Below are 57,157 nucleotides of genomic sequence, written 5' to 3'. Positions count from 1 at the left end.
CCTCATTTCTTCTCTTGGTTTTCAATATATTTTTTTACTACTTCAATGGACGAACCACCCGTGGTTACTAAGCAAAAGCTTCTTGACCAAAACATTTCCTTCCATAATTTCTCCCGAACGGAAGGAAACTCTTTTTTGATAAGTCTTGAGCTTGCACTTTTATAAGCGTTAATAAATTTTGATAATTCGGTGTTGGGATGAGCTTTGAATAAAATATGAATATGATCAATGTCATGATTCCATTCGACCAGTGAAATATTGTAGTTTTCACTCAACGACAAGAATTTATCTTTAGCATAGTTTGAAATGGTGTCATCGATGACGTGTCTTCTATATTTCACGACCAATACAAGATGATAATACAACAAGAACACTGAATGGTTATTACTATCTAATTTCATTTATATATCAGTCCTTATCCATTATAAGACTGATTATATCATATATTGTAATCAAAAGCATTTGGGCTCTCGCCCAACCGAAATTCATCTCCCCCTTACCGCTGAGCTTCGCCCTTCACACGCTTGAAGAGGGAGACTTCTTTCGGAAGTTCGTTAAAGTAGTTTTAAAATAAGTGCTCACGTTGGAAGCCATGAATGTGGATGGGGATTGTGCGAAATGATCTGGGGATTATAGGCTGCGTGATCTTAGAGCGGTAATGTACAAGTATTAAAAATCATTAAATATAAAAAGTGGGTGAGATATGGGGACGTGAAGCGGGTGCTGACAACTCTTGCTAATGCTCATAGAAATATGAATCAATGATTCTCCCAGACTCGTAGGCAGAAAGTTTAGTTGACTTTCATATTAGTTATTTCCTATAATCGTTACAAACGTATGTGATAATGAGAATCATTATCATGTAATGAATAGGAGGAAAGATTGTGCAACATACATCCAAGTACACGGAACTGAATATCACGGATGGGGAAAAGGTAGAAAATTTTTCCTTCCGTCCGTTAGATCCAAATCAAGACGTAGAGCTCCTTTATGACTGGATGCATCAAAAACATATCGCACCATTCTGGAAGCTGAATCTTCCGTTATCTGAATTGAAACGCTGGGTCCATCATTCCGCAGAAGCGGAACATAAAGATTGTTACATAGGTACATTTAATGGGGAGCCGGTCTGCTATTTGATCGCTTATTCGGTTGAAGAGGACCCAATCAAAGAATATTATGATGATAAACAAGGCGATTTAGGGATGCATCTTCTGATCGGCCCTCGTTCTTACTTAAATAAAGAGGATGGATTATCGATTGTGCGGGCGATGATTCTATTTTTATTCGACCGTTATAATACGAAAAGGATTATTGGTGAACCAGATCGACGGAACCGGATCGTTATTCCTATTTTGAAAGAGTTAGGCGGAGAAGTATTAGGGCGTGTACATCTGCCAAATAAAGAGGCTGCCTTGATCGCAGGAGAAAAAGAGGCTGTTTTCGCAAAGCTTAGAGAAAAAAATATCGATGTGACTATTCATACGTCCATGACGGTTCCAGGAAATGAGCTGGTGTGATGAAAGAGACCATAGCAGTAGACCCGCAAGTGACTCAATTACTGAAAACGATTGGGGGGAAGATGGTCGAGCTTGAGCATCCACCTTTAGATGATCTGACCCCTGAGCAATCGAGAGAGTACTACCAGGTGGCGAGAGGTTATTTTAAAGAACTGCCTGTTGAGGGCGTGACCGTGGAAGAAAGCTATTTCCAAGGAAGAGACGGAGATGATATTCCTGTAAGAATCTATAGGCCGGAAGGAACAGGACCCTTCCCGGTTCTTGTTTACTTTCACGGCGGAGGCTGGGTGTTCGGTGACCTGGATAGCTCCGGTAACGTCTGCCGGTATTTATCCAGATATGCGGAAACGATCATTGTATCTGTTGGTTACCGGCTCGCCCCTGAGCATAAATACCCGGCGGCTTTTCATGATGCTATTGATGCGGTCAGATGGACTTCCTGTCAGCTGAATAAATGGAAGGGCGATGCTGAACGCTTAGCGGTAGGCGGGGAAAGCTCCGGAGGAAACCTTGCCGCTGCTGCATCTATTTATTTTAGAGATACAGAGGACCTCGATATTTCCTTTCAATTTCTAGTGACGCCTGTGCTGGATTATTATTTTGATACGTTATCCTACCAGGCCAATTATCGGTACAACTTAACAAATGAAAAAATGAAATGGTTTTTCGGTCATTATTTGAACGAGCCTGCTGAAGGGGGAGAGGTGTATGTGTCCCCTCTCCGGATGCAAAATATGGAGAAGCTTCCGCAGACTTTACTCGTGACGGCTGAGTACGACCCTTTAAGAGAAGAAGGCTTCTCGTACGCTAAACGTCTTGAAGAATCCGGAGTCCCTGTAGATAGTTTACATTATGATGATCTTGTTCACAGTTTTATCAATATGATTGGTGTCGTTGATCGCGCTCATGAAGCATTAGAGGAAACAACCAGGAAGTTAAAAGAAATTCTGCATAACTGAGAAAGTCCACCTTCTTTGACGAAGGTGGACTTTTCTTTATTTGGAATCCTGATTGAAACTTACGAACGATTTCTAGAGTTCTTCATATCCCTATGATGTTTGCAGGTATATTTTACTAATTATTCATTTCATAGTGCGTTGCTTTTACGTGTTAAAAATAGCATCACACCAAGGGTTGAGGTCTACATTTCTCTACAGGTGAAAATGATAATAGTTCTCAGTTACTGTTGACGATGATAATCATTTTCAATTAACATTGCGTTGAGTAACCAATTGATCAAGAAGGAGTTGGGAAAATGAGCGTTACAACAAGCAAATCCAATCAGGAATTATTGAATCAACAGGAAAAAAGAGAATCCAATGCGCGCTCTTATCCGCGCCGAATTCCATTAGCGATAAAAGAAGCAGAAGGTATATATATTACAGATGTTGAGGGTCGAACTTACATAGATTGTCTGGCAGGAGCGGGAACGCTTGCGTTAGGACATAATCATCCCGTTGTTATTGAAGCGATGGAGAAAGTCCTTCATGACCGGCTGCCGTTACACACGCTGGACATTACAACAGAGGTAAAAGAAAGTTTTGTAGATGAATTGTTTGCAAGTCTTCCAGAAGGATTCCGTGACCGGGCAAAAATTCAGTTCTGCGGTCCAACCGGAGGAGACGCGATCGAAGCGGCTTTAAAACTTGCTAAAACGGCAACGGGCCGACAAAGCCTGTTAACGTTTCAGGGAGGTTATCACGGATCGACGCACGGAACGATGTCCATCAGCGGCAACCTGGCTCCAAAAAGGAAGGTCCAGGGGCTCGTTCCGGACACGCATTTTCTTCCGTATCCCTATGACTACCGTTGTCCTTTCGGAAAAGGCGGGAAAGAAGGAGCTGAACTGAGTGCGGCTTACATAGAGCAGCTGCTGGATGACCCTGAAAGCGGCATTCTTCCACCGGCAGCGATGATCTTTGAAACGGTGCAGGGAGAAGGAGGAGCGATTCCAGCTTCGCTTGAGTGGCTGAAAGAAATGCGCCGGATTACGAAAGAACGCGGCATTCCATTAATTATTGATGAAGTTCAGACAGGCATTGGCCGGACAGGCGAAATGTTTTCCTTTGAACACGCCGGCATTGTTCCGGATGCTTTCGTACTATCCAAAGCATTAGGTGGAAGTCTTCCGTTATCAGTTGTTGTTTATGACCGTGATCTTGATGCGTGGGAGCCCGGCGCTCATATTGGTACCTTCCGCGGAAATCAAATGGCGATGGCTGCAGGAACCGCAACTCTCAAGTACGTGAAAGAGCATCAGCTCGCGAGCCACGCTTCCGCAATAGGGGATAAACTTTTACAGGCATTGAAAGACATACAAAAGCATTATCCTGAGCTTGGCGATGTACGAGGCCGCGGACTGATGATCGGTGTTGAGATAGTTGATCCATCTGGGAAGGCGTCGCCAAGAGGAGCGTATCCAGCGGATGGAGCGCTTGCGAGCCGAATTCAGAAAGAGTGCTTTGACCGAGGGTTGATCATTGAAGTCGGAGGCAGACACGGAGCGGTCGTGCGGTTCTTACCTCCCCTTATTATTTCAGACGAACAGGCAGAGGAAGTCATCTCGATCTTCCGTGAAGCGGTAGCGGCCGCTGCGAGGGAGTAAGCCTATGGTGACAACAACTAAAAATCAGACCGCCAATCTGTTCGATCTCTTCGTCCTTCAGCAGGGCGAAGAGGGGGCAGAGGCTTTCCGCAAACAAACCGATCTGGTCGCAGACACGATCGCTGACGTTTTAAGAGGAACTGACCAGCCTTTTACAGGGCTTTCTGTGGAAGAGATTAAACAACAGCTGCGCCCGGTGATGGATATTCCTGAATCAGCCCAGTCGCTGAATGAAGTGCTGGAGGAAATTAAAGGGCCAATTTTAAAAAACAGCCTTCATGTGTCACATGAAAAAAGCATGGCTCATCTTCACTGCCCGCCCCTATTACCGGGGGTGCTGGCTGAATTAATGATTGGATCGCTCAATCAGTCGATGGATTCCTGGGATCAGAGCCCGGCTGCTACGTATGTAGAGGAAGAACTAATCCGCTATCTTACGGAGACCGTGAAGTATCCAGTTGAAGCCGATGGGGTGTTTACAAGCGGAGGGACCCAGTCGAACTATATGGGCATGCTGCTTGCACGCGATGACTTCTGCCTGTCGCAATGGAATCACCGTGTTCAAACGGATGGCCTGCCTGAGCACTTTACGAAAATGAGAGTGCTCTGCTCGGAGAACGCTCATTTCTCCGTGAAAAAATCGATCTCCCAGCTCGGGCTCGGGGAACAGGCGGTCATCCCGGTCCCCGTGGATGAAAATCATCAAATGGATCCAGACGAAGTGGTCCGTATCGTAGAAGATCTGGAATCAGAAGGCCTGCTTCCCTTTGCCATCGCTGCTACGTGTGGAACGACGGATTATGGAAGCATTGATCCTTTAGAGGATCTTGCTGAATTCTGTAAGCAAAAAGGCCTCTGGCTTCATGTGGATGCGGCTTATGGCGGCGGCTTGCTACTCAGTCAGGAGCATCAGCACAAGCTTGCGGGCTTAGAGCGGGCTGATTCGATGGCGCTTGATTTTCATAAGTGGCTGTTTCAACCGATCAGCTGCGGCGTGTTTTTGTTAAAAAATCGGAAGTATCTGCGCCTGCTATCTCATCATGCGGACTATCTGAATCCTGCAGAAGACGAAGAGGAAGGCATCCTGAATCTGGTCGATAAAAGTATCCAGACCACACGGAGGTTTGATGCCCTCAAGGTGCTGGTGACATTAAAAACGATGGGAACCAGCTTATTAGGAAGCATGATTGATCGAACGATGGAAGTGGCTCAATATGCTGCAAGTGAGCTTGAGAGACGCCCTGGTTTTAAAGTGATTAATCCATCGCCTGAAATGTCGACCGTCGTGTTCCAATACTGCCCGGAGGATATCGCCACACCAGGAGAACTGAACCGGAAAATCCAGCAGCAGCTTTTTCAGGAAGGCAGGGCGGTTATCGCAAAAACAGCGGTGGATGGAGAAACGCATTTAAAATTCACCCTGTTAAATCCGCGTACTAGTGAAAATGATGTGAACGAAGTGATAGATGAGATTGAAAAAACAGCCCATGCGCTCGTAGGAGGGATATCTCAATGATAAAAGCAAAAGAAATCGCCGAACAGGCAACGATGCAGAGTTTTCTCAATTGTTATTTAAGAGAAACAGAGAATTATGAATGGACGACGGTGCCGGATAAGTCATCACAGGAAGTTGGACAGAGAATTTTGCGAATCCCTTTAACCCGGCAGAAGCTGAATGTCTATGTGCCTGTCCAATATTGGTCGTTAACCGGAAGACATCTCTTTGATTTTCCGATTTATTATCGAGCAGAAGGTTATGACAACGATCATACCCTCGATTATGTGACGATGACCAGTCTGCTCGTAAAAGAATGGCTGATCGGTAATGGGCAGGAATTCTCTGAAGATGAGCTGGTGCTGCGTGTCCTGCTCAGCTGTCAAAAGATGAAAGACTATGTCAGCGAGCGGGAGGATGACCGCCATCCTTTACTAGAAGAAGAGTTTACCTACATCGAGGCGGAGCAGTCGCTATTGTTCGGACATTTGATGCACCCGACTCCTAAAAGTAAACAGGGCCTGACGGATGATGAGGACCGGATGTATTCTCCGGAATATAAAGGCCGTTTTCAGCTTCACTATTTTAGTGCAGACCCGGTACTCGTCGACCAGGATTCCAGTCTGGACCGTTCGGCCGCAGAGCTGATTTATGAAGATGCGGCCCAGGCGCAGGATGCTGAAAAGCTGAAGGAGGAATGGCAGCAAGGGCGCTATTTAATTCCCATGCATCCTCTCCAGGCAAAAGCGGTGCTGCAGGAGGAAGAAGTCCAGAGGCTGCTAACATCGGGCGCACTAAAAAATGTTGGACCGGCGGGTTTGTTTTTTACAGCGACGTCTTCTTTCCGAACGCTTTACAGTGAAGATTCCCGGTTTATGTACAAGTTTTCCGTGCCGGTGAAGATTACCAATTCCCTTCGAACCAACCAGCCGAAAGAACTGGCGCGAGGAGTGGAAGTTACCAGATTATTAGATACAGAACTGGGTCGCGAGTTAAAAGCCCGTTACCCGCAGTTTCATATCATGAAAGACCCGGCATCCATTAATCTGAAAACTAGTAAAGAAGTGTCAGGGTTTGAAGTGGCTCTGAGGGAAAATCCATTCTATCAAAACAGTAAGCAGGCAACCCTTGTTGCGGGGCTCGTTCAGGACCATGCTTACGGCGGGAAATCCAGGCTGCATTCCATTATCCAGGGTATTGCGGACCGGGAAAAGCGGACCGTGGAAGAAGTCAGTCTGGATTGGTTCCAGCAGTATCTGTCGATCAGTCTGAATCCGATCCTCTGGCTGCACACTACTTACGGGATTGCCCCGGAAGCTCACCAGCAGAACTCGGTTGTGCAGTTAGAGAATGGCTATCCAAAAGAATTCTACTACCGGGACAATCAAGGTTATTACTTCAGCCGTTCGAAGGCGGAGCAGCTGAAAGCTCTTCTTCCTACATTAAATGAAAAAAGTGACACCATTTGTGCGGATGAGGTGGCCGATGAGCGGCTTCGCTATTACTTTTTCTTCAATCACCTGTTTGGATTAATTAATGGATTTGGCGTAAGCGGATTGATTGAAGAGGAAAAGCTGATGGATCATTTACGACAGCGGCTGACGGAACACCTTCCATCTCCATTGATTCACAGTTTGCTTGAAGAAAGTAAACTTCCATGTAAAGCGAACCTTTTGACACGGTTGTATGACATGGATGAGCTGGTGGGCCCGATGGAGGCGCAATCGGTGTACACGGCGGTTGATAATCCGCTCGCGGCAAAGGCGGGGGTTCGTGCATGACGCTTGATTTTGAATGGTACGACGAAACGATCCAGCGCACGATTGGGTTTCGGAAAGCAGCCTATGAAGACGTGGAATTGGTACACCGGTGGATGAAGGAAGAGCATGTCCATCCCTTCTGGAATTTAAATATTTCACTCGATCGTTTTAAAACCCACTTTCGTAAGGCACTCGCTGACGCTCATCAGACGCTTTACCTCGGCACGATCGACGGCGAAGTGATGAGCTACTGGGAAGCCTACTGGGTGAAAGGCGATATCATTGAAAACTATTATCCAGCACAAGTCTGGGATCAGGGCGTTCACCTCTTGATTGGAGAGAAAAAGTTTCTTGGCTCAGGCTACGCTCTTCCTTTGCTGCGCGCCATGGTTCGGTTTCAATTCCAGCAGGCCTCCACGGCGAGGGTGGTAGCTGAACCGGATATCCGCAATGAAAAAATGATTCATGTATTTAAAAAATGCGGTTTTAGATCAATTTCCCCGGTCACGCTGCCTGATAAGGAAGGATTACTCATGTTTTGTGAACGTGAAGATTTTGAAGCGAGGTGGAACAATGAACCCAGAGAAACAGGTGTTTGACGTCATTGGCATTGGGCTCGGTCCGTTTAATCTCGGGATGGCTGCGCTGCTTGACCCCGTCGAGGATGTCTCGGCTTTATTTCTGGAAAAAGAAGAGGAATTCAACTGGCATCCTCATATGCTGATCGAAGGAACCACCCTGCAGGTCCCTTTTTTCGCGGACCTTGTCAGCATGGCCGATGTGACGAGCGAGCATAGCTTTTTGAACTATCTGCAGCAGCATAATCGACTGTACCATTTTTATTTTCTTGAAAAATTCCATATTCCAAGAAAGGAATACAATCACTATTGCCGATGGGTCAGTGAGCGGCTGAACTCCTGCCAGTTTGGCAGTGAAGTAACTCACGTTACAACGATTCCGGTCGAAGGAGAGACGGTCTATCAGGTGACTGCGGAAGAGCTGCAAACGGGGCGTGAGTATCGTTATCTCGCTAAACATATTGTGATGGGGATCGGCACCGAAGCGCGCGTGCCGGAAGCCTTCCAACCGGCGCTCGGCGAGTCCGTGTTTCACACGTCCGAATACCTCGCGAGAAAACCGGAGTGTGACCTGGCGCAGTCGGTTGCGGTGATCGGATCGGGACAGAGTGCAGCAGAGGTGTTTTTAGATGTGGCGAAGCATCAGGAAGAGACGGGCGGATCGCTGGAGTGGTACACAAGATCACCGGGGTTTTTCCCGATGGAGTACTCCAAGCTCGGTCTGGAGTATTTTTCACCGGACTATATCGACTTCTTTTATGAACTCCCTCAAGCGAAAAAGGATCAGCTGCTGAATGAACAGGATCTTCTTTATAAAGGGATCAGTTCAGAAACAATTGCGGAAATTTACGATCATTTATATGAACGAACAGTAGGCAACGCTGACCCTGGCATTCATCTGCAAGCGATGACGGAACTGAAAGAAATGGAGCAGCAGGGTGAAAAATTTAGACTTAACGGTTATCAGAAGGTGACCGGGGAGCCGGTGAAGGTTGAAGCGGAGGTAGTCATTTTAGGGACAGGTTACCAGCCGCGCGTGCCTGCTTTTTTCCAAGGATTGAAAGACTTTATGGTGTGGGATGAGCACGGGCGATTTGTGGTGAACAAAGGCTATGATTTGGAGACTCGTCTACAGACAGCGGGTGAGATTTTCATCCAGAATGGAGAACTCCATACACACGGAGTGGGCGCGCCGGATCTTGGTTTAGGGGCTTATCGAAATGCGGTTATTATCAACCAAATTGCTGATCGCGAGGTTTATTCTGTAGAAGAGAAGCACGTGTTCCAGACCTTCGGAACGAAAAAGCAGTCCGTGCCAATCTATTAATTATTATCTGTATCACTCCATGTTGATTTTTACGAAACTCAGTTTCGAGACGTGTGATTGGAGGAGAGGCCCTTCGGTGAACAACTCGCTTTCCGCGGGCATGCGCTGAGCTTCCTCAGGCTGACGCCTTCCGGGATCTCACCTGTCATGTTCATCCCGCAGGAGTCTCGCCGTTCCCCTACGGACCTTGCAGGATAGGAATCTTGAAACCACTTAAGAAATCACCTGCTCAATGAGAAATAAGAGCATTCTGTTTGCACTGAATTTATGCTTATCCATGCGGAATAGCACTTTATAGCAGCATTCAAGACAGGTTAAGAATGAATCAATTCTCTTCCAAAAGTGTCCGTGCCCCCCTTTGTGGGTGGGTTGGTGGGGAAATGACGAACCCCCGCGGGAGTAGGCGAGATCCCGCAGGGAGTGATAACGACCGAGGAGGCTTATTGTAAAAAGAGGATCGACTAAGGTCACCACGTCCTGTGGCAACGTCGATCGACCCTACATCGTGTAAGGTCGCAGGAAAGCAAGTTATTTCCACGCCAACCCTAATTCTTCTATGGCAACGGACCCAAAACTTTTCAAAATCGAGTCTTACAGAATACGGAGAGATAGTGGGAAAACCTTTTCATGAAAAATCACAACTGCGTTTATGATAGCCATTAATTATATAGAAAGAAGGGATCGTCTTGTTGTTTCAAAATGAAATTCATGAACAGTTAAACGCGAAGGATTGGAAGGAAGCTAATCAGCAGTTGATCGCAAAGATGTTAGCTGAGTATATGTATGAGGATATGATTAAACCAGACGTGCTTCATTCTGACGGGAAAAAGCGTACGTATGAACTGGAAGTGTATAGCGGGAAAGTGTACCGTTTTGAAGCGGAACAGCGTCTGTTTGACAGCTATGATGTCAAGAAGGAGTCTATTGTACAAATCGACCAGGGTGTGGAAAAAGATGCCGAAAGTGCGATTGACCTGCTCGTCGATTTGAAGGAAATCATTGGTATGTCGGCAGAAACGACCGGCCACTTGATTAAAGAGATGAATGCTACGTTGATCGCCGATGTACATCTGATGCAGAAAAAAGACCGCACCTCCGAACAACTTTTATCAGCCGATTATGCCGAACTGGAAGGGTATATGAAGGGACATCCGTGGATTACATATAACAAAGGAAGAATTGGCTTTGGCTATGACGAATATTTGAAGTTTGCTCCGGAGCACCAGCAGGACGTGCAGCTTTCCTGGATTGCCGCTCATAAGAAGTTAGCCAGCTTCCAATCCGTCCAGGACGTGAGCTATAAACAGCTTCTGGAACAGGAATTAAGTGAACAGGAAAGGGAGACTTTTTCTGAAAAAGTCGTAAAGGAAGGCCGTGATCCTGACGACTATTACTTCTTCCCGGTGCATGAATGGCAATGGAAGAATCAGTTGATCCAGCACTTCCCGGAGGAAATAGCGAAAAAGGAGATCATCGCCTTGGGGGACGGTCAGGACATTTACCTTCCTCAGCAGTCGATTCGTACATTTGTTAATAAAAGCTCGGCAGATAAGCACCACGTGAAGCTGCCAATGAGCATTTTAAACACGCTGGTTTATCGTGGGCTGCCGTCTGAGCGGACGCTGATTGCCCCGAAAGTAACGGAACTGATTAAAGGCATGTATGAACAGGACGATTTTTTGAAAAAAGAGTGCCGCGTCATCCTGCCGGGTGAAAATGCCAGCATCAATGTGGATCATAAACACTATTCCGCGGTGAAGGATACGCCTTATCAGTACCTTGAAATGTTAGGAGCGATTTGGCGGGAAAGCATTTATACGTATTTAGAAGAAGAGGAGCAAGCGATCACGCTCGCCGCTCTCTTACATGAAGATCACAACGGGATGCCTTATATCCAGGCCATGATAGAGGCATCAGGACTTGAACCGGAAGCATGGATGAAGAAATTTTATCAAGTGGTAATGGATCCACTGCTTCACTATCTCTATCAGTACGGCACCGTTTTTTCACCGCATGGGCAGAATACGATTCTTGTCGTTAAAAATAATCAGCCGCACCGACTGGCGATCAAAGACTTTGTCGATGACGTGAACGTTACGGACCAGCCGTTTCCTGAGCTCGCCGATTTATCAGAAGAGATGAAAACGGTGCTGCGCACGGAACCGCCGGAAGGTTTGACGCAGTTTATCTTTACGGGATTGTTTATCTGCCATCTGCGTTATTTAAGCCATCTATTAGAAAATCATAATTTACTTACGGAGAAAAAATTCTGGCAGCTGCTCGCAGAATCCATCCATCATTACCAGGAGAGATTTCCGGAATTGGAAGAGAGATTTGAGCTGTTTGACTTTTTCAAACCAGAAATGACTAAGCTTTGTCTTAACCGCAACCGCATGGTGGATTATGGTTACGCCGATGGGGATGACCGCCCGCACGCATCCGAATTTGGCCGCGTCAGCAATGCGCTGGCTGCCTTTAAGAAACAGACGAAACTTACTACGTAAAGAAGAGAGGAATCAATCGTGGCACGGGTCGTACAAAAATACGGGGGCACTTCTTTACAGACAACCGAGCGGATCCGCTTGATCGCGGATCGGGTGATTCGCGATCAGGAACAAAGCAGTGAACTGGTGATTGTCGTTTCAGCCATGGGTGAATCGACCAACCAGCTGGTAAAACTGTCCGGTGAGGTCTCTTCCTGTACGTCGGGAAGAGAGACGGATTTATTATTATCTGCCGGTGAACAAATCTCAAGCGCTCTTCTCGCGCTTGCTATACAGGAAAGAGGCAGGGAAGCGGTCGCTCTGACAGGGGTGCAGGCGGGCATTGAAACGGAAGATATCCACGGCGATGCCCGAATTACCGCTGTGCATACCGCGAAGATTGAGAAGGAATTGGACGCAGGAAAAATCGTAGTGGTCGCCGGGTTTCAAGGATGTGCAGGGAATCAGGAAATCTGCACACTTGGCCGGGGAGGTTCAGACACCACAGCCGCAGCGCTTGCTGCAGAATTACGTGCTGACCGCTGTGAAATTTTTACCGATGTAGACGGGGTTTACTCGGCGGATCCGCGATATATATCCGGTGCAAAGAAACACACCAGTCTGGATTATAATCATTTGCTCACCTTGGCCGACTTAGGAGCGGAGGTCGTTCACCCGAGAGCCGTGGTGCATGCGAAAGAACACCAGATTCCTCTTGTGGTACGTTCCAGTTTTCATGATCAGGAAGGGACGAATATTCAGCATTATGATCGAGCTGCGTCTCCAGTGGTCGGAGTGACTTTTCAGAATGGATTTTCTAGAATTCAAGTGAGTGGTGAGATTGAAGAAAAGGAGATTCTGGAGGGATTAACCGATGCGGGTGGCCTGCTTGGAAAGGTGCAGCTCAGTCAAAGGCATGCTTCTATAATGATCAAGGATGAATATGTGCAAGAGATATCACTTTTGCTGAATAAGCGTAGGAATGCATTTGGAATTCATTCGATTCATCATACTGAGGGGATGGCAGCGGTGCATGTCGTGTTTGGAAGCCGTGATGAAAAAAGAAGGCTGGCTCCGTTATTGAATGAGAAACAGCTCGTGTCTTCTGGAGACGTGTATGCGTTAGAATGCCATCCACTCGTGTGGAGCGCTGTGGTGCCAGAAGAGCACGCGGTGGGGGCGGCCCAGGAGTTACACGACTGGTTTATGGAAATGGAGAGTAAGAAAGCGTCGATCGCGCTTTAAGGTAAAGAAGACCTGTTCGATAGCAGGTCTTCTTTTTAATGGAATAAACTTCCACCTCAGGTCATCCATATTATGGATGACCTGAGGTGGAAGTTTATTCCTGAAATACTAGAGAAACTATTCTTCCAGATTATGATAAACTTGAAAAACCTTAATTAATTAGGAGATATACCATGAAAAATTCAAGATTTAAATTGAGCACGATGATCATTTTTTACGTGCTTTTAGTGGTGTTATTTTCTTTACTGATTACGGATCTTCTGATCACGGAAAACACTAGCGACACGATTCGTAACCAGCTGGAAGAAAAGGCGCTGATCGTTTCACGGACAGTAGCTGAATCGCAGGTCGTACAGGATGAACTACAAGATGCATCTAATAACCAGGTCATTCAGGATTACGCGATGAGTATTCAAGAAGCTTCTGATGTCCTGTTTGTAGTGGTTATGAATATGGAAGGAATTCGACAATCCCATCCGAATCCTGACTTACTTGGAAAGTCGTTTGTTGGAGGGGATGAGAAAAGGGTCCTGAATGGAGAAGAGTACATATCCATATCTGAAGGAACGTTAGGGCAATCGGTTCGTGCCTTTACTCCAATTGTAGCGGACAACGGGGAACAGGTAGGTGCCGTTTCGGTTGGAATCTCTCTGAATGCGGTAGAAGCTGCCTTGCAAAGCAGCCATCGAAATATTTTAATAGGTTCTTTGATCGGTGCACTTGTTGGTGTTCTCGGCGCATTCTTACTAGCCCGGTACATTAAAAAAAGCTTGTTCGGTCTTGAACCAGTGGCAATTGCCCGCATCCACGAGGAGCGGAACCGGATGCTTCATTCCGTTCGCGAAGGGATTATTGCTGTGGATGCGGACACAAGAATTACGCTCGTCAATAAGTCGGCAAGGAGTATTTTTCAAAAAGCCGGCATTCAAGAGGAAGATCCGATCGGGCTGCCGATATCAGAGTATATCCCTCATTCGATGCTCGAGAGGGTTCTCCGGACAGGGGAAGCAGAGCTTGATGAAGAGCAGATAATTAATGGATCGTCCATTATCGTGAACCGGGTCCCGCTGATCGTCAATGATGAAGTGGTGGGAGCGATCTCCACATTTCGGGATAAAACGGAGGTCAACCAACTTGCCGAGCAGCTGACAGGTGTCCGGTTATATGCCGAGTCTCTTCGCGCACAGTCGCATGAATTTAAAAATAAACTTCATGTCATGCTGGGTATGGTGGAGTTGGAGTCGTTTCAAGAGGTGAAATCGTATATGAAAAGACTGGTGGATCACCAGGTCCATGAAGCAGATATCATTACGAATAAAATTAAGGATCCGGTGCTCGCTGGATTTATGATCGGCAAATTAAGCTATGCGCGTGAACAGAACATCCGTTTATCCGTAAATTGTGAGACCGCCATTCCTGCCTCTCTGGATGAGTCAGTGACGCATGAATTGGTCACCGTTATTGGAAACCTGATCGATAATGCGATTGAAAGTCTGGACGGAAGTGAGGATCGGCAGATTAACCTTGTGCTTTCATATGTAGACGAACTTCTGGAGATTGAAGTGAGTGACACGGGACGCGGGATAGAAGAAGAACAGCAGACAGATATCTTTCAAAAAGGGGTGTCGACGAAGGGAGAAGACAGAGGCTATGGGCTTCATCTCGTTCAAGCAAGCGTAGAATCCCTTGAAGGCTCGATTGAGCTGAACTCAGAGGCAGGGAAAGGGACAACTTTCCTTGTCATTATTCCTTATGAAGCGGAGGTGGATCAAGCATGATTCAAGTGCTGATTGTTGAAGATGATCCAATGGTTGCAGATTTAAATAAGAAGTATGTCGAGCAAGTAGAAGGGTTTCACCTTGTAGCTTCGGCTTCTGACGTGGAGGAAGCCTTTAATTGTCTCGAAGAAGCTCAAGTTGATTTAATTCTTCTTGATGTTTATATGCCGGGGAGGAATGGACTCCAGCTTTTGAAGGAGCTCCGGGGAAAGGATAAGCAGGTGGATGTTATCTTGATTACGGCTGCTTCTGAAAGAGAACAAATTCAGCAGTCGCTCCGTCTTGGAGCGGTTGATTACTTAATTAAACCTTTCGAATTCGGACGTCTTCAGGAAGCGCTCGAAAAATATAAAGAGAGTCAGTCTGTACTTCAGGCCAAACAGAAGGTAAGTCAGGAGGAGCTTGATCAAATCCTGAGTAAGCAGGAGGAACGGCAGGACAACCACCGCATCCAGGTGCCGAAAGGGCTCACGCAAACAACGCTTGAGCACATCATAAGTGTGATCCGAACAAAAGGAGAAATCTCCTTTTCAACGGATGAAATCGCTCAGGAAACCGCAATTTCCAGAGTATCGGTCCGGAAGTATTTAAAGTTTCTTAAGGAAATCGACTTTCTGGAGGAAACTCTTATTTATGGGGTGGGGCGTCCGGTATATCAATACCAAATCAAGAATACACGTCAATTAGACTTAGAATTTTACCATTAAAAAAAGCAGCCTCCCCGGGCTGCTTTTTTTAATTACAATAAGATTTTTACTTTCATATGATGGGCAGGTAAAGCGATTGCATTTACCATGAAATCAATCAATGAAAACGATTTCTTTAACGACTGGAGGTTAGAAGATGATGAGAGAGGATCTTAGCAAAGAAACCCTGAATTTACATCGAGCGTTTAGAGGAAAGATTGAGATAGCCAGTAAAATGCCTGTGGATACAGAAGAGGATTTAAGCCTGGTTTATACACCAGGAGTGGCAGATATTTGTAGAGCCATTGCCGATGAACCGGAGCAAGCGGATGAGCTGACTTCTAAAGGAAACATGGTCGCTATTGTGACTGATGGAACCGCCGTATTAGGACTTGGAGATATAGGTCCGAAAGCAGCCCTTCCCGTTATGGAAGGGAAGAGCATGCTGTTTAAAAAGTTTGCGGGAGTCGACGCTTTCCCTTTGTGTCTGGATACACAAAATACAGAGGAGATTATTTCCATTATCAAAGCACTAGCTTCGACGTTTTCAGGTGTAAACCTTGAGGATATTTCGGCCCCGAGGTGCTTTGAAATTGAAGAGCGGTTAAAGCAGGAGCTGGATATTCCTGTCTTCCACGATGATCAGCACGGAACAGCCATCGTTGTATTAGCTGCTCTGTTAAACTCGCTAAAAATCGTCAACAAATCTATTCAACATACAAAAGTAGTCGTTAACGGAGCCGGAGCAGCTGGAATTGCGATTGCTGATTTACTTTTATATGCAGGATTTACGGATGTAACGCTGGTTAGTCTGGAGGGCGTGGTGGAAAAAGGAGCGTCCTGGATGAACTCAAGACAAGCTTCCATGGCAGAAAGAACAAATCTTAAAGGTGTGCACGGAGGTTTAAATGAAGTCATTGTTGGCGCCGATATATTTATCGGTGTGTCTGCACCCGATGTACTTAGTAAAGAACAGGTTCAGAAGATGAACCGTGATCCGATTATTTTTGCTATGGCTAACCCGATCCCGGAAATTGATCCGAGTGAGGCACTTGAAGCAGGGGCCGCAGTGGTTGGGACCGGCCGCTCGGATTATCCTAATCAAATCAATAATCTCCTTGCTTTTCCTGGAATTTTTAAAGGAGCCATCGATAAAAAAGTGCGGGACATTACGATGGATATGAAGGTAGCGGCAGCTGAAGGAATCTCAAGAGTGGTAACGGACGAAGAGCTGCGACCGGAATATGTGATTCCAAGCGCTCTGAATAAAACCGTTGCTTTGACGGTTGCGGAGGCAGTGGAACAAATGGTCAGTGAAAAAGAAGAGTGCTTAGTTTAAGACTTCGCACCATCAGACTATAAACTTTTTGGAAAAGATGGTTGGGGAAAGTGAATCCGTTTACCACCCCTTCCAACTCATTACGGCTACAGAAGACACTTAAGAGTTTTTTTAAATATGGACTAGCTTACGAAATTAACTAACATATTTAACAAAATTAATAAAAAAGGAGAGATCACATGTCCAGTTCAGCGGAAAGAGTTCAGTCGCAACCCCTCAGTCAAAATGTCACTTCCATAAACAAAGAAAAGAAAGCGATTACAATATATGGTCTTCCTCTTATGTGGTTCTTAATCATTACTGCTCTTACTCTAGTAAGTATGTACACTGGAAATCTGCCAGGCGGAATGATCGGCAGCCTTCTTGTAATGATGGTACTGGGAGAACTGTTTGGGTGGATTGGAGATCATACCCCTATCCTGAAAACTTATTTAGGAGGCGGCGCGATCCTCGCTATTTTCGGCGCAGCCTATATGGTATATGCGGGTTTCATTCCGGAAACGACCGCTACTATGATTAATGACTTTATGAAAGATGGCGGATTCTTAAACTTTTATATCGCCGCACTGATTACCGGAAGCATCTTAGGAATGAATAAGAAGATTCTAATCAAAGTCGGTCTCCGATACTTTTTGCCGATTTTTGGAGCCGTGATCGGTGCTATGGCGATTGCCGGCTTATTAGGATCTCTGGTTGGATTCTCGTTACGAGACGCTGTACTCGTGATTACAATGCCAATCATGGGAGGAGGCATGGGAGCCGGTGCAGTTCCTATGAGTCAGATTTATAGTGAACTTATGGGTAACGATCCCAGCTATTATATTTCCATGCTGGTTCCTGCTTTAGCATTAGGTAACGTTTTCGCCATCATTTTAGCAAGTATGCTTAACCTTCTCGGTAAAAAAGTTCCTTCTCTCACGGGAAATGGACAGTTACTGAGAGGTTTCGAGTATAAGGAAGAGAAGCCATCCTTTGACATTCAGAAGATGGGAATTGGCTTAATGGCTGCTGTCTTATTTTTTACCATAGGATCCTTATTAGGTGGGTTTATTCCAATTCACGCCTACGCGATCATGATTATCATTGTAGCGATAGCTAAAATTGCGGGCGTTATACCACAAAATATATTAGAAGGAGCAAACCAGTGGTATAAGTTTGTAGCTAAAAACTGGACGCTTGCCCTGCTTTTTGGGATTGGGATTGCCTATACAGATTTAGGAACCGTTCTTGAAGCCTTAACGCTCCCTTACATTGTCACAGTTCTTGGTGTTGTTTTAGGTGCCGTGATTGGAGCAGGGGTGCTAGGCAAGCTTGTTGGATTCTATCCAATCGAATCAGCCATTACGGCAGGACTTTGTATGGCTAATATGGGAGGGACAGGAGATGTTGCCGTCCTATCTTCCTCAAGAAGAATGGAACTTATGCCATTCGCACAGATTTCTTCCCGTTTGGGAGGCGCCATTATCCTGCTTTTAGCGAGTTTAATCATTCCATTTCTAATGTAAATAAAAAGAGATTCCGCCCTCAGATTTGGGGGCGGATTATTTATGTTCATAATCGAAGCGTTTAGATCGTATGTCAGCGTCATGAACAGTGTGACAATGTAGTATGATTTTTTTGCTATAGAAGAAATTAAAGATTCGGCACTTGATCTTCATCCAATGTTACAAACCAATCCATCTCCTGAACTTTTCACAGTATCCATCCCTCTTCTTCCTTTTTTAAGGTTTTTCAAAATCATACAAAAGAGCAATCAGAACTGCATATAGTTATACAGTGGAAAAGGGGGAGAAGCATATGAACGATCAGTCACTTGTTAACTATCTACGTGAAATGGAAACGTGGGCGAATCATATAGCCAAAGCGGATGCGTCCCGGCCGTTTTCTGAGGATCCATCCTTTCAGGAAGAAATGAATGAATTACTATCCCAAATCAAGGAATGGAACAGGGATGCTTCATCCTTTAATTTGGAAAATGCGCACGAATTGAATAAACTTGCAGAAAAGATCCAGCAGCGCTTCGGCGAAGATGAAAGACAGGGCGATTCTGTCCCGATCGGCGGTCATCAATTACCGCCTCTTCCTTATGATTATGCTGCTCTTGAACCGTATATCGATCGGCGGATTATGCAGCTCCACCATGATAAACATCATCAAAGCTATGTGGATGGTTTAAACAAAGCGGAAAGGGAGATGCAGAAAGCTAGAAGAAATAAGGATTACGACTTAATCAAACATTGGGAACGTGAAGCGGCATTTAACGGAGCGGGGCACTATTTGCATACGATTTTCTGGGAGATCATGAGTCCTCGAGGAGGCGGGAAACCGGGAGGTGAACTTTTGAAGGAAATCGAAAACAGCTTCGGCAGTTTTCAGAAGTTCAAAGAACATTATTCTGCCGCTGCCAAAAAAGTTGAGGGTTCAGGTTGGACCATTCTGGTGTGGTCTCCGCGTTCCCACCGACTTGAGATATTGCAGGCAGAAAAACATCAGAACTTAAGTCAGTGGGATGTGATTCCCTTGCTTCCGATCGACGTGTGGGAGCATGCGTACTATCTGCAATATGAAAATGATAGAGGGAAATACGTGGACAATTGGTGGAACGTGGTGAACTGGGATGCTGTGCAGGACCGATATAAAAAAGCGCGACAAGTAAAATGGGCGAAATTTTGACAGGGTATTATGAATGCTAGCTGTTAAAGTGCTCAAGGTCTCAAGGCTTAGCTTCTGCCTGAGGCCTTGAGTTCTTTGCAGGAACTTTTGCTGGTTGTCCCGGTGAGGATCAATTCACGTTAAAATGAACACTTAAATATTCAGAATATTTAAACATTATATGGCAAAATGTGCTAGAATTTAATAAAAGGAGGTGAAGAATTTCAATTGAAGCTGAAACACTAGTAGATTTAATAAACAGGGAGGGAGCAACGGTAATGGGTAATTTAAAAGATGTACAAAACTGGACCGCCGCTTCACTAAGACGAAAAGATGCCGTAGATTTTGCAGGTTTTTTAACAGATGAAAATGAAGAGTCCATTTACGTAGCGGACAGGCAGGGCACTTGGATCATTCCGAGAGAAGACGTAACGTTTTTGGAGAACTGGAATAACCCGCCGAAGAATTTTACGAAGTTTGGAAAACCGGTCCACGTAGGGATTAGAGAAAACGCAACGATTTATGAACTGCGTCCCTGGACCATCAAAAAAGTGCCGGGTGGACTGGGAGGTTCCGAGGTTAAGCAAAATATGGACAAGATTTTTAGTCTGGGAGGAGCCCCTCTGCCTGTAAGTGAACAAACGTATGTCGGCGAAAGTCAGGTGGCTGAACTGGAGCGGATGTTTTCGAGAAGGATTGGCTGGGTTCCAGAGGATTTAGCAGATGATCCCCGTCTTAATCCGGTAGGTGAAGTTATGCAGACGGTTTCGAAAACGCTTGTACTAAACGACGGCTTTTGTGATACGGATTAAAGGATTAATGGAATGAATCAAACCATTTTAATCGTGGCCGATAAAAGAGATTTCCACGCAGCAGCCGTATCCGAAGCTTTAAAAAAACGCGGAGAAAAAGTGGAGTGGATTGATTTTACAGACCTCACGGAATCCTGCCACATGTCCATGTCCATAGAACAGCAGCCGGATGCCAAAATTATTTCTTCCCCCGGACATCCCATTGAATTATCTGAAGTGAAAACGATATGGTGGCGACGTCCAAAATCCCCGCAGGAAAACAGTGAACTTGATGAAGACACAAGGAATTTTGTACACGGTGAATGGGAACATTTTCTCGAGAGCTTTGAAGCTTTCGTACCCGGAGTGAAATGGGTAAATCGACCATATGCTAACCGAATTGCTAATCGTAAAGGATTCCAACTCACTGCAGCTAAAGAAGCTGGCTTACGCATTCCGAACACACTAATGACCAACGATCCTTCAGCCGTACGGTCATTAGCTGATAGAGGAAACCCTCTTGTTTATAAAAGGATTGGCGGTGCGCCCCGTCCAATCACAGCCACTAAAGAATTATTACCTTCCGATCTTAACCGCCTTGATTCTCTTACTCAGTGCCCGGCTATTTTTCAGGAACGAATTGAAGCTTCAATGGATATTAGAGTGACAGCCATTGGTCATGACCTGTATGCCGCTGAAATCGATTCCCAATCGGGTTCATCACAGTTGGACTGGCGATTTGACCATTCTGTCCCTTTTCGGCCTCACTTGCTTGATAAAGAAACGAGTCAGTCTATTCGTAAAGTGATGGAAAAACTCGGGATCCTCTATGGCGCATTTGATCTTCGTCTTACTCCTGAAGGAGAGTATGTATTTCTGGAAGTCAATCCAAGCGGCCAGTTTCTCTTTATAGAATTGTTGACTGAAATCCCCTTAACAGAACACATGGCTGCCTTTTTATCGTTATCAAAATGATCTTCACTGTCTATTTAGTTAAAAAACTTGAACGCGACTTTCCAAAGAAACTACGGGTAACCTCAGTAAGTATGCCTAAGAATAAAAAAGCCCGTGCTTATTGTTAAAGTGACCTAGTATAATAGACGTAATTAAAACACCTTCAGAGTTGTAATACTACACTTGGAGGTGTTTTTCTTATGGGCATTATCCCGAAGAGGCAAAGAAGGATCGATATTCGAATGTAACGAATAGGCACACCTATCACGTGTGGTTCAGCTCATTCCTCGGTTCTCTTTTTGTCATAGAATATGATGATGTCTGGTTTTTGGATTAAATTTCTTCTATATTTTAGTGAAAATACTTCGATGAGCTTCAGATGCTTTATCTATTTATACTGGCTTTTGGTAATTTAACCTAAGGAATCTATGAAACCAATGGATATTTTCAAAGCCCTTAAGTAAGATGATCGGGTTATTGTGGATCCAAGCCATGGTCGAACATGGGATTTTCATTTCCAGCTTTACTAGATGGTTACTCGATTAGAACCATTAATTTACTTGGCTTATTTACCTTCCGGCAGTAGGAGAGAAAGAAACCTCTTTGTTTGGCAATCGACTCTAATAAATTTATTTCATGGAACATGGCATTAGATAAATGTCCGTCGAAAATATTATGAAGTATAGAAAAATATAATCCGACTAACTCAGAATTGCTAAGTTTTTCATAAGTATTATTAGTCAGAAATTATCCCCCTCAAATTTTTAAAGAAATTCAATAGACTTTTTCCTGTGTATGGAACGGTTAAACAAGTAACTCTTAAAAGAAGAAAAATAAGCAGTGTGGAGTACTTCATCTGATTTATACAGATGGAGATAGAAGTAAAATTCATGAATAAAAGGGGGGATGTAGAGTTCTTCGAGGTGCCTCGGAAGAAATTGCTGCATAGAAGTAAACAATCTAACTAGTAGTATATCGAATATTACAAAATACTTCCACCTCAGGTCATCCAGATTCTGGATGACCTGAGGTGGAAGTTTATTCCTTTATTTCATATTCCATATTCCTTATTTATAGAGGAGGTGTTGTTCTCTGATCTTTTTGAAGCCTTTCAAATCTTTCTCCCATTCATTCTGCATACTTGAAACAGAACGGCCTTCTTCAATTCCTTCACGAACCCAGCCGTTGCCGATCAGGTAGTCGAAGAATGAGATACCGGAGCTGTTTTCTTCGCGGAACTGGAAGTCATCCGGATACATATCATGGATGGTTTTCACGAGGTTAACACCTGTTGCGACAGGATTGAACTTGTCGCGGTCCATCACATGCAGCTGGACCCCGTGGGTTAATTCCCCGGCATGCTTAGAGAATGCGGGAGTGAATGAAGCTGCTCGGAACCTCACGCCAGGCAAGTCCAGTTTATTCATTGCCGCTGCCAGTTCGGTACTATTAATGAAAGGAGCGCCAATTAATTCAAATGGCCGTGTAGTGCCGCGTCCTTCTGAAACATTGGTTCCTTCAATTAAAGCAGCTCCTGGATAAACATAGGCTGTATCGACGGTTGGCATGTTAGGGGATGGAGCGACAAAGGACATATCGGTGTCATTATAGTCCATACTGCGGTCATACCCGTCCATTTCCACGACCGTCAAATCAGCATCAATATCATATTCACTGTTAAATAGTTTCGCAAGCTCGCCGACAGTCATTCCGTGACGCAAAGGAATCGGGTAGTTTCCGACAAACGACTTGTAATCTGTATCCAGTACCGGCCCCTCGACTTTATCGCCGCCAATCGGATTAGGACGGTCCAGGACGATAAATGGAATATCGTTCTCCTGGGCCGCTTCCATGGCATACGCCATGGTGTAAATATACGTATAGAAGCGTGTACCTACATCCTGAATATCAAACATTAACACATCAATGTCCTCAAGCATTTCCGGAGTCGGTTTACGGGTTTTGCCGTAGAGGCTGTAAACAGGTAAGCCCGTCTGCTCATCTGTGTAGAAATCTACATACTCACCAGCCTGCGCACTACCACGTACCCCGTGTTCCGGACCATAAAGAGCTGTTAAATCGACATCTTCATCGTTATAGAGAATATCGACAATGCTGTTTAACTCTTGATCGACGCCGGTCGGATTGGTAATTAAACCTACTTTTTTACCTTCAATCAGCGCTTTTTCTTCATCTAAAAGTTCTTCCACGCCAAGCTGAAAAGATTTATCTTGTTCTTCCTCATCATCATTCTCGTTTTCATCATTACGATCGCCATAACTTAAGCCTGTACCATACGGAAATAAGGTCCCGCCATCCTGATCTGGAATGGCAACTGGCAATTCACCTGATGGATCGTTTTCCCCGAAAATGGTTTCCGCTGTAGCTTCAAAGCTGGCAGCTCTAAAGCCATATTGAGCTATAAAGGCATCCACTTCCGGATACGCCATAATGTCATATGGATTACGGATGCCGACACCGATTACGTCGCCATCTCTCGTGTTCATTACTTCGTGCATGAGCTGCATTTGCGGATGTTCAGCTGCACGTGTGGATACATTGTACGTGTAGGTTCCAACAATGACTTGATCTGCATTTTCCACCAGCTCTTTTTGCTCGTCTGTAAACGCACCCGAACTGCTCTTAATAAGAGTGGTGTTCTCGTGGTGTTTCTTCACCTGCTCCGCTAATTCCTCACTGAATGAATTTCCAACAACCACTACTTCTTCATCTTTGTCCAATTCAAGAGGGAGGACGTTGTCGTTTTTAACTAGCGTGATGGACTGTTCAGCTGCTTTTTCTTCAACTTGTTTATGAGCTTCTGATCCAACCACTTGTTCGGCTTTAGCGATTTTCTCATCTAAAGTCGTTGGATTTTCTGATTTGATGATTCCGCGATTCAGTTTTAACGTTAAAATTCTTTTCACGGAGTCATTGATGGTGTCCATTGGAATGTCTCCGGAATCGATGGCATCATAAATACCGTTTGCTACTTTTTCCAAACCGACAGGCATAAGTACGATATCTGTGCCTGCATTAATGGAACGGATGACCGCATCGACAGGCCCAAAATGATCCTGGATGGCGTTCATGTTCAGCGCGTCTGTAATGACCACACCTTCATAGCCCATTTCCTCTCTCATTAGACCGGTCAGGACTTTTTCCGATAAAGTGGCCGGTAAAGCAATTTCGGTGCCGTCTTTTTTCGAAATTACTTTCGTATCATCAATTTTCGGGAAGGTGACATGGGCTGTCATAACAGCGTCAATTCCTGCATCCATGGCTTTTTGGAAAGGATAAAGTTCGACTTCTTTCAAGCGTTCTTTATCATGAGGAACTTCCGGAAGCCCCAGATGGGAATCTACAGCTGTATCTCCGTGGCCAGGGAAGTGTTTAGCCGTTGCAGCCACACCGGTTTCTTGCAGCCCTTTCGTATAAGCTACGCCCATTTGAGCAACAAGCTCAGGGTTTCCGCCGAAGGACCGAACGCCAATGACCGGATTATCCGGATTATTATTCACGTCCATAACAGGTGCAAGGTTCATATTGATACCGAGAGAAGAGAGTTCTTCCCCAATTGCCTGGCCGACGTTCTGTGTGATTTCCTCAGAACGGGTGGCGCCTAAGGCCATGTTCCCAGGGAAATCCGTCCCTGATTGCAATCTCGTTACGATGCCGCCTTCCTGATCGATTGTCATAAGTAAGCCGTACTTTTCAGCGGCCGCTTGGTAATCGGAAACAAGTTCTGCGGTTTGTTCGGTTGTAACGACATTTTCACGAAATAAAATGACGCCGCCAAGGTGATACTTTTTCACTTGCTCTTCAATCTCAGGCAGCATCTTCGTGACATTTTCGCCGTCCCATTTTCTGAAGTCCGGCATCAGCATCTGCCCGACTTTTTCTTCCATCGTCATATTTTCCAGGGCATGAGCTACTAAATCATAACGATCGCCTTTCTCTTTGATCACTTTCTTATTTACAGCATCCTCTTTTTTGGGATGGTCCGGTTCTACGTGCACCGCAATACGGTCCTTGTAATCACCGTTCGTAACAGTGATCCACGATCGGCCGGGCTTTCCGGAGAAAGTAACCGTTCCTTCCTTGTCGACGGTTGCTACTTTACGGTTCTTAGAAGACCATTCCAGCCCTTCGTCCACCTTTTTGAAATAGCCGTCTTCGTAGACATTTAATGCACTGAGTTCAAAGCTGTCTCCTTTAATGGCTGCATCCGCCTGTGGAACATTCTGAAGGATGATTAAATCGGACGTATTCCCATCACTTGATGCGGTCGCCTTTGAATTTGTAACCATAGACGGAAGCAGCATACAGATGGTAAGTGTCACGATGAACATCCATTTTCCCATTTTTCTCATTCATCATTCCTCCTTAAATTTATCTATTTGAAAAAGGTGGACCTCCAAGTAAATGATCCAGCTTTTGCAAAACGTGAGATATTATGTACGGGAGCATAGGGTGCTGTAAAAAGATGTAGAGAGGGGGGATTTATTGTAAGCGTTTTCAATATGTAATAAAAGCGTATCGTAAATATTATATAGTCGTCTATACCACTTTTGGCCCTGTCTGCCTCATTTGGTCCATATTTCCATAACCAAATTCCTGCGACATAGGAACCAATTTGAAATATTGTGTCGATAAAGTAATCATAATATAAAATATTAAGTTAAAATAACCATCCAAAATCTGGATGACCTGAGGTGGGAATTTATTACAAAATAAAGCAAGCCGCCCGGAGAAGCAGGAGATTTTCTGCTTCTTTGGGCTGCTTTGGTTTATCCTTTTACACTTCTTTAAAATTTATCGAGTTGATTCTGTCTGTATTCGGATTATAGACAACTGCCCCCTGGATATTGATCGTTTCCTGAGGAGATTCCATAACGAATTTATAGACTTCTCTAATTCGTCCGCCGTTGACCTGATTTTTACTGACTGTGCTGTAGTCCGTTACGTTATAGTTTGGATAGGCTGCCTGAATGATCTCAAGCAGGTATTTTCCCCATTTTTCTTCCTCTAGTTCAGGGGAGGGGATAATGTCTACATTAATGATTCCCATATCAAGATTGGCACCCAGAGCTTCAAATGCTTTTCTATGGAGGTTTATTTTAATTGCTGGGTAATTCGGCACTTTATCGACTACAGTTACAATGACGACTCTTCCGTTTGTAACATTACGAACTTTGATGGCCTGACCGCATTGGTACGGGGAATTACTGCCTACGGCCGCGGTCATATATTGGTTGTTGGACCAGGCAATGCCACATTGAGTAACGGCGCCGCCTTCCGTCCAAGTGGCCTGACCGCGAACAGGCTGTCTAAAGTCGTAATAGCTCTGATAGTTCGGATAGTAGTTAGGATAAGGGTGGCGTGAATAGAATTGCTCGTGATAAGGGGCAGGTAGATACGGGTAGCCGTAAGGCCCGTGATAATAATGAGAATGCATCCGCTTTCCTCCTTAATTTTCTTTAATATCCTCATTAGCCTATTCGTGGATGCTCCTGTCTGTGAGAAAGACATGGAAGAATTCTTCTGCCAGATGGTGGATACACTTTCAAGACTATAAAAAAAGAAGAGAGGAGCGGGGCTTGGTCATGAATGCGGTTAGCTGAAGTATTATTCTTTAGGCCTTTTGGGTTAATAAGACAATGGTCTTTCGTAAAGAAGCGTATGCCGTTATCTTTTATTGGAAATATAAATAACAAGTACTCAACTTCCTTGAGGAGGAACGAATAATGAAATTATGGCTCATATTCATATTTATTTTCATCTTAATGACCGCTGGTTCGCTTGCCATAGATTATTTACAGGGGATCCCTGTGAAAAACCCCTTGGCCCATGGGTACAGCTCGCATTACATCGTAATCTTATCGATTGTTTTTCCCTGTATTTACCTGGTTACTTTACTTTTAAAGAAGGCGATCAAGCAATAAAGAACTGGAAAACCGACGGCAAAAATAGGGAAAATGGTTCTGAGAACAAATTTACCTTCATTTAAATGTTCGGTGAAGTTTCCTGCAATTATGAGAGACGTATTTAAAATGATGATAGCGGTTGGGAAAATGAGTCTTTTCTTATGTGTAACTTTAAATAGGTCAGCCATTGCCACAATAGCAGCGTAATAGAACACGGAAATTTTGAAAAAGACGCCAATAATAAGTACAAGCACAGCCATTACGTCCAGATGTTCAATAAAGTTCATAATTTCTATCCCCTGTACAGCACTTAATAAAGGGAATTGAGAGCGTGTCATAATATCTACTCCAAGAACCGAGAGATTGATGGCTGTAGAATAAGTGATCAATAGACCACTTACGATAACCGCCGCCATTCCCACTTTAAGCACCTGCTTCTTTTTTTCAATGTAAGGAAGGATAAAAGTAAAAGCGACCATTTCACCGAAGGGAAACATGATCGTGTTTGTGTAAACCGCCTTTAGCACAGGTTTCCAGCCGGATTCGAGCAGAGGAAGCAGCTGCTTAACATCGATCAACCCGGAAAAATAGAAAAATAGACTTCCAAGAGCTCCCAGGATGACGACGAAGCCCCAAAAGATTTCAGCGGTCCTGGCCAGTACTTCAATACCGAGATAAATAATATAAGCAATGGCTAATATCATAACCCCGCTAATAAAAATCATAGGAGTTTCGTTCAAAACCGTAGCTCCAATGACACCTCCAACGTCACGTAAGTCCCTGGCTGCTTCATAAATAAAGAATATGATATACAAGAGACCAATAAAGCCGCCTGCATATTTTCCTAATAATTTTTGGGAGTATCCTACTAGAGAAAGATCGGGGTAAAGGGTATAAAGATAGTAGTACATAAGAAATAACAGGATTCCTCCTGCTACACCAATTAAAATGGCGATCCATGCATCCTTCTTAGCATCCAGTCCACTTCCGACTACTAAATTGGTTCCATACACAAACAGGTTAAGCAGCACAAAAAACTGAAGTAAACTTATTTTTTCCTTTACCATTATCATTCCCACCTCTTTCCCTCAAAGGTTTTTCCTATGTCTACTCTTGATTGTATGATCCGGTTCTCATGCCGGATCTCGTGATATAAGCGTCGACCTTGATGTTGACTTCCAGGGCAGTAAATTCCTCATCGTAATTCTTCTTGATTTGTTTCCATAACCCGGGGTCTTTCCGGTTGATGGCCTCACCAAAACCAAATACATCACTTTTTTCTTCTTTTGCGATTTTAATCGCCCGTTCGATCTCCTGCTTCGTTTTGTCTTCCAGTTGCTTTTCGAAATTCTGAATGGTGGTTTGATCCGTTACATCTATATTGCAGAGAACCTCTTCCACTTCTCCTTCTTCTTTGACGTCAATGGTAATGGTGGGCTGTCCGTTCTTTATGACGGCATTAATAGAGGAATGGGTATTCGTTATTTTTATTGAAAGGGCACTCGCTTCCTGGTTACAATCTAAATTAATGATGGTGCTCTCGATCTTGTTGACTACCCAGAGCATCCCCCGGGCGTCTTCTTTTTCCACCCAGCGTTTGAGGTGACCATCTTTAAAAATGGCTAACCCTTCTGATTTGATGAGAGCATTCGGTTCGGTATCTTCAATATTGGAAACCCCTGTTCCCTGTTCCTTATCTCCGATAATACTCACTCCGCCTACTAAAGGCTCTGCACTCTCGCTTGTAATCTGATCAACGAACTCAAACACTTTCACCGTAATGGTTTCTCCTAATGATTTTCCGGATATTTCACTCGTTTTCACCAATTTCTTAGCAGGAATTTTCTCAAGAGGTGACAGAATTTTAATCACTTCCTTGGCGGTATGACCTCGTGCGATTAAGACCCTGGGGGTTGTCCTGAATTCCTGATTTCTTTCCAGTAGATCAAAGGTATCCTGGATACCGCTTCTTGCTAATTCTTCTCCGAATACGATGGATTGAGTATAAGGGAAGAAGGGTTCACGAGGCGTTTGCTGAACAATCCTTCTTATAGCTGATATTAATGTGTCACCCGTAGCGGAATAAACGGTTGCAGTTGAGGCTCTGCCAGAACTTTGGCTGCCCCCAGCTACTTCTGGCGGGTTTGCGAGTTCAATGGTAACTTCAAACCTTCCGTCCTCTTCTGCTTGATCTATTCCCATAGTAGTCACAATGGCCAATTCGTTGATTTCCTTACTATTCCAGCACCCTGTAAGCAAAACGGATACTCCCACTACAAGTAAACATACGGCTGCATATTTCTTTATCATCTTAATCACCATCTTGGCTCGCTTGATTGGTCGGTTTTTTTATTTCATTTGCGTTCCCAATTGTCGACAATTTTTTTTGACTAAACCATTGCGGCAGCCTTAAAAATATATCTTTTTGTTCGGAAAGGCTGAATGGAGATAGTGGCTTAAGATAAGGCACGCCGAAGGAACGCAGACTGTTCATATGCGCAACTACTACAATGGCCGTTAACGTCATACCATAAAAGCCGGCCATCGCAGCGGAAGCCATAAAGATAAACCGCAAAATTCGCGCGGATATGGCAATATTAAATGACGGAATGGCAAAACTCGAAATGGCTGTAATCCCGACCACGATGACCATTGCCGGGGAAATAATTCCTGCTTGAACTGCTGCTTCTCCGATTACAATGGCTCCTACGATGGATACCGCTTGTCCCACGGCTCGTGGCATTCGTATCCCGGCTTCCCGCAAGATTTCAAAGGTGACTTCCATAATGAGAGCTTCGATAAAAGCTGGAAAAGGAATGCCCTCTCTTTGAGCAGCAATATTGATTAGTAACGGAAACGGCAGCATCTGCTGATGAAAGGTAGTCAGCGCAATATAGATCGAAGGTGCGAGCAACGAAATAAAAAAGACTAGAAATCTTAATAGACGCATGAACGTCGCAATATCGGCCCGCTGATAATAATCCTCCGGCGACTGAAAAAATTGAAAAAAAGTAGCAGGTGCAATTAAAACAAACGGAGTCCCGTTGATCAGAATGACTACACGCCCCTCGAGTAAATTTCCAACGGCAGCATCCGGGCGTTCTGTATTGATTAACTGAGGGAAAGGCGTCAGCATTTGATCCTGAATAAACTCTTCAATATTTCCGGATTCGAGAATAGAATCGGTATGGATCTTATCCAACCGGCTTTTCACTTCTTGAACTAAATCTTCTTTGGCGATTCCCTGGATATACATATAAGCAATTTGTGTCCTGGATACTTCTCCTATTTGCACCGTTTCCATTCTCAGATTGGCGCTCTTAATTCGTTTACGAATCAGGGTTACGTTGATTTTTATCGACTCCGTAAACGCATCCTTAGGACCTCTAACGACGGTCTGGGAAGTCGGCTCCGTGATCGCACGCTCTTCCCAGCCCTGAGTTTCGCCGACGAGGGCTTCATTCCACCCGTCTATCATGATGATGGTACTTCCTGAAAGAATGGAGAGAACCAGTTCGTCCCATACCTTAAGAATTTTCACATTAGATAACGTTAAAGCATTCATCTTAATTGATTGAAAGAGGGCTTTGGATGAAGCGTGCTCTTCAATGTCGGAACTATGTAGCATTAAGGATTCCATAATAAATTTATTTACGAAATTTTGATCGGCGAGCCCTTCCATATATATTGCAACGGCCGGTAGGTCTTTATGTCTGCCGATATGAAACGTCCTTATCACGATTTCCGTACTGTCTCCAAATTCCAGCTTCAGTTTAGCGATGTTTTCAGAAATATCCTTATGTAGAGGGGATTCAACCTGCTTTTTATCTGTGTTGTTATCATGGTTCTTTTTTTGAAATGGATTCCAGTGAAAACTCACTTTTGGTTCGCCCCTGACGTTAATTTCTACTTCTTATCCATGATTTCCAAGGGAGGGGGTTATTTATACGTAAGAAGGAATGATTCAAAGTGGATATGGGGAAGAGAAAGGAGAACCGGAAGAATAACAGCAACTTTTTTATCAAATTTTTAATATCCGAGAGGTTTTAGAATATCCTTCCTTTTTCATATGCTATCATGATTCTATAAGTGGTACGTTTAAAGGAGGGCCCTAGCGCATGTTTACATTAAAACAAGCGATAGCGATGCGTTTAGAGAATATATTAGAGGAAAAAAAGCATCTGCGGGAAATGATCGAGAAGCTTACGGACGAACAGCAGGATTTAATTCGACGCCTGGAACGTCTGGAAGAGAGAAATGAGGATATGGATACGTCCGCTATTTTAAAAGCACTTGCCGAAACAGATGAAGATTTAAAGAAATACGGTGCGAATATTCCAGCCGATCTTTTAATAGAGAAAACAACAAATCATTATAAGGAAGAGCAACCAAAAGAAGCTTCCAAGCATGATTATATTCTGTCCACGAACTCTGAAGCCTTCTCAAAAGATTCGGATAAGAGTATGAGTTATAAAGAATTGACTCGCATTTTAATTGATTATGCAAAAGAACATAATAATCAAGTCGATCATGAAGCATTCGAACAATACTTGATCGATCACTACAAATTCACCCCGGCAAACTTCTCTCAAATTATCTGGAGAGCGAGAAAGGTAGATCCGCGCTTAAGAAGTTTAATCAGCGGAAATAGGAAAATTACCATCCTGGACGACAGAACTTCCGAGTAGATGGGGTGGAATAAGGTTTCATAAACTTTTACATAGGCTTCACGGACCCCCTCTTAACCTTATATGGCTTAGAGGGGGTTTTTAAAACTTTAGCGTGAGGACATGTATAAATCTGGTATGTGTTTGGATGTGTCATGATTGGCATGAGGGTATGGATTACGGGTATCGTACTATGACATGTGGACTAGCTGATTAGGCCGGATGTGTGGGAACTGACAGGAGTGGTGTAAATTGCTTCACATAATTGAATCGACGTAAAGCCGGAATAACTTTCACATGTAAACCATCAATCAGAGTTCATTATATAAATGAAGGAAAGGAGCGCTGTTTATGAGTTCCGTTATCGAAACCGATGTACTCATTATTGGAGCAGGCCCTTCAGGACTTATGGCAGCCAATGAATTACAGAAAAGAGAAGTCGACTTCATCTGTTTAGAGAAGAGAGCAGAACCTTCCGACTTATCGAAAGCCCTTGGTATTCAGGCAAGAACCCTCGAAATGTTCGAGTTATTAGGTCTCCATAAACCTTTTTTGAAAAAGGGATATCCCGGGCCGGGAGCGAAACTTCACTTAGGGGGAGAGAAGCCATCTCTAGTAGAACTTTATCATATTAAAAGCAGATATCCTTATCTGTTCATTATCCCTCAAAGTGAGACGGAATCTATATTGGAAGATCATTTAGAATCCTCAGGAGGTAAGGTTGAGCGTGAACATGAAGTTGTAGAAGTAACCCAGTCCGATCAAGGCGTTTACGTTAGTGCGAGACATGAGGGTGAACTTAAAAAATATTTTTCCAAGTACTTGATGGCCTGCGATGGGGTTCATAGTAAAATTCGTAAAGACCTGGGTGTCGACTTTATCGGCAAAGATGAAGGGTTTACCTTTTTCCTTGGGGATGTAGATGTTCCCGGACTTAATGAGATTTATATTGATATGACCCTAAATGACCGCGGGGCTATCGCTTTCTTTCCATATGCTGACGGCAGTTACCGCGTGGTGGGAATGGACCGGGCTAAGCAGGGCCTTCCCCATAAGGATGATCTCTCACTGGAAGAACTGCAGGAGAGCATGAACACGATTCTTCCTGTTTCGTATAAGGTGGAGAATCCGAAATGGCTGACTTATTTTGGGACCGCTCACAGACAGGTGCCCAATTATCGGACAGGCCGGGTATTCTTTGTAGGGGATGCGGCTCATATCCATAATCCTTTAGGCGGCCAGGGAATGAATCTAGGACTTCAGGACGCAGCCAACCTCGGCTGGAAACTTGATGCGGTGTTAAAAGGATACGCAAGGGATTCCTTTCTTAACAGCTACCACGAGGAGCGTTCTCCAATTGGAGAAAATATTCTAAAGGAAACCTCCACGATGCTGAAGGTTATCAATCTAGATGGAATCGGAGGTAAAATCCGTAACTGGACAGGGAAAGCGGCCTTAACACAGAGCTGGATAGAAGGGATCGTAGCTAATCGCTTATCTCATGTTTACAACGAGTACAACAAGACGGCGAGAAATAAGAGGCTTAGAGATTCATCCCTTTCAAGAGGATCCCTTCAAGCAGGGAAACGAATTCCGGATCACATGTTGTTCTTTGATGGAACGAATGATGAAAGACTGTATCCGCTTATTCACAAACACGGACACCTCTGCTTTATTTATATTGACGCTCAGAATCAGGAGTTAATTGACTATGCTTACTCTTTTTATGAGAAGGTAGAAGAAAAATACCAGAATCTATTCAAAATTTTTCTCGTTGCGAAGGGCGGTACTGTGAGAACTGAGGGGAGTGAACTTCCGATTATTTACGACGTCCATCGAGACGTGAAAGAGAAACTAGGTATGGAAAAAGGCAACACGGTAATTATTCGCCCCGACGGTCACGTTGCATTTCATGAAACGTCGACAGATTCAGAAGCAATGATGGACAAACTTGCTCAATTTTTTAGTTAGTCTACTAAAACAGCCGGCACAAATTGTTAAAGAGAGTGCCGGCTGGTCCATGAAAGGCTCAATCTCAAAATAATAGAGGAGGTTCAAAAATGGCTGGAAAGATTTACTTACTCCTAATGCTGTCCTTACTATTTTTAGTGACTGGTTGTTCTGACGAAAAAGAAAATTCCGCAAAAGAAGCATCTTATTTTGAAACAGAAAATTATACCATGCTTGGTGTAGAAAAGAATGTAGGATTTATTTTAGATGAAGGTGAAAATTTAATCGCTAATAAGAAAGATAAATACATGTGGCATTTATGGGGTGATCAAGGTTTTGAAGGAGAAGAATTTAAAGTTACAGGAGTCAATCTTGAAACTGATGATAAAAAAACGTTAGTTGATGGTTCTTTGGCTGGTCCCCATAACGGTGCAGATGGACATACTCCATCAAATATGGAATTTCCTTCAGAAGGCACTTGGGAACTAAGTGTTTTTGTTGGGGGAGAATTATATGAAAAAATGACAGTAGAAGTTTCTTAATGAAAGAAAGTAGCTTATTGCGAAATTTTTTCTCTTACTGAAAGGGTTACTTCAACGAGTAACTTGCCCTCATTACATAAGTGCAGGGAATGCAAAAAAGATTGTGAGCTTCTCTAGATGAAAGAAGAGACCTAAGGAGTTAAGGGGGAGAAATATGAATGGTTAAGCAGAGAGAACTAAAAGAACATTTGTATGGTTTAGAAACAATATTACTTAAGGGTGAAGTTCGCAAATCCGAAAAAATATTAAATGAGTTATTAGCAGAAGACTTTGTCGAATACTCAAGTACAGGTGAAATATATGATAAAGAAAACATTTTGAAGCGTTTACCATCTGAAGACGATCCTGGAATAATCATGAGTAATTTCGAGATAAAGTACCTTTCCCCAACATCTGTACTGACAACTTTTAAGGTATTTATAGAAAGAAAACAGCAACACTCTTTAAGAAGTTCTGTCTGGACCTATAATGATGAAAAATGGCACATGACATTTCACCAGGGAACTGTTACGGATTAATAAATCGAACCCCATTATGGTACTAACTTGTTAGGAATCTTCGAGTAGTACGGGCTTTTTACAACTTTCTAGGGTGCTTTTAAATTGAATGTTTCTGTTTTCCCATTCCAACGAATCACTACGGGAATAATGGTGTCTTCGTTAAAAGTCATACATCCAGAACATTGAATAGAGGTTTCAATTGATCGATCAAGAAGGATTTTTTCTTCATTTAAAATAGTTCCTCCTTCATTAATGTTTAAGGTAAAGTTTTCTACTTCAGTTATTTCTCCATTTAATAATCGAAACGAATAGGTACCATTCATACTGGAGTCGTCTCTTGAGAGTTGAAGCTGTCCTTTCCAGTTACTGCTCTTACCTTCGTAAGTAATAAAAGCATCTCCGCTTCCTTGCGCGCAAGCTGTAATAAATACTAAAGACAATACAACCAAAACAACCTTCTTCAAACCATTCACCTTCATTCTTGAATTTAATGAGAAGCACTTACTTAAGCTAATTATGTCTTCTTACAATTCTTACTATAACTATAAATGGATCCATACTTTTGTTAAAGGAGTAGGGCAGTTTAAAAGCAAAACTGGATTTTTGAGAAACTATTTATAGAGTTTTATCGTAAGGAGTATAAGTGATTTCAAGTACCGTTTCCTAACAGAAATGTTTCCATGAACTTTGGGCTTTACAGAACATTGTAAGAGTACGCCTCGAGGATCGAGTACAAAAACGTAGGATTTTGAAATCATTGTAATCATATTATTATTGTGGTTTAAAGGTTTTAAGTGTATAAAATAGATTAACGATCGGGGGAGATCGAGTTGGGGATGGCATACATTTTATTAACCGGGATCATCCTGATAGCTATTAGCTTAATTACAATGAAAAAGTTCAAGACAGAGACTTCACTTCAAAAAATCTTACATATAAGTGTATGGTTAATTGGCGTTCTACTACTTGTTTTAGCCATCATTGGAATTATTGGCTATGGTCAGGATATATTGAATTACTAAGATATATATTTCTTAAGAATTCGGTGTATGATTAATTGAAAGTGACAAGGTGCGAAGCTGCCATAAAATAAAGAGGTGATTATTTGCTGAGGGTTATTAGAGTTAGTCTGGCTATTATAATCTTGTTTCTATCCAGTTATGGATTACTAACAGATGAATCTGCTTATCTGCTTCCCTACCTAATGATGTTGTTAGCAAGCTTTTCGTTAGTCATGGCGCTTGAAGAATTCAGGAAAACTCGCAATTCTTTAATGGGTTATCTGCTTATTGGCACATCATTATTGTGTCTTTCTACTGTTGTAGGTCCTTTTTAGTGAAATGGGATATTTTTCTGGAAAAGTAATGGGGTGTTCATTTTATATATTGGGAAATGCAGATAACTTGAAGGTCAGGCATTGCATCCTTCTTCCTGTTTGCTGATAAAATAATCCCCGAGTTAAAAACTAGAGGATCACTAAATGGTTAGCTGGACTTCTTCCAATAAGCAGCCTCTTTATTAGAACGATTTGGAGGGGAAGTGTCTCCGCTACTCAGTTCAATATGATTTCATCTTCAGTTACGTCATTCTCATTTCCTTCATTTACTAAGCCATCAAATTCGTACGTGCCGTTTTCACGTGCTTTTTCTCCCGTTTTGAAACGATCTGCCCATAATTGAAAACTCCTTTTTATTCATTATTCTTACATAGCAAATGCACCCCTGATCAGGAACTCAAAGCCCATTTATCCATTTTTCAATTAGAATGTGCTGCGATTTTAAACGTTCAGGGATCCTTTTCTAAAGTAGAGAGATTTCTAGCCCTCTATGTAAAGAAGAAATGATTATGGTTTGCTTTTATCTATAAGAAAAACTCTTTCATATGTTAGGATAATAATGGAGATTTTGTAAAAATAACTAGAATCAGTGTGGTGGACAAGATGGGACGCAAGGTAAAAGTGGCAAGCGTGCTAAGCGGAGTTTTCATATGCATGGCAGCCATTGGAAAAGTTATGTATGACACGAATGTATTTAAACGTAAAGAGAAACATATTACTCATAAAAAAATACCGGAAAACAGTCGGTTAAGAATGTTGCAATTGAGTGACTTACATAATAAAGTGTTTGGAAGAAGCAATAAGAAGCTCCTTCAGACAATTGAAGAAGCAGAGGCTGATATGGTAGTGATCACCGGAGACCTGGTCGACCGGAATACAAGACAATGGACTCAGGTCTTTTCTTTAATAGAGCGTATTGTCAGTGTGTATCAACACGTTTTTTACGTTACCGGCAACCATGAGTGGGATCATCCTTTAACCCATCCTTTTTTGGAGGGGCTGAAAGAAAGACGTGTCACGGTATTAAGAAATGAACATACGGCTCTTCAAATAAACGATAGCCTTAGCATTAACGTTGTAGGAATCGATGATGTTAATTCCAATCGGGAGAAAGTGGGCCAAGCCTTCGATGGGGTCGATGAGCAGTTGTACACAATTCTGCTATCTCACTCTCCCGATTTTGTTAATGAATATAAAGATCAACCGGCTGACTTAATACTGAGCGGTCACACTCACGGAGGGAAAGTGAAAATTCCGTTTGTCGGATCGCTTGTGGCACCAGGGCAGGGATTATTGCCAGAGTATGATCATGGCATGTACCGGATTGGTTATAACCAGCTTCTTTATGTTGACAGAGGTCTGGGAACAAGTGTCGTGCACGTACGTTTTTTTAATCAAAGTCAGATAAGTTTAATTGAGGTTACCCATAGAGACTGAGGTGTAGAGGCATCTTTCACTATGAACAGTCAGTGAGGTTAGCTATTTATTGTAAGGAAGGAAGAGGGGAAAAATGGTCAAAAATATCATCACAGGAGTCGTAGCTGCCTCCCTGGTCTCAACCTACAGTTATCACGTCAGTGGTACAGACATGTCTACGATCCTTGTCTTTTACGTGGCTGCTTTTTGGTTTATTGCCAGTGGGCTCGGTTTAAAAGCCTTGCAGAAGCAATTGAGATGGAAGAAAACGTATGGGGTTAATCTTTCTGTCTATTCTCTCGCAGGGGGATTGATTCTGATCGCTCTGCTGTTTGGTGTGCATGTGTTTGAGCTGGCCTCTGGTGGAAGTCTGGATGCTTTATACTTTAGTGATATTAGCAGCATGTTTGGAACGGGAGTGGTGTGTGGGTTTACCTATTTTCACCTGCATCTGCTCGTAAGCGCAGCGGTTGCTAAGATCGGACGTCAGTACCGATACACAGAATCATAGATAAGGAATGACCGGCAGAATCGTTACGTTCTGCCGGTTTCTTTTATGTTATAAAAGCATAACGTTGCTTCCTATTCATAAAAAGCTTGTTAAGCTACAGGGAGGTTAGTTGGAGGCTCAGTTTCGAGATACTAGAGTATTTGAAACTAAAATCATTTCAGTTCGTACAAAAGATATAATGTTTTTGGGGAATGGAGAGTAAGTGTTCATTATAAATATCACTGCGATCTCTTTTAACATTTCTATCATAAAGGAGTGAAAACTTGTGAAGTTATTTCAAGCGATTATTGGTATTCCATCTCTCTTATTGTTTTTTATATCTATCTCCTTGAACTATAAAACTGGATTATTCATAGCTTTAGGGGGATGTTTTTTTGCTCTTACTATTAGACAGATCCGTCTACATAAGTATGCTTATAGGTTAGGTCATCCTGATCGTCATTCTGATAAGTTTAGTTACGATGATGATGATTTTATAGACCCTTTAGATCAAGCAGAGACATATGAAATAGACGAAAAGGAACATAATAAATAAGGTTGGGCTGTCACTTTGAGATTGATTCATCAAGAAATGGGGGCAATTCTCGAAGAAATATTACTTGTAGCGTTTTAGAAGCCCTTGTTTATGCACGAAGGATTGATACTTTGAATAAATTGGTGTCATCCATTTACATATCCGTTTCAATTCTTTTGTTTACACTAATAGGGATTGCTCAAAGTTTTCCTAATGTTAACCTTAATTATTCTCATAGCATTGTTCCTTGGTTGCCGTGGCTAGCTCTTGGGCTGGGTGTAATTAATATCATTAACAATGAGAATCGTAAAAAGTAACAGTTAGTAGATTAAAAATCCAATATAAATGCGCATCAATAGAAGCAGCAAAGGGGCTTATCTTTTGAATCCCTTTTGAGAGTTTACAGAATCTTTTATTTAAAAAATTTTGCCTGGACAGTCAATATATTGATAATTATGTCGAAAATAGAAGTAAAGGAATTAAAGGAGCAATGTATAAGTGGTGACGAACGTAGAATCATACTTGGAAGTTATAGACCAGACTGACCACCATGTCTGCCGTAAATGTTCAACCTTGATGAGTCCTAGAAGAATCATATTTATTAGTGAAGTGAAAATAGATATATTACTAGAATGTGGGGACTGCGGTATGGCCTTGCCTTTAATGATAGATAAGTTGCAGACACCTTAAATAGGTGCAGTTCGTTGAGAATACGTATGGAAGAAATTATCGGAGGTGCACACGTTGGGTTTTATATCGGACGCCATACAGCATTTCATCCATTCAGAGGTGAATGAGCCGGCGGCTAAATTAGCCGTTCTCTGTGTGTGTTTATTTTTAACTGTTTTTATCGTTAATTTCTTACTCCGGTTTATTCCGCTGCCGACAAAAGGGAAGGAGATTACACTCATGTGTTCCGTATTGGGAGGAGCCTTTCTCTGGTATTCAGTTACGTTTACATGACCGGCTTGAAATAGAATATTGAATTTGAATGGAGAAGGGATCCGCGGGGGTCGCTTCTTATTTTTGTATGAAGAACAGTTGGCAGAGCCCCTGAATGGAATGGGTATCATTTATTAATAGACTAAGATAGAGTTACACCTTAACCAAAAACGAACATTTTATTTTTTAATATAAAAAATATTCGTTAATAAGAGATAAAACCTTGAAATTACCCCGGTTAAAACTTTAAAATGACTATAAAACCAAACAATCAGGAGGAGTAGCCATGTATGGAGCACCGAACCAACGTAATTCGAAAAAGATGATGATGCTGGGATCTGGAGAACTAGGAAAAGAAGTCATAATTGAAGCACAGCGAATGGGTATTGAAACGATTGCCGTGGATCGATATGAAGGAGCCCCCGCCATGCATGTAGCTCATCGGTTTGAAGTTGTTGATATGCTCGATGGAGAGCAACTTCGGCGCGTCGTGGAAAAGGAACAGCCGGACTACATCGTTCCTGAAATCGAAGCGATTGCAACAGATTCGTTATTAAAGCTTGAGGAAGAGGGATATAATGTCATCCCGACGGCTTACGCTACTCAGTTAACGATGGATAGAGAAGGAATCAGAAGGCTCGCCAGTGAGAAATTAAGCTTGCCGACAGCTCACTACGAGTTTGCTGATTCGTTGGAAGAGCTGAAAGAAGCGGTTCATAGCATTGGTCTGCCATGTGTTATTAAGCCAATCATGAGTTCGTCTGGAAAAGGGCAAAGCCTCTGCAGAACAGAAAGTGAGATTGAGGATTCCTGGCAGGAGGCACTTGGCAGCGGCCGGGGAAACAGCACGCGGGTGATTGTAGAAGAATTTATTCATTTTGATTCTGAGATCACACTTTTAACCGTCAAGGCTTCCAATGGTACATATTTCTGCCCGCCGATCGGTCATAGGCAGGAGGATGGAGATTATATTCAGTCCTGGCAGCCGCATGCGATGAGTGAAGAACACGTCAAGCAGGCCGAAGCTATTTCAAAACAGATTACAGATGAAATAGGCGGATACGGTGTGTTTGGAGTTGAACTGTTTATTACGTCTAGTGGCGTGTACTTCAGTGAAGTCTCTCCGCGTCCCCATGATACCGGAATGGTGACCATGGTAACTCAGGAACTCTCTGAATTTGCTCTTCATGTTCGAGCAATTCTCGGACTTCCGATCGAGAATATTCAACTCATCTCATCCGGGTCGAGTCATGCCATAAAATCGTCGATAGAAAGCCATGATTACACCATTTCCGGTTTGGAAAAAGCGTTAACTGTCCCGCATACGCAGGTGCGATTGTTTGGAAAACCATCCGCTACGATTGGACGCCGCATGGCTGTCGCTCTGAGCACAGGGAAAAATGCCGAAACTGCCTGTGAACGAACGGAAAAAGCAGCCTCTTACCTGCAAGTCGTTGATCCCAACGATACAAACTCATAAATGCGTAATAAACCATCCTGACTCAGGGTGGTTTTTCTTTAGTTGTTCAGCCAGTCATAATACAGATTAGCGGGATCATCCATTACTTCTTTACGTACAGTCTGCTGGAAAGCGGCTAGTATTCCGCCATAAAAATAGGCAAAAAACGTTTTCTTAATCGAGCCATTCTGTTTAGCAAAGACTGCTTGTTTGAATGTCTGTGTAATGATGGTTATATAATGATCAACCGGGTATCTTAAGTGCATTTGCTGATAGGCGTAGTGAACTCTTTTCCACGCGCCAAGAATATCTTTAACGTTTAAAAAAGATTGGGAAAGCTGAATGAATGCTTTCGGTATGTAGAAGGGTAGATAATCGGTATCTACAACCGGCTTAGCAGCAGAAACTTGTTTCGCTGGTTTAGGAGACTCCGTTTGTTCAGGTTTTTCAGCTTTCTCCTCACTAGCGATATCTTTTTTATCAGGAAGTGGATTTTCCTCTGCCGGAGTGATTACGAGAATATTTACTCCGCGCTTACCATTTGGACGTATCGTTGGAATGCGTGAAAGCAAACCTGCCTTCTCCAGCGTGTTAATTGCCCGCACGATGGTTCTGCGGCTGCGTTTTGTGGCTTTTTCAATGGTTTCAATTTTGGCAAAAGAGACACCAGGATATTTAACGGAATGTCGCCAAATAAAAGTTAATATTTCAAGGGAAGCTGGAGATAGTGCGGCTTTATGCTGATAGAGGAAAGAGCGAACGCGTAGATCTAATTCTTTTTTGCTTGGAAAGGATTGAAGCTTGCTAATGTCATGGATATTCATTTTTCATCACCTATTCTTGTCTTGTTACTCTATTAATCGAAAGTTTTAAGAATTTGGTGTCAAAAAAATAAAATCTTTTTTTATATCGTTTTTTTAAAAATCTTTTTTTATAGTTATCTTAGTTTATTCTTTGTTTCCGATGATGATTTTGGTCGATGAGCTCAGTTGTACCAATGCTTTGGCGGGGATCACTGCCGTGTCATCTGCCGTGTCAAATAAGGGTGACGAGTATCTTTTAGGTGTAAAAGTTTTTAACATGAAAAATCTATTAAAGCATTTGTTGTTACTCTTTCAAATCAAATAACATAAAGTTATCTACTACACGTTGATGACCACTGTGAGAGCTAACGATATCTTTAGATTCTTTAAGCATAGTTGAACAAATATTCTATGGATATTTATCTGGAAACTGAGTCTTCGAGAAACGAATGGGATTGTGGAAGACTCAGCTTCGAGATAATTGGTATAAATGGATGATTTTTGAAACTTTAAAATAGGCTGTTCGTAATTTATATTAGGGGTTTTTAAGGTGAGTAATAAATATGTTATATATTCAATCCTTGCTGGTTTGGTTACTTTTGTTTTATGTTTAATCATCTTCATTGCAATTGACTCTCCCTCTCCATATATTGCAGGACTAATTATAGGCTTTATGATTTTCGAAATAAGCTTTTATCACTTATTTAGAAAGGAAAAGAAGAAACGAGAGTTGATGTGACGAGTAATAAGCTGATTTCTTACGGAAGGAGGTCAGGTTGGGCAGTAAAATTATACAAGAATAGGGGAGGTATTAAATGATTAAAGAAATATATGAATTTATAAGTGAAGTACAGCTAAAAAAGTATGCAGAACTTGCTGTACGAGCTGGTGTGAATTTGCAAAAAAATCAACTATTGGTTATTCATAGTGATATACAAAATGCTGCGTTTGCACGTCTAATCCAAACGGCAGCCTACGAATCAGGAGCTTCAAATGTATTTATAGATTGGACAGATGAACAGTCTACCAAAGAATTTTTCTTGCATGCAGCAGATCGTGTCATTGATCACTATCCTGATTGGCAGGCTGCTCGTTTTAAGGAGTGGGACGATGCAAATGCTGCTTACATCCATATTATTTCTGAAAACTTAGAGGTCTTTAAGGAGGTTTCTTCAGAAAGGATAAATCGTTTCCAAAAGGCTTCTCGTACTAAATTAAGAGATTATCATGCGAAAATTAGATCCCACGAGGTACGCTGGTGTCTTCTAGCTGTCCCGAGCGTTGAATGGGCAACGAAAGTATTCCCCAACTTAAGTAAAGAAGAAGCTTTACGATCATTGTGGAAATTAATTTTAAAAGGGTCACGGGCAGATGGAGAAAATCCTGTGATAGATTGGGAAAGTCACAATAGAGCCTTCGAATCTCGAAAAAAAATCCTAAATGAGAGCCAATTTGAATCCCTGCATTTTACAAATAGCTGTGGAACTGACTTATTAGTTGGTCTACCTAAAAATCATCTCTATATCGGCGGGGGAGTCAAAGATGAAAAGGGAATACATTTCTTTCCGAACATTCCTACAGAAGAGATATTTACTGCTCCTCATAAAAATAAGGTGAATGGCAAATTGGTAGGTACTAGACCTCTTATCTATGGGGGAAATATCATCGATGAATTTTATCTGATTTTTAGAGATGGACGTATTACCGACTATCATGCTGTAAAGGGACAGGAAGTGTTACAAAATCTCATCGAAACAGACGAAGGATCACATTATCTAGGTGAAATTGCCCTGGTCTCTAATAAATCTCCTCTTGCTCAGGCAGATACTCTTTTTTACAATACCTTGTTTGATGAAAATACGTCCTGTCATATTGGAATTGGAAATGCATCTCCTTCCAATATTCAAAATGGCAATGACCAATCTGAGGAAGAGTTGAAGGCATCGGGGATGAATACTTCACTTTTGTTAGTCAATGTGACCTTTGGTACTGAAGATACGAAAGTAGTGGGCATTAAAGAAGGTGGATCTGAAGTTCCGCTAATGGAGGATGGGGATTTCCAATTCTAAATTGTCTAGAATTTAAAACAGTAAAAACTGATTTTAGGTGAATTATGCTTAGGGCTGTTTATATTGAAAACAATCAGGACAGCATCCCAGTAACCATGGGTTATAATTGTGAAAGAAGGTACCTAATCAAACGAGTGTAAAAGAGTAAGACTCCCTATGTTATATCTCTAACTCAAATTTTACATAAACGGGTCTATTCTTCAATAAAGACGATAGCTTTAGTACTCACAGAGAAGGATAGTTGAAGAAGGGGTTTCATATTGTGCTAGGGGGCTTAAATTGATCTTTGAGGAAATTGATATAAAGAAACATCGAGATACAGTAGTTAATAATCGGAAAGATTCATTTTATGTCAGTTTTGGAGATACTATCGGGTTCAGTGAAGAAGAATATTTAAGCTGGTTAGAGGAAAAAATCAGGGATTTTCCTGAAGGTTTTGTTTTAGCCAAGGAAGATGGTAAATATATCGGACAACTTGAATTAACGATTCGTGAATACGAAGGTAATAAAATTGGGTATGTAAACTTGTATTATTTAACACCCGAGATGCGTGGACAGGGTAAAGGAAAAGCTTTACACCACTATGCAAAGCAATTCTTCAAAAACAATGAAGTTAGTGAGTATCATCTAAGAGTTTCTCCATCAAATAATAACGCGATCAAGTTTTATCGCACAATCGGAATGGATGAAGTTGGTACAGAATTTGATGGAAAAGTAATTAGAATGAAAGGTTATTTATGAGATTTCATATTGTGCCAGGGGATGAGTTAGTATAGAATAAATTTCAAGATATCTCGAATTCAAGTCTTAAACAAAAAAAGAACTTTCATAAAATTGAAAGTTCTTTTTTTGTTAGCCATATCAACCCTAAACGTTAACAGCAGTTGAAAAAGAAGGCCGTGTCGTTTACACCGCCTTCTTTTTCCTTTCATAAGTACTTTTAATTGAGGATGAGGAAGGTTTTACACTAAGTACGATCACCGTAACCAGGATAATTGCCATTCCAAGAAGTTGAATAATGGTCAAATGATCTCCAATAAGCAGAAAGCCGAATAATGAAGCTGTTACGGGCTCAACCATAGCGACCATTGAAGCGGTAGTTGGGGCAGTCCATTGAATGCCTATCACATAAAGTATAAACGAAATTCCAGCTCCCAGGACCCCCAATAAAACAAAGCAGCCTACGTCGTTTGACGTCATTACGCTAGCGGCTTCATCCATGTCCGCGATAAGCAAAAGGATAAGACAAAATGAAAAGAAAGCGATGGTTAAAGTGGTCTGTGGCTTTCCGATGGAGGAGGCGTTTTTAAAACCGAATATAAATAATGCATAGGAAAGGCCTGCGGCAAGCCCGGAGGTCACTCCTAGTAAACCCACTGATAGCGAATTGGTATTGTAGGCACCTGTAAGCATGACAATCCCTATAAGTACACCTAATATGCATCCCCATTTAAACCAGGTCGGACGCTCGATTTGTAATAAAAAAGAGATGACCAGGACGAACACAGGTGCTGTGTACATTAAAGTAGAAGCAACAGCCACGCTTGACGCCTGGATAGTGAAAAAATAAAAGGTGAAATTTCCAGCAACACCTACACCAGCCAATGAGGACCAAATGTATAAGCGTGGAGAGGAGGTCCAGTTTTGTTTAAAGCGTAAAAGAAACCAAGTAAAAAAGCATACAAAGCCAACAGCCCCTCGATAAAGAGAAATCACGACAGGATTCCAGCCTTTATTCATCAAAATATCTGCAATTCCTCCACTAACACCCCAGCATATAGCCCCAAGAATAACTAAGCATACACCTACAGATCTCATCGTTTGTACGCCTCCTAAAAAATAATAGAAATCTAAAGTGGACTTCATAACAATAAAAATTCAAAAGCCAAGACATCTTCTGTCATTTCTTAATAAAAGGTATGTTCTTTAGAAGGCATACATGGTAATTTTTCACTTGATCTTACATTCGACTTAACGTTTACATGGAAAACAATAGCCAAATAAAATATATGAAACTTTACGGTCAGAGGTGGAAGCTGCGTCTTTTTAATCCATTAAGGGTGTAGCTGATCTTTACTGAAACTCAGGTGCTTTTCAGGAAAAGATACAAGGAAATAATGGAAATAATTAGCAAATGTTTTCTAAGTTTAGCAGGGAGATATCTATTATTCAACTAAAAAATAGAAAATATGGTATTTATAAGAAATTTTAGCTTCAAAAGAGTAGACCGAAATTATAAATGTACTTAATCTTTGCACTGAATTATTTACAGCATAGTATTATTTAACAATTTCATTACCAACAAAGCAGGAGGGTTTAATTGAAGAAATTGGTTTTTACTGGGGTGGAGATTTTGAGAGAATCGTGGAAAGGGTATAGTTTGTTACATAAGTTTCTACCAAAGGGTGAAGAGATATGAAAATATATACGATTGGGCACTCCGACCATGACAAGCAAAACTTCTTGCAGATGCTTGAGGCTGCAGATATCGAATACGTGGCTGATATCCGTGCCTTTCCTGCCAGCCGAAAATTCCCGCAGTTTAATAAGGAAAGAATGGAAGATTGGCTTAGCGAAGCGGGTGTAGCGTACCAGCATTTTTCCGTGCTTGGTGGCAGGCGGAACCGGTCAGGCGAGATTGGGGAGAATCTAAATGCCGGATGGGACAATCGCTCGTTCCACAACTATGCGGATTATACATTAACGAAAGTGTTTCAAAATGGGCTGGAGGATTTAAAAACGGAGGCTGAAGGAAAGACTCTTGTCTATATGTGCTCCGAACGGCATCCGGCAAAGTGTCACCGCCTGTTGATTAGTAACTGGCTGCAGGCGAACGGCTGGGATGTTATTCATGTGATCAATAATTCAAAAGGAAAAACAGAGCTGGTCGGTCATGAACTTGGGAGGTGGGGTGCGATGCCTATTGTGGAAGAGGATGGAACAGTAGTGTATCCGCTCCTTGGGGATTAATGTTCTAAACCAAAGAGTTAAGACTGAATAGCCGGAGAGTACGGCCAGGAATGTGGAGGAGCATTGATAGAATAAAATTTTAGTTTTTTGAGGAGGAATATGATGTGGATCGTGTTTATGATCATTTTTGTGGTGGCGGCAATCGCTGCTCTAGCCTTACCGATTCTACTGCCTTCGAAAAGAGATAAGGAAAATCCGGATAAATATCATGAGTCGCGCTGGATGTAGTAAATAGAGGTTTTTATGCCGCAGGTCTATAAGAGCCGGCGGCTTACATAATAGTGGGTAAACGCAGTGCAGGAGAAGTGATAAAATGAAAGTTTTTCTGCTTATGTTCGTTTCGATATTGATTACTGACTTTTTATCGACCCAAGTTTATGCCTGGATTGATTTGGAGTACCGCTTATTTCAAGATACTTTTAATCTATGGTTGTTTTTACTGGACTTCGGTATCTTTCTCTTGATTGCTATGGGAGTTTATTCTCTACTGAGTAAAATATTTTCAAAAGGAAGTTCTGCTCGTTCGTAGGATTGTTTAGGGTTTGGGACTTGGTAGGGAACACGACAAAAAGCATGATAAGAGAATTAGGTGTACCGGCATGTTAAAATAGACTCATCTTATGAAAGTATCGATAAGGGGAGAAACATGCCGAAATATAAGTTGAAAACAAAATTTAAAAAAGCCGTTTCGGAAGCGTTTGTAAAAATTTTGCTGCCTATCATTCTAGTAATCGGTGGTATTTATCTGCTTACAAGCAGTAATCTGGGGGACGGCATAACGAGCAGTACAAATGAATCTACCGGCTTGTCCGATCAAGTGCTGCAATATGAAGATGAAGTTCGAAAGTATGCAAAGCAGGAAGGCATAGAAGAACACGTAGATGTACTGTTAGCGTTAATGATGCAGGAATCGGGTGGAAGAGGAGATGATCCTATGCAAGCCTCCGAATCTTTATGCGGTTCGGTCGGTTGTATTGATGACCCGGAAAAGTCTATTGAACAAGGGGTCACTTACTTTGCTGATGTGTTGGAGCGAGCCGATCAGGACGTTAAATTAGCTCTTCAATCTTACAATTTTGGCGCAGGTTTTATAGATTATGTTATGAAAAATGGAGGAGAATACACGCAGGAATTGGCGATTGAATTCTCTGCGCAGAAGTATGAAGAGTTAGCCCATACGGGAAAGTACGATTGTATTCGTGAGGAAGCGGAACAGTACGACGCCTGTTACGGGGATATCTATTATGTAGATGCTGTCCTTGATTATTATGATGAAGAAGATGTGCAGGATTTGTAACTTAGTGGCAATAAAAATAAAAGGGGGACTTCTATGATATGGAAGTCCCCCTTTTTTTAATGGAATAGATGATCCGCTTTAATCTTCTGCAGCGATCGCTTCAGCTTTCGTAGTGTGAACGGTGCCGAACGGATGGTTAGGCGGGGCGTAGATCGAGTATAGTTTGAGCGGCGTATTGCCCGTGTTGGTTAAGTTATGCCACGTACCTGCCGGGATTATAATAGCCGAATCATCCATCACATTTCTTGTAAAGGTCAGGTTGTTTTTTCTGTTACCCATCTGTACAAATCCCTGGCCCTGCTCCACACGCAAGAATTGATCAAGATTTGGGTGCCTCTCTAAGCCGATATCTTCTCCTGGTTTGATACTCATCAGGGTCAACTGTAGATGGTCACCGGTCCATAAGGCTGTGCGAAAGGTTTTATTTTGGTTGGTGGCTTTATTGATATCCACAACAAATGGATTGGGTCCATAATCCTTCAGCTGAATGTTTCTTTGCCCGTGCGTAGGACGCCAGGCAGGATGCCCATAGTCCTGAGGGTATGCCCAGTACCCCGGCTGATTTCCATAACTGTACATAGGGATAGTTCCATCATAAGGATAACGATATGGATACATATAAGGATTATAATACACGTTTCTTCATCCTTTCTTAGTTCCTAAAGTTATCCTATGCATTAGCCCAGTGAACGTACGTAAAAATTAATGCGGAAATCCCCTTTAATTCATGGCCCTTAGAATGGCACGTTACTTTAAATCGTTATGTTGATAGTTTAGAAAAGCTCCCATTACTTGAAGACTCAGTTTCGAGACGTTTGTTGAGCGGAAGGTCCTTCGGGGGATGATTTCGCTTTCCGGCCCTTTAGTTTAGTAAATCGCTTATGAATATTACGCAACAAAATTTTACTGGTTTAGGAAAAGGATTGAGATGAAGCAGCAGATTTGAAATAATAGATGAGATCTTAAAGGTAACGAACAGCGATTCAGCCAGGAGGTATGATCATCCATGAGTAAAATCCGTCAGCTGTTTAGCGGACCCATTTTTTCCGAAAAAATCGATCGTTTTATTCTGATCCCGCTTGCCCTAATTGGAGTCCTTCTTGCCAGATATTTAAAATCAGCCGGGTGGGCCACAGGAGATGCGTTAGGCATTCTGGTGCTGGCAGCTATTCTTTTGACTATAGGCTTGCGTATCATAGGAGCACGTTGGAAGGAAAAGAAAAACATTAGCCGTTAAAAGCCGTCTTTTCATAGAAAAGGCGGTATTTTTATAGAAAATAAGGAAAGCACATTTGACCATAAGTGAATTTTGTTTCGAAGTCCGCCCAGGAAATTTTCAGAATAAAAGAAATTTTACTTTAATTTGAAAACGCCTTCATATACATCAACAGTGCCTTTATACTGGAAGTGACAAGAAAAGACAAAAACGGCAGAATTATGAATTTTCAGTGGCCGTTTTTATTTTTGCGAAAAGAGAGGAGAGGACTGTCTTGGCTGACAAACGTAAAGGTATGTTTCAAAAGGGATTGGATGCCATTGAATATGTGGGTAATAAATTGCCTCATCCAATCACGCTATTTGCTATTTTGGCGCTACTGGTAGTAGTATTATCTGCTATTGTTTCCAGTTTTGGGCTGAGTGTCGAACATCCTGGGGAAGAAGGGGAAATCGTTGAGATAAACAATCTTCTTAGCGGAGAAGGGATAGAGTACATCTTTTCCAGTATGACAGAGAACTTTATCGGATTTGCTCCTTTAGGTGTCGTTCTCGTCACAATGCTAGGAATCGGAGTAGCCGAAAGAACTGGACTGATTAGTGCTTGTTTACGCGGGTTTGTGCTATCCGTTCCCAAAGCATTGATCACCTATGGTCTTGTATTTGCAGGTGTCATGTCCAGTGTGGCTTCTGATGCTGGTTACGTAGTGTTACCTCCGTTAGGTGCTGTCATATTTGCCGCACTTGGGCGTCACCCATTAGCTGGACTAGCTGCTGCTTTCGCAGGGGTTTCTGCAGGATTCAGTGCAAACTTATTTTTATCAGCGACGGATCCTTTATTAGGAGAGCTAACGATTGATGCGGCTGCTATTATTGATCCTGCTTATGCTGAAAATATGAACATAGCTATGAACTACTATTTTATATTTGTTTCTGTATTCTTGCTCACGTTTGTAGGGGGATGGGTCACAGAAAAAATTGTAGAACCCCGTTTGGGAGAATATAAAGGCGAATTCCGTGAAGAGTTAAAAGGACTGGATGCTGTCGAAAAGAAAGGCCTGAAGTGGGCAGGTATTTCTGTTGCTGTGGCAACCGTCCTCATTGCTCTTTTAGTTCTTCCAACTGGTGCTCCTTTAAGAGGAGAGGATGGAGGTATCATTCAATCTCCATTTATGAGTTCCCTTGTTCCTATTATCACCATTCTTTTCTTTATTCCCGGATTGTTTTATGGCATCGCAGTGAAAGAGATTAAAAATGATAAGGATGTTGCTGACCAGCTTTCTGAGACGATGGCGTCCATGGGGATGTTCATTGTACTTGCTTTTACTGCCGGTCAGTTTGTTGCTTACTTTTCAGAAACCAACATGGGACTCGTGATTGGGGTTTATGGCGCGGAATTGTTGGAATCAGCCAATCTGTCAGGCATACCATTAATACTAGGTTTTATTTTGGTGGCCGCTATTATTAACTTGTTTATAGGCAGTGCGTCTGCCAAATGGGCTATGATGGCTCCGGTGTTTGTACCTATCATGATGCAGCTGGGATATTCACCTGAATTAACGCAGATGGCCTACCGTGTTGCAGATTCTACGACAAATATCATTACGCCGCTCATGACTTACTTTGCCATCATTATCGCATTTGCTCAAAAATACGATAAACAAATGGGAATCGGGACGTTAATTTCCGTTATGTTCCCATATACGATCTTTTTCCTGATCGCTTGGACAGTCATGCTAATTGTCTGGATGCTGACTGGAGTCGATTTGGGACCAGGTTCACCAATCCACTATTAATGAATAACCCACTTGGAAGAAAGTACAGCTGTAAAAATGGAATTCCAACTATATGGAATTCCATTTTTTTGAGGTTCAACAGTTGCAAACGTATTAGAAGTCTTTACCCGTTTACAATTACGCCCCCATTCACATGGAGCATCTGACCAGTGACGAAACTTGCATCCTGGCTCGCGAGATAGACGTAAGCCGGGGCTGCTTCCTTCGGCTGACCGGGGCGCTCCATCGGATTGTCGGAACCGAATTCGGCAACCTGTTTCCGGTCGAAGCTTGCAGGGATCAAAGGTGTCCAAATGGGTCCTGGAGCTACTCCGTTCACGCGAATCTTCTGACCAACAAGTGATTTAGCAAGCGCACGGGTGAACGATGTGATCGCTCCTTTGGTTGAGGTGTAATCAATCAATTGCTCGTTCCCCGCATAGGCCGTAATAGAGGAGGTATTAATGATCGAGCTTCCTTTTTTCATGTGCGGGAGTATGGCTTTCGTCATGTAGAAAAAGGAGAAGATATTTACACGAAAGGTGCGCTCCAGCTGTTCATTCGAAATATCAAGAAGGCTTGTCTGCGGGTATTGAACGGCTGCGTTATTGACCAGCACATCGACCTGGCTGAATTTACGCTTGATCTGTTTTACGGCATCTGTACAAAAGTAAGGATCTGCAATATCGCCGCTGATCAGTAGACAGGTGTGTCCTTCTTGTTCAATTAAGCGTTTCGTATCCTCGGCATCCTTATGTTCATCAAAATAAAGGACGGCTATATCTGCTCCTTCACGTGCGAAATGAAGACTTACGGCTCTGCCTATGCCGCTGTCCCCTCCGGTTATTACCGCAATCTTCCCCTGAAGCTTTCCACTTCCCTGATAATGTTCATCTATATATTCTGGAAGCGGCGTCATTTCATATTCAAATCCCGGCTGACGATTTTGATGCTGCTTCGGCTGAATTTCTTTCTTTTGCTGGTTCATGAGGTTTCCTCCTAAATAGTGAATGGCTATTTCTAAGGTGCCCAGTAGGTCAGAGAATATTTGCGCAGTCCAGTTAGGATTTGCAAGATCTATTTTATCTACCGAATGTTTATATCTTCCAGTTTCATTTGTTCTTTGTTGTGGTAAAATAAGAACAAATGTTCGATCAGAAAGGAAGGTACCGCATGGATGGCTTGTTTGCACGATCCCTGGATAAAAACGAGAAGCTGGTTGTCATCTATATGGATAGCCGGGGCGAGGTCTCCCAGCGTTTCATTCGGGTTATGGATCTACGTGCCGATGATATTTTAGTTTATTGTTTTGCGAGAGAAAAGGTAAGAACGCTTAAAAAAGACAGAATTCTGTCGGTTTTTCCTGCAAGCACTGTAAAGAGAAAAAGAAGTGCCGCAATGGAATAGACCTCTCTATGGGCTGAGGCAGTTGTTACTAGATTTTTTTAACTTCCATCGGATTTACCATCATAGTCCTTCTCATTTCCGCATATCCTACAACTAACGAAATGAAAGTAAGGAGAGGGATAGGATGGGCTTCACTTACGGAAAAAGAGAGTTAATGCAGGATTTGCAAAGGGTGTTTGCCAAGCATAATGTCCAGTCCATTAAAGTCAATAAGCCAGGTACACTGTTTAAAATAGAGGAAGATGGATCCATGAAAGTGGAAGTAGGAGCAACGATCACGGCCTTTGATTACAAGCCAGGTGAAAAACCGGTGAGCAAATTCAGAGTTGTAAATGGTGGGAATCAGAAGAAGCAGTAAAAAATCAGCGCGTTTGACCGGGATTCTGGTCAAACGCGCTGTTCACTTTTTCCACCTGTAATTTAGTAACTTCACATGAAGAATAAACATTTCTAGTCAGATTAACCTCTGTCCGTGGCATTTTTAGATGTTAATAGTACATGAAGGCGATTATTCCAGCTAGAACGATACGGTACAAAGCAAAAGGTAATAACTTGACTCTATTAATAAGCTTTAAAAAGAATCGGATCGTGATCAGAGCAAAGATAAATGCGCTGACAAAACCGACCGCAAAGAGAGGAACAGCCTCAGCTGTGAAATACGCCAGGTTATCGATTATAGAAAGGCAGCTCGCGCCAAGCATAATCGGTACCGCCATAATAAAAGTGAAGTCTGCAGCCGAGCGGTGGTTCATACCAACAAGCACTCCGGCAGAGATGGTCGAACCTGAGCGGGAGAAGCCGGGCCACAAGGAAAAGCACTGCATCAATCCAATTAGAAGAGCCTGATGGTAAGTGATTTGATCCACACTCTTTAAAGAGAGGTTGCGGGTTCCGTAGAGGTCAGCGAAAATCATAAAAAAGCTTCCTAACAGAAGTCCTATGAGTACGGTTTCGACCGTAAATAAATGTTCATCGATATAGTCTTCGAAAAGAAATCCGAGCAGAGCTGCCGGAAGCAGCCCTGTCAGGATATGACTGATTTTAAGACGACTGGAGTTCTCCTGTGCACGCGGTCCCGCACCCAGTAAATCCATAAACCGGTGTCTAAATGTAATAACTACCGCAAGAATAGAACCAAGCTGAATAACGATTTTAAAGGTGTTGGCTGTATAGTAGCCTAAAAATTCTCGAGAATGTAACCACATTTCATCCACGATAATCATATGGCCAGTAGAAGATACGGGTGCGAATTCAGTTAATCCTTCAAACATCCCGAGAAGCATCACTTTTATGACTTGAATAACGTCCATTCTGATCCCCTTACGCGCTTAGTATTTTTTTACGAATGATGATGAACGCCAGGAGGGCGCACCCTGTTCCAAGTCCGATATAAGTGATGGTTGAATAGACCTCCAACAGCCGGGAGATTTCATTCCACGATTCACCCATCAACGCACCCACTAAAATGAGGATGGTATTCCAGGCCAGTGTGCCAAGGATGGTGAACAGTAGAAACAGGGACAGCTTCATGTTAGCCATTCCGGCAGGCAAGGAAATCAGACTGCGGACGAGCGGAACCATCCGGCCGAGCAGCACCGCCCATATTCCGTAGCGCTGAAACCATGATTCTACTCTCCGGACGTCTTCTTTTTTTATTCGAAGTCTATGTCCATGCCGCTCCACAAAGGATTCTAATTTTTCTACATCCATCAAGGAGCCGATACCATAAAGCACAACTGCTCCTGCAAGAGATCCGGTCGTTGAGACTACAATTACCCCAGCTATGGATAGATTCGCAGCTTGAGTCATAAATCCGCTGAACGGAAGAATAACCTCAGATGGAATGGGAGGAAAGATATTCTCTACTGCCATCATGATAAAGATGCCTGCATACCCATAGTGACTCATAAATTCAGTAATCCAATCAGCCATTGTGTACCTCCGTATTTTTGTAATGGTTGGACTTAAAGCAGCTTTTTCAGCAGTTCCAAGCCCGTCCGCTCTATTTATAATCCTATGATTTGTTTCAGTTCTTTTATGTTAACCATGCTCCAGTGAAATTCAATCCAATAGTCCTGCCATTCCACGCCTGTAAACAGACCGGACGTCCAGATTCCGCCAAATAATAATAAGAAAATCACGAACGTAACTGAATAGTAGGTAATCCAATCTTTCATTTCTGAATTTTTCATTTCAATCTCCTTTAAAAATGTTGTTAAAAGCGCACACGAAAAATAAGCTTTCCTATCGTGCTCAAAAGAAAAGCTGTGAAGCCTCTTTGTAAAAAAGGAGAGGAATGTATTTACAGATAATTGGAATGGAATTGTTCTAAGGTAAAGAAGCCGGATGAGTCGGCAAGTGGTTCGAGGGTGCAAGTGGACGCTGAAAATAACCCTTTCACATCCAGCTCGGCAGGAGGAAACAGAAAAGGTGGTAAAGCGTAATCTGCTTTTCCTTTAGGGAGAAGGACTCGAGAGACAGCTAAGGCTCCCTGTTCCATATCCGTGAAATTGGCCACGAGTGAATCCTTCTGTTCTATATTCACATGTGCTTGTAAAGACACGGCAGGGCTCAAACCTAAGAAATAGGTGGCTGTGAGCACCGCGAATAGGATTTTAACTATATTCATGTCCTTCTCCCTCTTTTCCAGATACTAGATATACAATACCCTAAGCTCACGCGAATGGGAAGCATTTTTAAAAATATACGACAGGGGAGGCTCATCCATGCCAGTATGGGTACTAGAAGTTGTATTGATTCCTGCGATTGTGGCAATTATGACTCTCGTATTTAATTTGCTTTTGCACTGGGGCAAAAGCAAATTTGACTACCGCATCGATACCACGAAGTTCAGGCGAGAGCATGATTACATGCAGTTGAGCGAATTGTATATGGAACTTTATGCGGTTATCGCCCAGTCTGAATTTCTAAGAGTATTTCACCATTTAGAGGATTTAAGCTCCTTGCATGATCTTCCTTTTGTGGAAGTGGAGCACAGGTTAAAACGATTTTCGGATGGTTTATTTCCAGGCGAATTTCAGGTGAACCAGGGGATGATGGGGAATGCGGCCATTCACTCGTTTAATAAAATGCAGCTGGTAGAACTAATTCTGGAGAAGAAACCATATGCCTCCCAGGAACTTATCAAGCTTGCGGTCGGCTACCGATACTGTCATGAATTTCTAAACAAGGATGGTCTCGTGGAATCTCAATATGAAGAATTTCTTGTCAGCGGGCTGGACTATATTTATAATATCGTGACCACGGTTGTAAGGGAAACGAATGAGAAGCGGGAAAGCTGTCATTTGGAATTTATTGAGTCGGAGAAAAACGAAGGAATCATGGAGCATGATGTTTACAAACGGAGGCATTGAAAGAGGGGAAGGGCTTTTACGCTCAGGCAGTTCAACTGATTATCTGAAATCTTGAAACAATATCCGTGCTCAGTTCGTACGTAAATCAAAGGACATTTTAGGAGTGGTAGTTATCTTGGATCTAGTGATATTTGGTGTAGTTGCCGTTGTGGGCGGAGTGGTTGCTTTATTGGGGTTTTTGATCATACTAGGGAGAAAAGTCACTGAACCCAATAAAGAATTACAGCAAAAAGTCGAAAGCCTTGAAGACGAAATGAAAAGGCTTAAGGAAAAAAGCTAATACTATTTTCTTTTGCCGGAATTAGCGTTAAAGGTAGAATAAATTTAAAATTCATTTGAAATCAACTCTTCATAACAAGGGGCTGATACTAAATATAAGGGAGTTTTAAAAAACTTAGCTAAGTATTAGAAGATTGGTTTAGAAGAAATAGGAGTGAAATGAAGTTGAGACGATGTTTATTGATTACTGCTGCGTTTTTTTCCTTCGTCCTTATGACAGGATGCTCGAATGCAGAGGCACTAGATATTACAGATAAGAGTAAAATTGTGCTTATTCCAGATGGAGATGGTGGTGAGGCCTTAACAATTTCCACCTTTATAAAAAATAATTCTGACCAGACTTCAGAACCTTTTTATATAGAATTTGAAATTCTTAATAACCAACTCCAGTCTAAGTTAAAAGAATCAAAGTTAATTGTTGGTGAAAATTATTCAGGTGATCCTCCTGGAGAGGTGTATAAAGTAAAATCACATACTACGTTACAGGCTGGTAGTACACTTCGGATTAACGGAAAAATAGAAGAAGCTGCATTGAAAAAGATAATAACCCAAAACAATGCGGTCAAAGTAAATCTTTTAAGCAAAAATAATAACCTTATAAAGTCAAGTTACATAAATGGTTTCGCAAAAGATTTAACTACAGATGGAATAGACGATTCTAAATAGTAAGTATCACTGATTTAGTGGGTTGAGATGAGTTATTTTATTTAGTACAGTACCGAAACTTTCTCTATTAACGATTTCTTTAATTACAACTCCCACATGTCTTGATATCAAGTTTTCCTGTCTAGGGGCAATACTGCAGCAAAAGTGAAGTTGAACGACTGATTAGGAAGTTAATTAATCACTGGAGAGAGTTGAATCTAAGGAAACAGAAAGGATCGAGTTGGATTGTATTTATCATTCATCAGCAGAAGACTCCCTCTTCAAGCGCCGTGTCGAAGACCGGTGGTAAGGGGGGAGATGAATGCCGTTGCCGTAAGGCGAATGT

Annotated in this window: 56 protein-coding genes and 2 pseudogenes; 41 read left to right on the top strand and 17 right to left on the bottom strand. The window is 42.5% G+C overall.

What is annotated here, in order from left to right; translation table 11 throughout:
- Window positions 1-2: 2 nt before the first annotated feature.
- Entirely contained in the window at window positions 3-401 is a 399-nt protein-coding gene (gene tnpA / locus BMZ06_RS13410; RefSeq protein WP_089752559.1) for an IS200/IS605 family transposase, read from the bottom strand.
- A 483-nt stretch (window positions 402-884) separates the two neighbouring features.
- Here tnpA and BMZ06_RS13405 point away from each other — a divergent pair, with 483 nt between their 5' ends.
- The 16 genes from BMZ06_RS13405 (at window position 885) to BMZ06_RS13330 (ending at window position 21,234) form a co-directional block, all read left to right on the top strand.
- Window positions 885-1,520: a GNAT family N-acetyltransferase gene (locus tag BMZ06_RS13405; protein ID WP_245756012.1), complete on the top strand. Its 636-nt coding sequence runs from the start codon at window positions 885-887 to the stop codon at window positions 1,518-1,520.
- On the top strand, window positions 1,520-2,479 hold the full coding sequence (locus tag BMZ06_RS13400) for an alpha/beta hydrolase (protein ID WP_089752565.1): 960 nt from the start codon (window positions 1,520-1,522) through the stop codon (window positions 2,477-2,479). The genes BMZ06_RS13405 and BMZ06_RS13400 overlap by 1 nt, the downstream gene beginning before the upstream one ends.
- 296 nt (window positions 2,480-2,775) lie before the next feature.
- The gene (locus tag BMZ06_RS13395; protein ID WP_089752557.1) at window positions 2,776-4,125 is read left to right on the top strand and encodes an aspartate aminotransferase family protein; all 1,350 of its coding nucleotides are present in this window, start codon (window positions 2,776-2,778) and stop codon (window positions 4,123-4,125) included.
- 7 nt (window positions 4,126-4,132) lie between these two features.
- The gene (locus BMZ06_RS13390; RefSeq protein WP_217646823.1) at window positions 4,133-5,641 is read left to right on the top strand and encodes a pyridoxal phosphate-dependent decarboxylase family protein; all 1,509 of its coding nucleotides are present in this window, start codon (window positions 4,133-4,135) and stop codon (window positions 5,639-5,641) included.
- Window positions 5,638-7,401 carry an IucA/IucC family protein gene (locus BMZ06_RS13385; protein ID WP_089752553.1) on the top strand — a complete coding sequence of 588 codons (1,764 nt, stop codon included), beginning with the start codon at window positions 5,638-5,640 and terminating at the stop codon, window positions 7,399-7,401. Before BMZ06_RS13390 ends, BMZ06_RS13385 begins: the two co-directional genes overlap by 4 nt.
- Entirely contained in the window at window positions 7,398-7,979 is a 582-nt protein-coding gene (locus BMZ06_RS13380) for a GNAT family N-acetyltransferase (protein WP_425431773.1), read from the top strand. The genes BMZ06_RS13385 and BMZ06_RS13380 overlap by 4 nt, the downstream gene beginning before the upstream one ends.
- Window positions 7,954-9,285: a lysine N(6)-hydroxylase/L-ornithine N(5)-oxygenase family protein gene (locus tag BMZ06_RS13375; protein ID WP_089752551.1), complete on the top strand. Its 1,332-nt coding sequence runs from the start codon at window positions 7,954-7,956 to the stop codon at window positions 9,283-9,285. Before BMZ06_RS13380 ends, BMZ06_RS13375 begins: the two co-directional genes overlap by 26 nt.
- 686 nt (window positions 9,286-9,971) lie before the next feature.
- Complete coding sequence (locus BMZ06_RS13370) at window positions 9,972-11,789, top strand: IucA/IucC family protein (RefSeq protein WP_089752549.1); 1,818 nt, start codon at window positions 9,972-9,974, stop codon at window positions 11,787-11,789.
- A gap of 18 nt (window positions 11,790-11,807) precedes the next feature.
- Window positions 11,808-13,013, top strand: coding sequence for an aspartate kinase (locus tag BMZ06_RS13365; RefSeq protein ID WP_175477889.1), 1,206 nt, complete (start codon window positions 11,808-11,810; stop codon window positions 13,011-13,013).
- A gap of 173 nt (window positions 13,014-13,186) precedes the next feature.
- The gene (gene dcuS, locus BMZ06_RS13360; RefSeq protein ID WP_089752544.1) at window positions 13,187-14,791 is read left to right on the top strand and encodes a DcuS/MalK family sensor histidine kinase; all 1,605 of its coding nucleotides are present in this window, start codon (window positions 13,187-13,189) and stop codon (window positions 14,789-14,791) included.
- Window positions 14,788-15,498 (top strand): response regulator, encoded by a 711-nt coding sequence (locus BMZ06_RS13355; RefSeq protein ID WP_089752542.1) that lies wholly within the window; start codon window positions 14,788-14,790, stop codon window positions 15,496-15,498. The genes dcuS and BMZ06_RS13355 overlap by 4 nt, the downstream gene beginning before the upstream one ends.
- Window positions 15,499-15,634: 136 nt before the next feature.
- On the top strand, window positions 15,635-16,816 hold the full coding sequence (locus tag BMZ06_RS13350) for an NAD(P)-dependent malic enzyme (RefSeq protein WP_089752540.1): 1,182 nt from the start codon (window positions 15,635-15,637) through the stop codon (window positions 16,814-16,816).
- Between the two features lie 179 nt (window positions 16,817-16,995).
- A complete protein-coding gene (locus BMZ06_RS13345) occupies window positions 16,996-18,321 on the top strand; it encodes a 2-hydroxycarboxylate transporter family protein (protein ID WP_089752539.1) in 1,326 nt (441 codons plus the stop codon).
- 292 nt (window positions 18,322-18,613) lie between these two features.
- Window positions 18,614-19,489, top strand: coding sequence for a superoxide dismutase (locus tag BMZ06_RS13340; protein ID WP_245756011.1), 876 nt, complete (start codon window positions 18,614-18,616; stop codon window positions 19,487-19,489).
- A gap of 257 nt (window positions 19,490-19,746) precedes the next feature.
- Window positions 19,747-20,280 (top strand): hypothetical protein, encoded by a 534-nt coding sequence (locus BMZ06_RS13335; RefSeq protein ID WP_089752537.1) that lies wholly within the window; start codon window positions 19,747-19,749, stop codon window positions 20,278-20,280.
- Window positions 20,281-20,292: 12 nt separating this feature from the next.
- Entirely contained in the window at window positions 20,293-21,234 is a 942-nt protein-coding gene (locus BMZ06_RS13330) for an MvdC/MvdD family ATP grasp protein (RefSeq protein WP_089752535.1), read from the top strand.
- A gap of 1,046 nt (window positions 21,235-22,280) precedes the next feature.
- Here BMZ06_RS13330 and BMZ06_RS21055 read toward each other — a convergent pair.
- The 3 genes and pseudogenes from BMZ06_RS21055 to BMZ06_RS13320 form a co-directional block, all read right to left on the bottom strand.
- Window positions 22,281-23,435 (bottom strand): annotated as a pseudogene (locus tag BMZ06_RS21055) (exo-beta-N-acetylmuramidase NamZ family protein); the annotation flags it as partial.
- A gap of 54 nt (window positions 23,436-23,489) precedes the next feature.
- Window positions 23,490-25,586 (bottom strand): annotated as a pseudogene (locus tag BMZ06_RS13325) (glycoside hydrolase family 3 protein); the annotation flags it as partial.
- 425 nt (window positions 25,587-26,011) lie between these two features.
- On the bottom strand, window positions 26,012-26,671 hold the full coding sequence (locus BMZ06_RS13320; RefSeq protein ID WP_089752533.1) for a DUF3889 domain-containing protein: 660 nt from the start codon (window positions 26,669-26,671) through the stop codon (window positions 26,012-26,014).
- A gap of 289 nt (window positions 26,672-26,960) precedes the next feature.
- Between BMZ06_RS13320 and BMZ06_RS21315 the strand changes: the two genes are divergently transcribed.
- Complete coding sequence (locus tag BMZ06_RS21315; protein WP_483866625.1) at window positions 26,961-27,158, top strand: YczF family membrane protein; 198 nt, start codon at window positions 26,961-26,963, stop codon at window positions 27,156-27,158.
- Here the strand turns inward: BMZ06_RS21315 and BMZ06_RS13315 are convergent.
- Genes BMZ06_RS13315 through BMZ06_RS13305 form a run of 3 tightly spaced genes read right to left on the bottom strand, consistent with a single transcriptional unit; the run spans window position 27,116 to window position 31,020 of the window.
- Window positions 27,116-28,207: a GerAB/ArcD/ProY family transporter gene (locus tag BMZ06_RS13315; RefSeq protein ID WP_175477888.1), complete on the bottom strand. Its 1,092-nt coding sequence runs from the start codon at window positions 28,205-28,207 to the stop codon at window positions 27,116-27,118. The genes BMZ06_RS21315 and BMZ06_RS13315 overlap by 43 nt on opposite strands.
- Before the next feature lie 40 nt (window positions 28,208-28,247).
- Window positions 28,248-29,450, bottom strand: a complete 1,203-nt coding sequence (locus BMZ06_RS13310; RefSeq protein ID WP_175477887.1) for a Ger(x)C family spore germination protein — start codon at window positions 29,448-29,450, stop codon at window positions 28,248-28,250.
- A 1-nt stretch (window position 29,451) separates the two neighbouring features.
- The gene (locus BMZ06_RS13305) at window positions 29,452-31,020 is read right to left on the bottom strand and encodes a spore germination protein (RefSeq protein WP_175477886.1); all 1,569 of its coding nucleotides are present in this window, start codon (window positions 31,018-31,020) and stop codon (window positions 29,452-29,454) included.
- A 238-nt stretch (window positions 31,021-31,258) separates the two neighbouring features.
- Here BMZ06_RS13305 and BMZ06_RS13300 point away from each other — a divergent pair, with 238 nt between their 5' ends.
- The 4 genes from BMZ06_RS13300 (at window position 31,259) to BMZ06_RS13285 (ending at window position 34,817) form a co-directional block, all read left to right on the top strand.
- Window positions 31,259-31,828 carry a hypothetical protein gene (locus tag BMZ06_RS13300; protein WP_089752525.1) on the top strand — a complete coding sequence of 190 codons (570 nt, stop codon included), beginning with the start codon at window positions 31,259-31,261 and terminating at the stop codon, window positions 31,826-31,828.
- 330 nt (window positions 31,829-32,158) lie between these two features.
- Window positions 32,159-33,778: an FAD-dependent monooxygenase gene (locus BMZ06_RS13295; protein WP_089752523.1), complete on the top strand. Its 1,620-nt coding sequence runs from the start codon at window positions 32,159-32,161 to the stop codon at window positions 33,776-33,778.
- A gap of 89 nt (window positions 33,779-33,867) precedes the next feature.
- Window positions 33,868-34,299: a hypothetical protein gene (locus tag BMZ06_RS13290; RefSeq protein ID WP_089752520.1), complete on the top strand. Its 432-nt coding sequence runs from the start codon at window positions 33,868-33,870 to the stop codon at window positions 34,297-34,299.
- Between the two features lie 158 nt (window positions 34,300-34,457).
- Window positions 34,458-34,817: a nuclear transport factor 2 family protein gene (locus BMZ06_RS13285; RefSeq protein WP_089752517.1), complete on the top strand. Its 360-nt coding sequence runs from the start codon at window positions 34,458-34,460 to the stop codon at window positions 34,815-34,817.
- Between the two features lie 68 nt (window positions 34,818-34,885).
- On the opposite strand, the gene BMZ06_RS13280 is transcribed toward BMZ06_RS13285, so the two are convergent.
- Window positions 34,886-35,263 (bottom strand): hypothetical protein, encoded by a 378-nt coding sequence (locus BMZ06_RS13280; RefSeq protein WP_089752515.1) that lies wholly within the window; start codon window positions 35,261-35,263, stop codon window positions 34,886-34,888.
- A 372-nt stretch (window positions 35,264-35,635) separates the two neighbouring features.
- Between BMZ06_RS13280 and BMZ06_RS13275 the strand changes: the two genes are divergently transcribed.
- Together BMZ06_RS13275 and BMZ06_RS20445 are read left to right on the top strand one after the other, a co-directional pair.
- Entirely contained in the window at window positions 35,636-35,821 is a 186-nt protein-coding gene (locus tag BMZ06_RS13275; RefSeq protein ID WP_089752513.1) for a hypothetical protein, read from the top strand.
- 83 nt (window positions 35,822-35,904) lie between these two features.
- Window positions 35,905-36,135, top strand: a complete 231-nt coding sequence (locus BMZ06_RS20445) for a hypothetical protein (protein ID WP_139205832.1) — start codon at window positions 35,905-35,907, stop codon at window positions 36,133-36,135.
- 216 nt (window positions 36,136-36,351) lie between these two features.
- Here BMZ06_RS20445 and BMZ06_RS13270 read toward each other — a convergent pair whose 3' ends face one another.
- Window positions 36,352-36,492, bottom strand: coding sequence for a YjzC family protein (locus BMZ06_RS13270; protein ID WP_245756013.1), 141 nt, complete (start codon window positions 36,490-36,492; stop codon window positions 36,352-36,354).
- Window positions 36,493-36,738: 246 nt separating this feature from the next.
- Here BMZ06_RS13270 and BMZ06_RS13265 point away from each other — a divergent pair, with 246 nt between their 5' ends.
- The 5 genes from BMZ06_RS13265 to purT all read left to right on the top strand — a co-directional run bounded on the left by BMZ06_RS13265 (window position 36,739) and on the right by purT (window position 40,998).
- Entirely contained in the window at window positions 36,739-37,572 is an 834-nt protein-coding gene (locus BMZ06_RS13265) for a metallophosphoesterase (RefSeq protein ID WP_089752511.1), read from the top strand.
- 73 nt (window positions 37,573-37,645) lie between these two features.
- On the top strand, window positions 37,646-38,062 hold the full coding sequence (locus tag BMZ06_RS13260; protein WP_089752509.1) for a hypothetical protein: 417 nt from the start codon (window positions 37,646-37,648) through the stop codon (window positions 38,060-38,062).
- A 265-nt stretch (window positions 38,063-38,327) separates the two neighbouring features.
- Complete coding sequence (locus BMZ06_RS13255) at window positions 38,328-38,597, top strand: hypothetical protein (RefSeq protein WP_089752507.1); 270 nt, start codon at window positions 38,328-38,330, stop codon at window positions 38,595-38,597.
- Window positions 38,598-39,320: 723 nt separating this feature from the next.
- The gene (locus tag BMZ06_RS13250) at window positions 39,321-39,539 is read left to right on the top strand and encodes a hypothetical protein (protein ID WP_089752505.1); all 219 of its coding nucleotides are present in this window, start codon (window positions 39,321-39,323) and stop codon (window positions 39,537-39,539) included.
- 265 nt (window positions 39,540-39,804) lie between these two features.
- Window positions 39,805-40,998: a formate-dependent phosphoribosylglycinamide formyltransferase gene (gene purT, locus BMZ06_RS13245; RefSeq protein WP_089752503.1), complete on the top strand. Its 1,194-nt coding sequence runs from the start codon at window positions 39,805-39,807 to the stop codon at window positions 40,996-40,998.
- A 38-nt stretch (window positions 40,999-41,036) separates the two neighbouring features.
- On the opposite strand, the gene BMZ06_RS13240 is transcribed toward purT, so the two are convergent.
- The gene (locus tag BMZ06_RS13240) at window positions 41,037-41,801 is read right to left on the bottom strand and encodes a helix-turn-helix domain-containing protein (protein WP_089752501.1); all 765 of its coding nucleotides are present in this window, start codon (window positions 41,799-41,801) and stop codon (window positions 41,037-41,039) included.
- A gap of 794 nt (window positions 41,802-42,595) precedes the next feature.
- Here BMZ06_RS13240 and BMZ06_RS13230 point away from each other — a divergent pair.
- Window positions 42,596-43,849, top strand: coding sequence for an aminopeptidase (locus BMZ06_RS13230; RefSeq protein WP_089752497.1), 1,254 nt, complete (start codon window positions 42,596-42,598; stop codon window positions 43,847-43,849).
- A 279-nt stretch (window positions 43,850-44,128) separates the two neighbouring features.
- Complete coding sequence (locus tag BMZ06_RS13225) at window positions 44,129-44,590, top strand: GNAT family N-acetyltransferase (protein ID WP_089752495.1); 462 nt, start codon at window positions 44,129-44,131, stop codon at window positions 44,588-44,590.
- 165 nt (window positions 44,591-44,755) lie between these two features.
- Here BMZ06_RS13225 and BMZ06_RS13220 read toward each other — a convergent pair whose 3' ends face one another.
- Window positions 44,756-45,667 carry a DMT family transporter gene (locus tag BMZ06_RS13220; protein WP_089752493.1) on the bottom strand — a complete coding sequence of 304 codons (912 nt, stop codon included), beginning with the start codon at window positions 45,665-45,667 and terminating at the stop codon, window positions 44,756-44,758.
- A 597-nt stretch (window positions 45,668-46,264) separates the two neighbouring features.
- On the opposite strand from BMZ06_RS13220, the gene BMZ06_RS13215 reads away from it, so the two are divergent.
- The 4 genes from BMZ06_RS13215 (at window position 46,265) to BMZ06_RS13205 (ending at window position 48,116) form a co-directional block, all read left to right on the top strand.
- Window positions 46,265-46,819 carry a DUF488 domain-containing protein gene (locus BMZ06_RS13215; RefSeq protein WP_089752490.1) on the top strand — a complete coding sequence of 185 codons (555 nt, stop codon included), beginning with the start codon at window positions 46,265-46,267 and terminating at the stop codon, window positions 46,817-46,819.
- Between the two features lie 102 nt (window positions 46,820-46,921).
- A complete protein-coding gene (locus BMZ06_RS21150; RefSeq protein ID WP_281244474.1) occupies window positions 46,922-47,047 on the top strand; it encodes a hypothetical protein in 126 nt (41 codons plus the stop codon).
- Between the two features lie 85 nt (window positions 47,048-47,132).
- On the top strand, window positions 47,133-47,348 hold the full coding sequence (locus BMZ06_RS13210) for a hypothetical protein (protein WP_089752488.1): 216 nt from the start codon (window positions 47,133-47,135) through the stop codon (window positions 47,346-47,348).
- Between the two features lie 117 nt (window positions 47,349-47,465).
- The gene (locus BMZ06_RS13205; protein WP_089752486.1) at window positions 47,466-48,116 is read left to right on the top strand and encodes a lysozyme family protein; all 651 of its coding nucleotides are present in this window, start codon (window positions 47,466-47,468) and stop codon (window positions 48,114-48,116) included.
- A 78-nt stretch (window positions 48,117-48,194) separates the two neighbouring features.
- Here the strand turns inward: BMZ06_RS13205 and BMZ06_RS13200 are convergent, their stop codons facing one another.
- Window positions 48,195-48,752, bottom strand: coding sequence for a cupin domain-containing protein (locus tag BMZ06_RS13200; protein ID WP_089752484.1), 558 nt, complete (start codon window positions 48,750-48,752; stop codon window positions 48,195-48,197).
- Window positions 48,753-49,122: 370 nt separating this feature from the next.
- Between BMZ06_RS13200 and BMZ06_RS13195 the strand changes: the two genes are divergently transcribed.
- Both BMZ06_RS13195 and BMZ06_RS13190 read left to right on the top strand, forming a co-directional pair.
- A complete protein-coding gene (locus BMZ06_RS13195) occupies window positions 49,123-49,353 on the top strand; it encodes a hypothetical protein (RefSeq protein ID WP_089752482.1) in 231 nt (76 codons plus the stop codon).
- Window positions 49,354-49,606: 253 nt separating this feature from the next.
- The gene (locus BMZ06_RS13190) at window positions 49,607-51,127 is read left to right on the top strand and encodes an AbgT family transporter (RefSeq protein ID WP_089752480.1); all 1,521 of its coding nucleotides are present in this window, start codon (window positions 49,607-49,609) and stop codon (window positions 51,125-51,127) included.
- A gap of 103 nt (window positions 51,128-51,230) precedes the next feature.
- Here the strand turns inward: BMZ06_RS13190 and BMZ06_RS13185 are convergent, their stop codons facing one another.
- A complete protein-coding gene (locus tag BMZ06_RS13185; RefSeq protein ID WP_089752478.1) occupies window positions 51,231-52,094 on the bottom strand; it encodes an SDR family oxidoreductase in 864 nt (287 codons plus the stop codon).
- Between the two features lie 185 nt (window positions 52,095-52,279).
- Between BMZ06_RS13185 and BMZ06_RS13180 the strand changes: the two genes are divergently transcribed.
- Both BMZ06_RS13180 and BMZ06_RS13175 read left to right on the top strand, forming a co-directional pair.
- Window positions 52,280-52,513 carry a hypothetical protein gene (locus BMZ06_RS13180; protein WP_089752476.1) on the top strand — a complete coding sequence of 78 codons (234 nt, stop codon included), beginning with the start codon at window positions 52,280-52,282 and terminating at the stop codon, window positions 52,511-52,513.
- Between the two features lie 124 nt (window positions 52,514-52,637).
- Window positions 52,638-52,871 (top strand): hypothetical protein, encoded by a 234-nt coding sequence (locus tag BMZ06_RS13175; RefSeq protein ID WP_089752474.1) that lies wholly within the window; start codon window positions 52,638-52,640, stop codon window positions 52,869-52,871.
- Between the two features lie 130 nt (window positions 52,872-53,001).
- On the opposite strand, the gene BMZ06_RS13170 is transcribed toward BMZ06_RS13175, so the two are convergent.
- From BMZ06_RS13170 to BMZ06_RS13155, 4 genes are all read right to left on the bottom strand, one after another.
- On the bottom strand, window positions 53,002-53,823 hold the full coding sequence (locus BMZ06_RS13170; RefSeq protein WP_089752472.1) for an undecaprenyl-diphosphate phosphatase: 822 nt from the start codon (window positions 53,821-53,823) through the stop codon (window positions 53,002-53,004).
- A 10-nt stretch (window positions 53,824-53,833) separates the two neighbouring features.
- The gene (locus tag BMZ06_RS13165) at window positions 53,834-54,445 is read right to left on the bottom strand and encodes a DedA family protein (RefSeq protein ID WP_089752470.1); all 612 of its coding nucleotides are present in this window, start codon (window positions 54,443-54,445) and stop codon (window positions 53,834-53,836) included.
- A gap of 74 nt (window positions 54,446-54,519) precedes the next feature.
- Complete coding sequence (locus BMZ06_RS13160; RefSeq protein WP_089752468.1) at window positions 54,520-54,705, bottom strand: hypothetical protein; 186 nt, start codon at window positions 54,703-54,705, stop codon at window positions 54,520-54,522.
- 110 nt (window positions 54,706-54,815) lie between these two features.
- Window positions 54,816-55,142, bottom strand: coding sequence for a hypothetical protein (locus tag BMZ06_RS13155; RefSeq protein ID WP_089752467.1), 327 nt, complete (start codon window positions 55,140-55,142; stop codon window positions 54,816-54,818).
- Window positions 55,143-55,239: 97 nt separating this feature from the next.
- Between BMZ06_RS13155 and BMZ06_RS13150 the strand changes: the two genes are divergently transcribed.
- The 3 genes from BMZ06_RS13150 to BMZ06_RS13145 all read left to right on the top strand — a co-directional run bounded on the left by BMZ06_RS13150 (window position 55,240) and on the right by BMZ06_RS13145 (window position 56,832).
- Window positions 55,240-55,887, top strand: a complete 648-nt coding sequence (locus BMZ06_RS13150; RefSeq protein WP_089752464.1) for a hypothetical protein — start codon at window positions 55,240-55,242, stop codon at window positions 55,885-55,887.
- A gap of 115 nt (window positions 55,888-56,002) precedes the next feature.
- Window positions 56,003-56,167: a hypothetical protein gene (locus BMZ06_RS20760; protein ID WP_175477885.1), complete on the top strand. Its 165-nt coding sequence runs from the start codon at window positions 56,003-56,005 to the stop codon at window positions 56,165-56,167.
- 164 nt (window positions 56,168-56,331) lie between these two features.
- A complete protein-coding gene (locus BMZ06_RS13145; protein WP_089752462.1) occupies window positions 56,332-56,832 on the top strand; it encodes a hypothetical protein in 501 nt (166 codons plus the stop codon).
- Window positions 56,833-57,157 lie beyond the last annotated feature (325 nt).

Origin of the sequence: Halobacillus alkaliphilus, from assembly GCF_900113125.1 — a bacterium.
Taxonomy (GTDB): domain Bacteria; phylum Bacillota; class Bacilli; order Bacillales; family Halobacillaceae; genus Halobacillus; species Halobacillus alkaliphilus.
The sequence above is the reverse complement of the archived record's forward strand: the minus strand, read 5'-3'. Positions and strand labels throughout refer to the sequence as shown.

Excerpts from the sequence above, each read along its gene's own strand:
- BMZ06_RS13375 (WP_089752551.1), top strand. The coding sequence starts at position 7,954 with ATGAACCCAGAGAAACAGGTGTTTGACGTCATTGGCATTGGGCTCGGT.
- BMZ06_RS13330 (WP_089752535.1), top strand. The coding sequence starts at position 20,293 with ATGAATCAAACCATTTTAATCGTGGCCGATAAAAGAGATTTCCACGCA.
- BMZ06_RS21150 (WP_281244474.1), top strand. The coding sequence starts at position 46,922 with ATGTGGATCGTGTTTATGATCATTTTTGTGGTGGCGGCAATCGCTGCT.
- BMZ06_RS13260 (WP_089752509.1), top strand. The coding sequence starts at position 37,646 with ATGGTCAAAAATATCATCACAGGAGTCGTAGCTGCCTCCCTGGTCTCA.
- BMZ06_RS13150 (WP_089752464.1), top strand. The coding sequence starts at position 55,240 with ATGCCAGTATGGGTACTAGAAGTTGTATTGATTCCTGCGATTGTGGCA.
- BMZ06_RS13210 (WP_089752488.1), top strand. The coding sequence starts at position 47,133 with ATGAAAGTTTTTCTGCTTATGTTCGTTTCGATATTGATTACTGACTTT.
- BMZ06_RS13340 (WP_245756011.1), top strand. The coding sequence starts at position 18,614 with ATGAACGATCAGTCACTTGTTAACTATCTACGTGAAATGGAAACGTGG.
- BMZ06_RS13380 (WP_425431773.1), top strand. The coding sequence starts at position 7,398 with ATGACGCTTGATTTTGAATGGTACGACGAAACGATCCAGCGCACGATT.
- BMZ06_RS13240 (WP_089752501.1), bottom strand. The coding sequence starts at position 41,801 with ATGAATATCCATGACATTAGCAAGCTTCAATCCTTTCCAAGCAAAAAA.
- BMZ06_RS13300 (WP_089752525.1), top strand. The coding sequence starts at position 31,259 with ATGTTTACATTAAAACAAGCGATAGCGATGCGTTTAGAGAATATATTA.
- BMZ06_RS13165 (WP_089752470.1), bottom strand. The coding sequence starts at position 54,445 with ATGGCTGATTGGATTACTGAATTTATGAGTCACTATGGGTATGCAGGC.
- BMZ06_RS13180 (WP_089752476.1), top strand. The coding sequence starts at position 52,280 with ATGGATGGCTTGTTTGCACGATCCCTGGATAAAAACGAGAAGCTGGTT.
- tnpA (WP_089752559.1), bottom strand. The coding sequence starts at position 401 with ATGAAATTAGATAGTAATAACCATTCAGTGTTCTTGTTGTATTATCAT.
- BMZ06_RS13185 (WP_089752478.1), bottom strand. The coding sequence starts at position 52,094 with ATGAACCAGCAAAAGAAAGAAATTCAGCCGAAGCAGCATCAAAATCGT.
- BMZ06_RS13220 (WP_089752493.1), bottom strand. The coding sequence starts at position 45,667 with ATGAGATCTGTAGGTGTATGCTTAGTTATTCTTGGGGCTATATGCTGG.
- BMZ06_RS13310 (WP_175477887.1), bottom strand. The coding sequence starts at position 29,450 with ATGATAAAGAAATATGCAGCCGTATGTTTACTTGTAGTGGGAGTATCC.
- BMZ06_RS13285 (WP_089752517.1), top strand. The coding sequence starts at position 34,458 with ATGGTTAAGCAGAGAGAACTAAAAGAACATTTGTATGGTTTAGAAACA.
- BMZ06_RS13400 (WP_089752565.1), top strand. The coding sequence starts at position 1,520 with ATGAAAGAGACCATAGCAGTAGACCCGCAAGTGACTCAATTACTGAAA.
- BMZ06_RS13315 (WP_175477888.1), bottom strand. The coding sequence starts at position 28,207 with ATGGTAAAGGAAAAAATAAGTTTACTTCAGTTTTTTGTGCTGCTTAAC.
- BMZ06_RS21315 (WP_483866625.1), top strand. The coding sequence starts at position 26,961 with ATGAAATTATGGCTCATATTCATATTTATTTTCATCTTAATGACCGCT.
- BMZ06_RS13155 (WP_089752467.1), bottom strand. The coding sequence starts at position 55,142 with ATGAATATAGTTAAAATCCTATTCGCGGTGCTCACAGCCACCTATTTC.
- BMZ06_RS13215 (WP_089752490.1), top strand. The coding sequence starts at position 46,265 with ATGAAAATATATACGATTGGGCACTCCGACCATGACAAGCAAAACTTC.
- BMZ06_RS13205 (WP_089752486.1), top strand. The coding sequence starts at position 47,466 with ATGCCGAAATATAAGTTGAAAACAAAATTTAAAAAAGCCGTTTCGGAA.
- BMZ06_RS13350 (WP_089752540.1), top strand. The coding sequence starts at position 15,635 with ATGATGAGAGAGGATCTTAGCAAAGAAACCCTGAATTTACATCGAGCG.
- dcuS (WP_089752544.1), top strand. The coding sequence starts at position 13,187 with ATGAAAAATTCAAGATTTAAATTGAGCACGATGATCATTTTTTACGTG.
- BMZ06_RS13195 (WP_089752482.1), top strand. The coding sequence starts at position 49,123 with ATGAGTAAAATCCGTCAGCTGTTTAGCGGACCCATTTTTTCCGAAAAA.
- BMZ06_RS13295 (WP_089752523.1), top strand. The coding sequence starts at position 32,159 with ATGAGTTCCGTTATCGAAACCGATGTACTCATTATTGGAGCAGGCCCT.
- BMZ06_RS13385 (WP_089752553.1), top strand. The coding sequence starts at position 5,638 with ATGATAAAAGCAAAAGAAATCGCCGAACAGGCAACGATGCAGAGTTTT.
- BMZ06_RS13335 (WP_089752537.1), top strand. The coding sequence starts at position 19,747 with ATGGGTAATTTAAAAGATGTACAAAACTGGACCGCCGCTTCACTAAGA.
- BMZ06_RS13395 (WP_089752557.1), top strand. The coding sequence starts at position 2,776 with ATGAGCGTTACAACAAGCAAATCCAATCAGGAATTATTGAATCAACAG.
- BMZ06_RS13265 (WP_089752511.1), top strand. The coding sequence starts at position 36,739 with ATGGGACGCAAGGTAAAAGTGGCAAGCGTGCTAAGCGGAGTTTTCATA.
- BMZ06_RS13230 (WP_089752497.1), top strand. The coding sequence starts at position 42,596 with ATGATTAAAGAAATATATGAATTTATAAGTGAAGTACAGCTAAAAAAG.
- BMZ06_RS13160 (WP_089752468.1), bottom strand. The coding sequence starts at position 54,705 with ATGAAAAATTCAGAAATGAAAGATTGGATTACCTACTATTCAGTTACG.
- BMZ06_RS13290 (WP_089752520.1), top strand. The coding sequence starts at position 33,868 with ATGGCTGGAAAGATTTACTTACTCCTAATGCTGTCCTTACTATTTTTA.
- BMZ06_RS13175 (WP_089752474.1), top strand. The coding sequence starts at position 52,638 with ATGGGCTTCACTTACGGAAAAAGAGAGTTAATGCAGGATTTGCAAAGG.
- BMZ06_RS13320 (WP_089752533.1), bottom strand. The coding sequence starts at position 26,671 with ATGCATTCTCATTATTATCACGGGCCTTACGGCTACCCGTATCTACCT.
- BMZ06_RS13275 (WP_089752513.1), top strand. The coding sequence starts at position 35,636 with ATGGCATACATTTTATTAACCGGGATCATCCTGATAGCTATTAGCTTA.
- BMZ06_RS13170 (WP_089752472.1), bottom strand. The coding sequence starts at position 53,823 with ATGGACGTTATTCAAGTCATAAAAGTGATGCTTCTCGGGATGTTTGAA.
- purT (WP_089752503.1), top strand. The coding sequence starts at position 39,805 with ATGTATGGAGCACCGAACCAACGTAATTCGAAAAAGATGATGATGCTG.
- BMZ06_RS13345 (WP_089752539.1), top strand. The coding sequence starts at position 16,996 with ATGTCCAGTTCAGCGGAAAGAGTTCAGTCGCAACCCCTCAGTCAAAAT.
- BMZ06_RS13355 (WP_089752542.1), top strand. The coding sequence starts at position 14,788 with ATGATTCAAGTGCTGATTGTTGAAGATGATCCAATGGTTGCAGATTTA.